This window comes from Fuerstiella sp., from assembly GCA_022447225.1.
Classification (GTDB): Bacteria; Planctomycetota; Planctomycetia; order Planctomycetales; family Planctomycetaceae; genus S139-18.
This window is the reverse complement of the sequence record JAKVAZ010000007.1, coordinates 50475-108145: the sequence shown is the minus strand read 5'-3', so window position 1 is coordinate 108145 and position 57671 is coordinate 50475. Positions and strand designations below refer to the sequence as shown.

General features: G+C 53.2%; 38 protein-coding genes (1 of these 38 only partly in view). 14 read left to right on the top strand and 24 right to left on the bottom strand.

Annotated features, from left to right (window positions below):
• Window positions 1-308, top strand: the 3' portion of a protein-coding gene (locus MK110_07970) for a thermonuclease family protein (protein ID MCH2211225.1). The gene continues 202 nt to the left of window position 1, outside the view; the window shows 308 of its 510 coding nt (coding positions 203-510); its start codon lies beyond the left edge, outside the window; the stop codon is at window positions 306-308.
• Between the two features lie 494 nt (window positions 309-802).
• Here MK110_07970 and MK110_07965 read toward each other — a convergent pair whose 3' ends face one another.
• From MK110_07965 to MK110_07935, 7 genes are all read right to left on the bottom strand, one after another.
• Window positions 803-2074 carry a PQQ-binding-like beta-propeller repeat protein gene (locus MK110_07965; GenBank protein ID MCH2211224.1) on the bottom strand — a complete coding sequence of 424 codons (1272 nt, stop codon included), beginning with the start codon at window positions 2072-2074 and terminating at the stop codon, window positions 803-805.
• 256 nt (window positions 2075-2330) lie between these two features.
• Window positions 2331-3530, bottom strand: coding sequence for a PQQ-binding-like beta-propeller repeat protein (locus tag MK110_07960; GenBank protein ID MCH2211223.1), 1200 nt, complete (start codon window positions 3528-3530; stop codon window positions 2331-2333).
• Window positions 3531-3796: 266 nt separating this feature from the next.
• The gene (locus MK110_07955) at window positions 3797-5389 is read right to left on the bottom strand and encodes an arylsulfatase (GenBank protein MCH2211222.1); all 1593 of its coding nucleotides are present in this window, start codon (window positions 5387-5389) and stop codon (window positions 3797-3799) included.
• A 93-nt stretch (window positions 5390-5482) separates the two neighbouring features.
• On the bottom strand, window positions 5483-7006 hold the full coding sequence (locus tag MK110_07950; GenBank protein ID MCH2211221.1) for a hypothetical protein: 1524 nt from the start codon (window positions 7004-7006) through the stop codon (window positions 5483-5485).
• A gap of 205 nt (window positions 7007-7211) precedes the next feature.
• Window positions 7212-8225, bottom strand: coding sequence for a 1-aminocyclopropane-1-carboxylate deaminase (locus tag MK110_07945; protein MCH2211220.1), 1014 nt, complete (start codon window positions 8223-8225; stop codon window positions 7212-7214).
• Between the two features lie 287 nt (window positions 8226-8512).
• Window positions 8513-8932 carry an Hsp20/alpha crystallin family protein gene (locus MK110_07940; protein MCH2211219.1) on the bottom strand — a complete coding sequence of 140 codons (420 nt, stop codon included), beginning with the start codon at window positions 8930-8932 and terminating at the stop codon, window positions 8513-8515.
• A gap of 66 nt (window positions 8933-8998) precedes the next feature.
• Complete coding sequence (locus MK110_07935; protein ID MCH2211218.1) at window positions 8999-9409, bottom strand: Hsp20/alpha crystallin family protein; 411 nt, start codon at window positions 9407-9409, stop codon at window positions 8999-9001.
• Between the two features lie 630 nt (window positions 9410-10039).
• Here MK110_07935 and MK110_07930 point away from each other — a divergent pair.
• Window positions 10040-13093: a zinc-dependent metalloprotease gene (locus MK110_07930; GenBank protein ID MCH2211217.1), complete on the top strand. Its 3054-nt coding sequence runs from the start codon at window positions 10040-10042 to the stop codon at window positions 13091-13093.
• A 25-nt stretch (window positions 13094-13118) separates the two neighbouring features.
• Here MK110_07930 and MK110_07925 read toward each other — a convergent pair whose 3' ends face one another.
• Entirely contained in the window at window positions 13119-14684 is a 1566-nt protein-coding gene (locus MK110_07925; protein ID MCH2211216.1) for a hypothetical protein, read from the bottom strand.
• Window positions 14685-14963: 279 nt separating this feature from the next.
• Between MK110_07925 and MK110_07920 the strand changes: the two genes are divergently transcribed.
• From MK110_07920 to MK110_07910, 3 genes are all read left to right on the top strand, one after another.
• The gene (locus tag MK110_07920; GenBank protein MCH2211215.1) at window positions 14964-15689 is read left to right on the top strand and encodes a class I SAM-dependent methyltransferase; all 726 of its coding nucleotides are present in this window, start codon (window positions 14964-14966) and stop codon (window positions 15687-15689) included.
• The gene (locus MK110_07915; GenBank protein ID MCH2211214.1) at window positions 15686-16798 is read left to right on the top strand and encodes a glycosyltransferase family 2 protein; all 1113 of its coding nucleotides are present in this window, start codon (window positions 15686-15688) and stop codon (window positions 16796-16798) included. The genes MK110_07920 and MK110_07915 overlap by 4 nt, the downstream gene beginning before the upstream one ends.
• 97 nt (window positions 16799-16895) lie before the next feature.
• Window positions 16896-18215, top strand: a complete 1320-nt coding sequence (locus MK110_07910) for a UDP-glucose/GDP-mannose dehydrogenase family protein (GenBank protein MCH2211213.1) — start codon at window positions 16896-16898, stop codon at window positions 18213-18215.
• Here MK110_07910 and rlmN read toward each other — a convergent pair.
• Together rlmN and der are read right to left on the bottom strand one after the other, a co-directional pair.
• On the bottom strand, window positions 18205-19305 hold the full coding sequence (rlmN, locus tag MK110_07905) for a 23S rRNA (adenine(2503)-C(2))-methyltransferase RlmN (GenBank protein ID MCH2211212.1): 1101 nt from the start codon (window positions 19303-19305) through the stop codon (window positions 18205-18207). The genes MK110_07910 and rlmN overlap by 11 nt on opposite strands.
• A gap of 8 nt (window positions 19306-19313) precedes the next feature.
• On the bottom strand, window positions 19314-20741 hold the full coding sequence (gene der, locus MK110_07900) for a ribosome biogenesis GTPase Der (protein MCH2211211.1): 1428 nt from the start codon (window positions 20739-20741) through the stop codon (window positions 19314-19316).
• 287 nt (window positions 20742-21028) lie between these two features.
• On the opposite strand from der, the gene MK110_07895 reads away from it, so the two are divergent.
• The gene (locus tag MK110_07895; protein MCH2211210.1) at window positions 21029-22441 is read left to right on the top strand and encodes a DUF420 domain-containing protein; all 1413 of its coding nucleotides are present in this window, start codon (window positions 21029-21031) and stop codon (window positions 22439-22441) included.
• A gap of 215 nt (window positions 22442-22656) precedes the next feature.
• On the opposite strand, the gene MK110_07890 is transcribed toward MK110_07895, so the two are convergent.
• From MK110_07890 to MK110_07860, 7 genes are all read right to left on the bottom strand, one after another.
• Window positions 22657-23151 carry a 6-pyruvoyl tetrahydropterin synthase family protein gene (locus tag MK110_07890; GenBank protein MCH2211209.1) on the bottom strand — a complete coding sequence of 165 codons (495 nt, stop codon included), beginning with the start codon at window positions 23149-23151 and terminating at the stop codon, window positions 22657-22659.
• On the bottom strand, window positions 23148-24038 hold the full coding sequence (locus MK110_07885) for a triphosphoribosyl-dephospho-CoA synthase (protein MCH2211208.1): 891 nt from the start codon (window positions 24036-24038) through the stop codon (window positions 23148-23150). Before MK110_07885 ends, MK110_07890 begins: the two co-directional genes overlap by 4 nt.
• A 311-nt stretch (window positions 24039-24349) precedes the next feature.
• Window positions 24350-25783, bottom strand: a complete 1434-nt coding sequence (locus MK110_07880) for an alkaline phosphatase family protein (protein ID MCH2211207.1) — start codon at window positions 25781-25783, stop codon at window positions 24350-24352.
• A 95-nt stretch (window positions 25784-25878) separates the two neighbouring features.
• Complete coding sequence (gene ilvD / locus MK110_07875) at window positions 25879-27558, bottom strand: dihydroxy-acid dehydratase (GenBank protein ID MCH2211206.1); 1680 nt, start codon at window positions 27556-27558, stop codon at window positions 25879-25881.
• Between the two features lie 147 nt (window positions 27559-27705).
• Window positions 27706-28917, bottom strand: a complete 1212-nt coding sequence (locus MK110_07870; GenBank protein MCH2211205.1) for a hypothetical protein — start codon at window positions 28915-28917, stop codon at window positions 27706-27708.
• Window positions 28914-31166 carry a hypothetical protein gene (locus MK110_07865; protein MCH2211204.1) on the bottom strand — a complete coding sequence of 751 codons (2253 nt, stop codon included), beginning with the start codon at window positions 31164-31166 and terminating at the stop codon, window positions 28914-28916. Before MK110_07865 ends, MK110_07870 begins: the two co-directional genes overlap by 4 nt.
• Window positions 31167-31304: 138 nt before the next feature.
• Entirely contained in the window at window positions 31305-32546 is a 1242-nt protein-coding gene (locus tag MK110_07860; protein MCH2211203.1) for a MotA/TolQ/ExbB proton channel family protein, read from the bottom strand.
• A 593-nt stretch (window positions 32547-33139) separates the two neighbouring features.
• Between MK110_07860 and MK110_07855 the strand changes: the two genes are divergently transcribed.
• Both MK110_07855 and MK110_07850 read left to right on the top strand, forming a co-directional pair.
• Complete coding sequence (locus MK110_07855; GenBank protein MCH2211202.1) at window positions 33140-34261, top strand: tetratricopeptide repeat protein; 1122 nt, start codon at window positions 33140-33142, stop codon at window positions 34259-34261.
• Between the two features lie 426 nt (window positions 34262-34687).
• Window positions 34688-36202, top strand: coding sequence for a hypothetical protein (locus MK110_07850; GenBank protein ID MCH2211201.1), 1515 nt, complete (start codon window positions 34688-34690; stop codon window positions 36200-36202).
• A gap of 328 nt (window positions 36203-36530) precedes the next feature.
• Here MK110_07850 and def read toward each other — a convergent pair whose 3' ends face one another.
• Window positions 36531-37124 carry a peptide deformylase gene (gene def, locus MK110_07845; GenBank protein MCH2211200.1) on the bottom strand — a complete coding sequence of 198 codons (594 nt, stop codon included), beginning with the start codon at window positions 37122-37124 and terminating at the stop codon, window positions 36531-36533.
• Between the two features lie 314 nt (window positions 37125-37438).
• Here def and MK110_07840 point away from each other — a divergent pair, with 314 nt between their 5' ends.
• The 5 genes from MK110_07840 (at window position 37439) to MK110_07820 (ending at window position 50675) form a co-directional block, all read left to right on the top strand.
• Window positions 37439-43462, top strand: coding sequence for a tetratricopeptide repeat protein (locus MK110_07840; protein MCH2211199.1), 6024 nt, complete (start codon window positions 37439-37441; stop codon window positions 43460-43462).
• A gap of 279 nt (window positions 43463-43741) precedes the next feature.
• A complete protein-coding gene (locus MK110_07835) occupies window positions 43742-45241 on the top strand; it encodes an aldehyde dehydrogenase family protein (GenBank protein MCH2211198.1) in 1500 nt (499 codons plus the stop codon).
• Between the two features lie 1077 nt (window positions 45242-46318).
• Entirely contained in the window at window positions 46319-47440 is a 1122-nt protein-coding gene (locus MK110_07830; protein MCH2211197.1) for a Gfo/Idh/MocA family oxidoreductase, read from the top strand.
• Between the two features lie 108 nt (window positions 47441-47548).
• Complete coding sequence (locus MK110_07825; GenBank protein MCH2211196.1) at window positions 47549-48823, top strand: glucuronate isomerase; 1275 nt, start codon at window positions 47549-47551, stop codon at window positions 48821-48823.
• A 193-nt stretch (window positions 48824-49016) separates the two neighbouring features.
• Window positions 49017-50675, top strand: a complete 1659-nt coding sequence (locus tag MK110_07820) for a SpoIIE family protein phosphatase (GenBank protein MCH2211195.1) — start codon at window positions 49017-49019, stop codon at window positions 50673-50675.
• A 62-nt stretch (window positions 50676-50737) separates the two neighbouring features.
• Here MK110_07820 and MK110_07815 read toward each other — a convergent pair whose 3' ends face one another.
• Window positions 50738-51085, bottom strand: coding sequence for a hypothetical protein (locus MK110_07815; protein MCH2211194.1), 348 nt, complete (start codon window positions 51083-51085; stop codon window positions 50738-50740).
• A 342-nt stretch (window positions 51086-51427) separates the two neighbouring features.
• The gene (locus tag MK110_07810) at window positions 51428-51667 is read right to left on the bottom strand and encodes a hypothetical protein (protein MCH2211193.1); all 240 of its coding nucleotides are present in this window, start codon (window positions 51665-51667) and stop codon (window positions 51428-51430) included.
• Between the two features lie 114 nt (window positions 51668-51781).
• Here MK110_07810 and MK110_07805 point away from each other — a divergent pair, with 114 nt between their 5' ends.
• Entirely contained in the window at window positions 51782-52921 is a 1140-nt protein-coding gene (locus MK110_07805; GenBank protein ID MCH2211192.1) for an NAD(P)-dependent glycerol-3-phosphate dehydrogenase, read from the top strand.
• A 69-nt stretch (window positions 52922-52990) separates the two neighbouring features.
• Here MK110_07805 and MK110_07800 read toward each other — a convergent pair whose 3' ends face one another.
• The 4 genes from MK110_07800 to MK110_07785 all read right to left on the bottom strand — a co-directional run.
• Window positions 52991-54364, bottom strand: coding sequence for a tetratricopeptide repeat protein (locus MK110_07800; GenBank protein MCH2211191.1), 1374 nt, complete (start codon window positions 54362-54364; stop codon window positions 52991-52993).
• A 455-nt stretch (window positions 54365-54819) separates the two neighbouring features.
• On the bottom strand, window positions 54820-55839 hold the full coding sequence (locus MK110_07795; protein MCH2211190.1) for a VanZ family protein: 1020 nt from the start codon (window positions 55837-55839) through the stop codon (window positions 54820-54822).
• A gap of 60 nt (window positions 55840-55899) precedes the next feature.
• Window positions 55900-57255 carry a hypothetical protein gene (locus tag MK110_07790; protein MCH2211189.1) on the bottom strand — a complete coding sequence of 452 codons (1356 nt, stop codon included), beginning with the start codon at window positions 57253-57255 and terminating at the stop codon, window positions 55900-55902.
• A 143-nt stretch (window positions 57256-57398) separates the two neighbouring features.
• On the bottom strand, window positions 57399-57671 hold a 273-nt coding region (locus MK110_07785; GenBank protein ID MCH2211188.1), incomplete at its 5' end, for a hypothetical protein.

The following is a 57671-nucleotide window of genomic DNA, read 5'->3' as shown; positions in this document are numbered from 1 at the left end:
CCCCCGAACTGGGCTACAATGGCAATCCCTCAGAAGACGGAGCAATGGAATCATTGGAATGGCTTCGCCGCCGAATCGAAGACACAGACGTCCGGCTGCGTTACGGACCGGAACGGGTTGACCGCTACGGACGCACTTTGGCATGGATCTACCTGCCTGATGGAGAATTGATCAACAAAGAATTACTAGAAAGGGGTCATGCCCGGCTGGTTACGAAATTCGGACTGCCGGCTGACTTGTCCGCCGAACTCCATCAGGCGACTGCACGAGCACGAGTAAGAAATCGAGGGATCTGGAAAGACCATTGACTGGAAGACCCATATTTTTTAGATCCGCTGCATCTGATACCCCGTAATTATTCTGCGAGAACCCCGTTGTTGATTTTCTGCAGTAACTCCATTCTCCGACTGGTTCACCCGGATAATGATGATCTAAAGAATACCGATCGTTGCAGCGAACCCTCTGTCGGTAATCGGCCCGACGAACGCCGGAACGAAAGGATAGGGACGTGCGTTGACTTTTCCTGGATAAGCTGGAATGTCGATGCCCGTCACAGTGTCGGCCACAAGTCACAGTGTCGGCCACAAGTCACAGTGTCGGCCACAAGTCACAGTGTCGGCCACACCCCGTTTTGTCCGGAATCTGCCCAGGTGATTCGCAGCAATCAATTATTGCCTGTTTGAAAGACAGGCTGCTCCGAGTCGGCCCCGACACCAGGAACTGACCGAAACGACACGTTAGGCCCCCCCTGAACAGGGCGTGCCCGCGTTTAGTTCAACTGGCAACGTCTCCGGAGTTTCACTTAATTCTCACTCCGGGACGCATCGGCAACCTGTCGCTTCCCGATACAGTACAGGTGTTGCTCAGTACGAACAAAAAGTGAATTTCCGGCCGCAGAAGGACTCGCCATGAGTGTTTCGCCGTCGAGCGAGCTCGTTCCAAGAATTTCATATTTTCGGGCCGCCCGAACGATGGTGCAGACAGAGTCTTCATTAAAGAAATAGATGCGTCCACCGGCATAAAGCGGGGACGCTGAATAATCCCCCGGGAGCCTGTTTTTCCAGACGACGGCGCCCGTCCTGGCATCAAGACAGCTGGCGATTCCCTCCTGGTTCACTACGAAAATGAGGTCATCAACCAAAAGAGGAGAAGATCTCGCTGACATTCCCCTCTTCTGCTTCCAGATGATGTGACTTTCGGTGACATCACCTTTTCCATCCGGGCGGATTGCCCAGAGTTCAGGGTGGTCGTGGTCCATCATCACAAAGGCCATCCCGTGTCCGAAAACCGGTCGAGGAGCGATCGACCAGCCCCTGTGCCTGACCTTCCAAAGTTCTTTTCCGGTGTTCAGATCGTAGGAGATCACTGCTTTGGCACCGGGACTGACAAGCTGGTGACTGTCTTTCCAGGGAATCAGCGTAGGAGTGCAATAGGATTTCCGCTGGTTCGGCCGCACAGCGCTGTAGTCGGCAGAACGGGGCGTTTTCCAGACGTCTTTTCCGGTGGCCTTATCCAGAGCGATCACGTACTGAACATCCCTGCCGTCCATATTGATGACAACCAGATCGCCTGACAGCGCGATGGAACCACCCGGTCCGGCACCTTCCTCGTGGTCACATTTCAGGTCTCGCCGGGTCCAGACAGTCCGGCCTGTTGCAGTATCAAGACAGGCTGTTCCGTAGGTGCCGTAATGAAGGTAAATCCTGTTGTTCTCAATAGCCGGCGTGGGTGAAGCGTAGGAGTTGATCGCGGCAACACGCTGAGGCTCCTTGACATCAAAAACATGAAGGTCGTGAAGGATCTTTCCCGACTCTCTGTCAAGGCAAACAGCAAACAGTCGGTGTCCGCTTTTAAACGCAGTGGTCAGCCACACCTGGTTCTCCCAGATGACCGGAGACGACCATCCCAGATCGTGGACCTTCGTTTTCCAGGCGATGTTGGTTTCCTCATTCCAGCTCAGGGGCAGATTGCCACGGGCATGACCATCCGTGGTTGGTCCGCGAAACTGCGACCAGTTGTCCTGAGCCATCAGGGAACCGTTCAGAACCATCAGCAGGGTCAGAATCACTCGCATTTTTTCTTTCCTCGTACAGGCTTTCTGTGAATCCTTATACGGCAGAAGATTATAATACTACATCAGATATTCTGTTGTCCTGCCATTGATTTCCCTGTACCAGCCCGCCCCACCTTCCACAAAAAAACATTTGGTATAGCGCCTGACCAACCCGGATTTCTGTACAGCAGACACGGCCTGGTTCCAATGTATGTGAAACCGGAATGCAGCAACGGAACGGATTCAGTCCGCCAAAAACACGGGCGCCTCAGTAAATTCATTGCGGCTGGCCGATACAGTACAGGTGTTCCCAGGTTCGAATGAACAACTGCCCGTCTGATGGAGCCAGAGAGGCCTTCATCTCTTCGTCAATGCGATTGTGTGCAATGCGTCTTAGGTCGGTATCCGCACTGAGGACGAAGACGTTACCGTCCGTGTTGCTGAAATAGAGTCGATCGGTACTCAACACGACAGACCCCCACAGTCGCCCTGCCAGACGTCGCCTGGCGACAACTTCTCCTGTCCTGGCGTTAAGACAACGGGCAATCCCCGAGGCATCGGCCACGTACAGGAATCCACCGTGGCAGACTGCAGAACCGATGCGTCGTTGATTGCCGTGATCTTCCCACAACCGATGTGTTCCGGTGACATCACCAAGTCCGCCGGTCCGCACGGCCAGTATTCCACCAGGCACACCGCCTAACCCAAAGACAATCCCGTCGCCGGCTGCCGGCATTGCATGAATCGCAGGGCCGAGCCCGGCACACCGCCAAAGCGGTTTCCCGTTAAGAGGATTGAAAGCTTTCAATTCGTCAGGGAGCGTCAGAACCATCTCGTCATGGTCACCAACCGGAACAATAAGCGGGACACTGTAAGAACCAAACATTCCGTGATTCTTTGCTCGCTCCGGTCGATCCCACACTGTCCGGCCCGTGCGTTTGTCGACAGCAATAATGTGAGTCGGCTCACCAGGACCTCGGTAGACGATCAGAAGATCCCGATAGAGCACACACGTTGTGGCCAGACCAAACTCGTGTGCGAGCCTTCCCGGCGAACGATGCCAAACCAGTTCTCCGTCAAAACTGCAGGCGATAATCCCTGCCGAACCAAAACTTGCATAAACCCTTTCTCCATCGGTGGTAGGTGATGCAGTACAGAAAGGATTGTCCGGATGCCATGTTTCTTCCTCAGCATAAGGAACATCATATCTCCAAAGTTCTGCACCCGTCGCACGATCAAAGCACAACAGCCTGCGGAGTTTTCCATCCTTGATCGGACAGGTCACAAACACCCGACCATCCCACACAATCGGAGTCGAATTACCGGCAGCGGGGAGGGGGGTTCTCCACAAGATGTTCTGAGTCGAACTCCAGCGGACCGGAAGCGACTGCTCAGAGGTGATCCCGTCGCCCCGGGGCCCTCTCCACGCCGGCCAGTTCGCAGCGGACACATTCGTTGTGAAGGCTAACGCTAACACCCAGCAGAGTCCCGGACAGCGACGGCCTGTCCGACCATTCAACGATGAAGTTTGGCAGGTCACGGGAGTCACAGTATTCCTCCGGGGAAGGTGTCACACAAACAACACGAAAACCCGTCTGTCGTCTCAATCAACAGAGACTGACACCGGGTGTCGGCAAACCTTACCCGAAACGAAAGCGTATTATTCATCTCGAATCGGGTGCGAAATATTTCGAATCAGGAGTCGCAGCGTCCGCAGAAAATAACTCAAAATTCTCGTACGGGTCAAAGATCAGTGCTATCGGGGGACACACAGGTTCGCCGGGCCCATTCGTGCCATGTGGCCTGCATTTGGTCCACTCGGCCGGGAAACTGCGGGGCCAAGTCATTCGTCTCCGTACGATCCAGCTTCATATCGTAGAGTTCCCAGGTCCCGGCATGAGCTCCCCACACAAGCTTCCAGCGTCCCTGACGGATGGCACGATTCCCAAACAGATACCAGCACAGTGAATCATGTCCTTCTCTCACCTGACCATGAAGTACGGGTACCAGGCTTTGACCCTCCGTTGAAGGCATGGAAACCTCTTCCTGTTCTCTCGGAGAACTCAGCTCGACCAGCGTAGGCATGAAGTCGACCACGTGACCAACCTGATGAGTGATTGTGCCTGCCTTGATCACGTTTGGCCACCGAGCGATCAGGGGAGTGGAAATGCCGCCTTCATAAGTCCAGGCTTTGAAGCGACGGAACGGGGCACACTGTGCCCATCCCCATCCTGGTGCAACGAAGTCATAGGTGTTCGAACCTCCTGGCAGACTGGTGTTGTAAGCCTCGCGTGCCAATCGCTCGTCGTTGTTCCAGTAACCCGGATACGAAGCGCATCCGCCGTTGTCTGACAGAAACATGACCAGTGTATTGTCCTCTGCATCCAACTCAGTAAGTGTGCCCAGAATCCGGCCGACCCCCTGATCAAGCCGGTCGACCATCGCCGCATAGACCTCCATGCGTCGGCATTCACGCGGGAGGTCCCGAACTTTCTCCCACGGGGTGATCCGGTAGTCATAACGATATAAACTTTGCGAAATCTCAGAGGGAGAGAGCTTCCATTGCGGATCGATCAGGCCCTGAGTGATCAGTCGCCGGTAACGCTCATTTCGCATCCGAAAATAACCGCCATCATACCGTCCGTGGTATTTGGCAATGTCTTCCGGTCGGGCATGCAGCGGAAAGTGGGGAGCCGTGTAACAAACGTGAACGAAGAACGGTGCATCACCGGCGGCAAATTTTCGGATGCAAGAGACAGCATGATCGGTAAAAGCATCAGTGGTGTAGTAATCCGACGGAAACTGTGTCACCCGCTGTTCATTGTGAAGAAACGTCCTCTGACGCCCTCCATTGTAAAACACCGGATCAGGCTGAGCCGGATTGAAGAAATTGCAGGATCCATCCGCCACTCCGTAGTATTCTTCGAACCCTCGGTCGGTCGGCCGGTCCGGTGCAGATGAACCCGAATGCCACTTGCCGGTGAGTGATGTTCGGTACCCCGCAGACAGGGCGGCATCCGCCAATGTCGTCATCTCGTCAGCCAACCACCGATTTTCGGGCTGCCTTCTGGGGTGCAGACCCGTCAACAGTGCAGCTCGCGTCGTTACACAAACTGCACAATTGTAGAACTGAGTGAAACGCAACCCGTCACTGGCTAACTGATCCAGATGGGGGGTGCTGATCTCACCGCCGTAGCACCCCAGGTCCGAAAAGCCCAGATCATCCGCCATAATCAAAACCACATTTGGCCGTGTAGCGACAGACACATCGGCGCACTGAACAGTCGCATCAAACCAAAGTGTGAGCAGCGTTGCTTGTATCAGAATCCGGAACATTGTCGTCTGTCGCTTCTGTCCGAAACCGGCTGTGGGCAATCAGCACGGGTGCGCACATGCTTACAAAATGAGAATCGCTGCCATTGAAGTGATCTACTCGTTGCCTGCCTCTGTACCGCCAAATCGGAACGAATACAAATCAGCATCCCTGAGGACAACCCTCAGTCGCACGGCTTTACCGCTCAAACAACTGACGTCCTGACCACGTTTCCAGGTGACGGTCCGCTCGATTTCATCGCCGAAAATCTCATAGCACTCGTCCTGACCAAATCCCTCAAAAGGACGTCCATCAACATCCAGAATCTCAAACCAAATTCCTCCGGCCGCAGACGTCGAATAATTGATCGTGAGTCTGCTGCCTTTGAAGAGAATCGGCCGGGTCAGCAGTGCACCGCCTGAAAGCGGTGCGTTGACTGAAACGAACCCGTCGACACGTATCGAATAACGCCGAACGTTCAAACTTGATCCGGTCCAGTAGCCTTCCGTGACATACATGGACAGTTCGTCAGGTGCCTTGTCGACCGCCGATTTAGTCGTGACGATTCCCCAGGCAGCACTGTTGTCACCGTAAACCCACGCATTCGTCCGGGCGGCTCCGGGACGAATCAGTGCTTCACCCCAGCGGTGAAAGTGACGACCGTCGCGGCTGGTCATAAACAATCCGTCAGTGACCGCACTGCCGTAACGCGGATGATTACTGGCACGGAGTTGCCGAAGCTCCGGATGGGGAAGCTTATCCGTCGAATCCACGTGACCGCGATCCGTGTAGCGCATCGGAAATCCGGTGAAGATGTGTGGAGCCCGTTCATAAGGGATCACCTGATTGGTGTAGATGTGCTCCTGCGGGGCTCCGGGAAATTCAACCCTCTGTGGCCGGGTCCAGTGGAGAAAATCGGCTGATGTTGCAGTAAAAATGCTGCGGATCCCCTCGCGCAAGCCGCGAAAATAGGCCCGGTATTCCCCGCGTACCCCATCCCAAAATGCCAGGTTCTGTGAATCAAACGCCCCTTTGGTAATAACAGGCTCCCGCTGCATGAGCTCGAAGACAAACCCGTCCGCAGACCTGAAAGCCAATAACCCGGGGACGGAATCGGAGCGTACAACTGCCTTGTATCGGGCATCCGGCGGACAGTGAGGATTGGTGTCCTTAAAAACGGCAACATGCCCCGGATCAGCCGCAACCTCCTTCAGCGTCGCAGCCGAAAAGACAATGTTGTTCTTAACGGAGCCGTCAAACTCCACGAGCCCCAGTTCAGGTTTGACCCAGCGAACACCGTCATGACTCTCTGCATAACATAAACAGGCACGATGCGGGTATGTTAACCGCCCCGGTCCCACATCGTACTGGTAGCCCCCATAGTACATCCGATAGCGATCTCCGTCCTGAAAAACGCTGCGGTAGTGGCAGGCATTCCCTTCCCACGGCGCATCCGTAACCAGTGCGATTTCCTGCCGAACAGGCTTGTTGAGCTGCAGTCGAGCCCCGCCACTGAACTCATCAATCAAATGATGGTCAATCATCAATTCACGACGGTTACCGATGTCAATCGGCTGGTCCGCAAAGAGACTCACGCACGGCACCAACACTGCAGCGGCAAACATGAATTCCTTTTTCATGCCGGTTCCTCTCATTCGTTTTCCGGCTGACAGAACAACCGATCTGACCGCCTTTATCTTCACGATATCATTCCGATTCACAGCTGCGCCGGAGCTTCACCGTTCCGGTCTAAAGACATGATTTCAAACTCAAATAAGCTGACTCGCAGATCGTTTGCCGTTTGGACCGGTTCCCCTGAGGATTCAGTCACATCGGTCAGGCACATCAGCCGTTCTGAAACATATCACTGTACCCGTTGATCGCCGGAACACCTCCCAGGTGGGCATAGAGGATTCTCGAACCGTCAGGAAAAAATCCCTGCTGAATCAGATCCATAAGGCCCTGCATGGATTTTCCTTCATAGACGGGGTCGGTAATCATGCCTTCCATGCGTGCGCACAGTCGGATCGCTTCGTTCGTTTCCGATGAAGGAATGCCATAGGCCGGATAAGCGTAGTCTTCCCTGAGAACCACGTGGTCGGCTGTAATTTGCCGATCCAGTCCGATCAGTTCGGCCGTATTTTGAGCGATTTCAAGAACCTGGCTTCGGGTTCTGTCGGGTGTCGCTGAAGCATCAATACCGATGACACGGCGGGCACGACCATCTTTGGCAAATCCGACCAGCATTCCCGCGTGTGTCGAACCGGTCACGGTACAGACAATAATAAAATCAAAAGTGATTCCCATCTGTGCCTCCTGCTCTCGGACTTCTTCGGCAAAGCCCACGTAGCCAAGACCTCCATACTGATGCATGGAGGCACCGGCAGGAATAGCATATGGCTTTCCCCCCTCCGCCCTCACGTCTTCCAGCGCACGTTTCCAGCTGTCCCGGATCCCAATATCGAACCCCTGGTCAACCAATTCAATCTCGGCGCCCATCACACGACTCAGAAGTATGTTGCCCACCCGGTCGTAGAAGGCGTCATCAACCGGCACCCAGCTTTCCTGTACAAGTCGGCATTTCAAGCCGATTTTGGCAGCGACCGCCGCGACCTGCCGCGTATGGTTAGACTGGACACCGCCAATGGTGACCAGTGTGTCCGCATTGGAAGCGATTGCATCGGGGACAATGTATTCCAGCTTTCGAATTTTGTTGCCACCAAATGCCAACCCGGAATTACAGTCTTCTCTTTTGGCGTAAAGATCGACACGACCACCAAGGCACTCTGAAAGACGACTCAGTGGCTCAATCGGTGTGGGGCCAAACATCAGAGGAAAGCGTTTAAATTTCTCAAGCATTTTTTGTCCTGTCCGGAAAACATATTGCTGTAAAACGGGGGCAGGTCAGCTGAATCGTTTTACCATGTCACGTTTGGCTCACAATAATACCAGGAGTGTCCTGTTCGTGAATCGGGCACGATAACGAATCAACGAAAAACGCAACGGTGCAGACGGTTATGTATGGATCTCGAACATTGTTGTCGAATCAGATGAAAGCAGGGCCCGTCGAATTACTGACGGACCCTGCATGAAGTGCTCCTGATTTTACGTACCCGTTCGGTGAAACAGGTATTCATCTCACCCATCTATGAGTCACCGGATGAAGTCCGGATCATCACCTTGCGAGGCAGGGTTTCCTCAAGCCGAGGAGCGGTGACCACCAGCACACCGTTGTTATAGTCCGCGGTAATCAATGTAGAGTCCACGGACTTGTCCAGCCTGATTCTTCTTCGGAAGTGATTCCAGAGACGTTCGTCGTATCTCACCGACGATCCTTCCGGTAATTCGGACTTCCGGCGTTCGCCGGAGATCTCCAGCACACCGTCGTGAACTTCAAGGCTGACATCAGCAAGTGACACACCCGGGAGGTCGCATTCGATGACGTAACGGTCTTCATGATCAAAGATAGTGAGTTCCGGTCGTGCATGATCATCCGCTCCGGGAACCAAGTCACTAACCAGGTCGCTAAAAAGCTGAAATGAGTTTTCAAGTGAGTTCAGATTCACAGTACTGTCTCCTGAATGGGAAGGTATTGAATTAGACGAGTGGTTGAATTCAAATTGACTTCAGATTCAGACGTCATTTTCTGAATTCTGAATCTCAATACGACGGCGTTCAGCTTCCCGATTTCGAGCAAACGTCAGTATTAAGACGCCGTCCGTAAGTTCTGCCTCAGCTGTTACGGCATCGAACCTACTGTCCAAACGCAGAACCCGACGAAACGTCAACGACTGCCGTTCACTGTAGATCGTTGCATCACAGTCGCCGGCCTGATGACGCTTACCGGACACGACCAAATGGCCATCCTGAAGATCGATTGAAAGCTCTTCAGCTGAAAACCCGGCGACATCCAGTTCAACGCGGGAATATGAGTCCGCTTCGATGATGGTGAGTGCCCCCAGGCCACCGCAACGCGTTGCAGTGTTACAGCGTGCCACTCGAAACGGACGACTGAGTGAGGATTGGTGAGTTGAACAGTGCATGATAGTCCTCTCAAAAGGTGAAGACGTGTGGAAGAGCCCAGTCGGCGCTGAGACACCAACAAAGACACTCCTCACAACTGCACAACCCATGCCACTTTAACACACAACTACATAAACCCTTTAATAACAGTCACTTAACACAAACACAATAAAAACAAACAAAAACACAAAGAGCCATTATGGCACCATGCAACAACAAGCACAAAATGCCATTATGGCACCACGTGGCCTATAAGTCGAAAGCCGTTGGGCCGACAGATTTGAAACGTTTTGGAAGCTTGGCTTACGGTATCGATATCTGTAACGAAAGTATGATGCTCATTAAATCCGGGTGAACCACTACCACACAAACAAAAAATACGGCCAGCTGCATTCCGGATTTGATCAATAGATAGTTTGCCTCAGAACAAACCAGTTAATCACATCAGAGCAATCAACCATTCAACCAGGCTGGGTAAGACAGACGTCTTGCTCCCGACCAACCGATTCGTATTGAAAACAACGCTCGTAGCCAACAATTCGTCTCTGACAGCCAATTGCTCTTCTCACCCCTGAATTCCTCGTCTTCCCAGCTTCTCCTTTCCTGTCTAGCGGGTAGAATTAAGTTCACGGAGCACAGGGGTCGGTTTGATGACCGCCGGGGTCCACGACCTGTCGCTTCTCGCACTCTCCAAGCTTGGGACTCTGCTTCCTCTGCGGTCCCTTGAGAGGTCCGACATGCGTTTTAGTCGTATTCTTTGCACAGTTGCTGGTGCCGTCGTCGGGATCATTGGAAGCGCTACTGCTCAATCAGCAAACACCGCTCCGTTTCCTCCTCACGCCAAGATTCTGGAAGGCTTCCAGAAGATTGTAACTAAGGCCAAAATCAATCCGATGTACACGCTGTACGGCAGGAAGAAGGATGGCCAGATGTACGCGGAGTTGCCTCGTTCCTTTTCCGGAAAGAAATACTTCATCGCAGTCACGCTGGCCAGTGGTGATCGCTATGCCGGATTGCAGGGAAATGATTTCTATGTCTACTGGAAGCGGTACGACAAACGAATCGCATTGATTCAGCCAAATATCAGTGTCCGCGCACCCGGCGACAAAGAAGCGGAATCCTCAGTGAAGCGACTGTTCACCGACCGGGTGCTGCTGGACATCCCCATTGTCACCATGGGTCCGGGCGGAGGACCACTCATAGACCTCGACGCATTATTGGTTGGACAGGCTCGTAAATTCTTCGGCGGATACGGCCAGGTTTCCCCGACTGCAGCTCGGTCCGGGCTGTTCACGGTTACGACAGCCAAAGCGTTTGAGAACAACATTGAGGTGGCTTTTGAGGTTCCGACCAGCGATAGTTTTCTCCCCATGCCCAACTCAGGCACCAGCTCAGGCCGCTTGAAGGAGCTGCATTATTCCATCAGTGAAATTCCCAAAACATCGGGGTACAAGCCCCGAATGGCCGACCAGCGTGTCGGTTTTTTCACAACCAGCTACACAGATCTCGCACAATACAATGATCGTGAGACTCGAGTCCGCTATATCAATCGCTGGAACGTACAAAAAGCCGACCCCAAGCTGAATCTCAGCCCGCCAAAGCAGCCAATTGTCTTCTATATTGAACACACTACGCCGGTCCGTTACCGGCGCTGGGTACGAGAGGGTGTTTTGGCGTGGAACCGTGCTTTTGAAAAGGTGGGAATCGCCGACGCTATTGAAGTTTACTACCAGGACCGGACTTCCAAAGCCCACATGGACAAGGATCCTGAGGACGTTAACTATAACTTCATCCGCTGGCTCAACAACAACATTGGAACAGCCATTGGTCCCAGCCGCGTCAATCCGCTCACTGGTCAGATTCTGGACGCGGACATCATTTTGACGGATGGCTGGATCCGACACTACCAGAAGCAGTTCAGTGAACTGTTGCCCCAGGTTGCCATGGAAGGCTTTGGACCGGAAACACTCTCATGGCTCGCCCGGAATCCTGACTGGGATCCGCGGATTCGACTGGCACCGCCGGCCCAGCGTGAGGATATTGCTGAACGTATTCGACAACAAAGCCTTCTGCCGTACTCCGGTCACGCAGCGGGGTCAGCAGACCCTCAGCTGATCGGTGATGACGAGTATGACGGCCTTATCGGACGCACCAGCCAAATCAACGGCATGTGTATGGCTGCCGAGGGGATGTCATTCGATCTGGCACTGATGCGAATGTCGCTTGCTCTTCTGAAAAATGAAGCAAACACCGAAACAGAGAAGGAGCAGGGTGTCAGGAATGACGGAACATTGAACGAAAATGATGGCAATGATGATGACAAAGACGATGTCAGGAAAGAAGACAAAAAGAAAGAACAGATGCTGGATGGAATGCCTGAATCATTCGTTGGCCCCCTGATCGCTCATCTGGTGGCTCACGAAGTCGGACACACACTGGGACTGCGTCACAACTTCAAAGCTTCCAGCGTTTATTCACTGGCAGATATCAACAGTCACGAAATGAAAGGAAAAAAGCAGCTGGCAGGCTCGGTGATGGACTATATCGGCGTCAACATCAACCAGGAATCCGGAGAGATTCAGGGGGATTACAGCATGTCAGGGATCGGCCCCTATGACGAATGGGCCATAGAATACGGTTACACATTTGGTGATATCAGTAAAGTGCTGACAAGAGTGGCCGAACCTGAACTCGTATACGGGACCGACGAAGACCTGTACGGTCCGGATCCACTGGCCCGACGTTACGACTTCAGCCATGAGCCCCTGGATTTCGCACATAACCAGATTCGTCTGGCGAAACATCATCGGGAAAAGCTGCTGTCTGACTTTATCAGGGACGGAGACAGCTGGGACCGGGTTCGATACGGCTATGAACTTACTCTTTCACTGCAAACCCGCGCCATCTCCATGATGGCCAACTGGGTCGGCGGAGCGTTTGTCAACCGGGACAAAAAGGGTGATCCCGGTGACCGAATGCCGGTTGAAGTCGTACCTGCCGAACAGCAGCGACAGGCTCTCAGGTTTGTCGTTGACAACGCATTCAACGATGAAGCATTCGGTCTGACCCCCGAACTGGTCACGGCAATGGGTCGCGACAAGTGGCTGGATGACATACGCAATTTTTTCCAGGAATCAACATGGCCGATTCATGACCGGATCATTGGAATCCAGTCCAGCATTTTGACAATGCTGATGAATCCAACGACACTCAAATGGGTGTACGACAATGAACTTCGAATTCCCGAAGGCGAAGATGCACTGACGCTGCCGGAATTGCTAAGCACTGTCTCTGACGAAGTCTGGTCTGAACTGGATCAGAACACCCAAGGCGAATATTCTGCACGTAAGCCACTGATTTCAAGTTTGCGACGTAATCTTCAGCGGGAACATTTACAGAGACTGATCGACCTGACTCTGCCAGGGAACGGAAATAGTGCAGCCTCTCGGGCAATCTCGATGCTCAGCGCGGTACAGCTGCAAAATGTTCTGGAAAAGATCGATGCGGCACAGAGCACGACCGCAGATCAGTATGATGACTACACCATGGCCCATCTTGCACAAACACACAAAAGGATTGAGAAAGCGCTGGATGCAGATTATATCCTGAATCCGAGCAGGGGTGGTGGTTTTGGGATGCGGTTCGGATTGTTTGGCAGCGAGCAGGACGAACAAAAGCGTCGCCGAACGAACGAAGACAACTGAGTCATCGCAGACAATCCGGTCAACATTAATTGTGCCTGTCCTGCACTTTGGCAGCAATCTGTGCCTCATCCCTGTCAACGGCAAGAATGCGGTAACTCCCCGATTCAAATACAGATTCCAGTCCGTCAGTAATCGATTGTCCGGAAATCTGATGAATCAGTCTGGTTTCACGGGATTCTGTGATGATGTACCGGTGCGGACTCGCAGCCACGGCCTCAGCAATCTCAGCAGATCGCCGAGGGAACAGGTCCTGCAGAATTGAGACGCTCCAGTAGCGTGTGGAAGGAAGTGTTTGTGTTTCTCTGTAGACATGAACACTGTGAACATTTAAGCACGTCACGTCTCGATCCGACACTTCCTGCTGCCTGAGAAACTCAATGACCCGCCCCAGATGGTGCCAGTCAGGCAGGTTCCCGTGAGCCAGTATCGCCCGAACGGATACGGTGCTTCCCTTGTCCAGTACCATCGGCCACTGTTGCAGACGCTGGCCGTGAAAAAAGGGCGTCCACAGAACACTGCAAAGGAGAAAACCAGTGACGATGCTTCGCCGTGCAACGATCGGCATTTGCCAAGAATGACTGCAGATCAGAGCCAGCCCCAGAATAACTGCAGGAACGTGTACATAGTCCAGTGCATGCTGCAGAACGACCGACTGAACCAGCCATCCGACATAACAACCGCCAAGCAGTGCCTGTCGTCGGGTGGAATCGGTACGACCGCTTCTTATGTGACTCCGAACAGAGGCAAAAGCAATCGGCAACGCAACCACATGAATCCACAGCCACGGAGCAAATCGTCGAGCCATCATGACCCAGCGATCAAATGACATCCGCTCCCTCGCTGCAGTCAGGTACTCAGGATTCCACTCAAGCATCATTTGCTGAAAGTGCTCCCACGCCCCGGTGGTCATCAGCCATGCAACTCCCGGAACTGCGGCAATAACGCCGCCGGCGACAACTGCAGTGAAATGCACAATCATCTCATAAAATGACCGTCCTCGCATATCAATCAGCATCACCGCTGCACCTGGAATTACTACGTGCGGTTTGATCCAGAAAGCACATCCCCAGCAGAAACCTTCGAAAACTGCCGCGAGCAGTCGTGGTCCAACTGGTCTGCCAAGACGCAGGATCACAGCCACACCAACAGGCAGCAAAGTCCAGGTATCGCGCTGAACGTGACACCATTCATTGCGAGTAAGATAAAACAATGCGGCCGCAAGCAGAAACACGGGCCGCGATCGTCTGCCGGGAACAGAGATCCGCATCCACAGGCACAGAATTGCAGCAAACAGGATGAGGTCCGCACTCCTGATCGCTTCTGAAGACCAGCCCGCCAGCGATCGAACAGCCATATGAATCCACAGGACCCCGGGAAGATTTGGCTCAATGATGTCTCGATAAGCCACACCACCGTTCATCAATGAACGCGTCTGCACGTCATACAGCGCCGTGTCAGAATTCAGCGGCATCCCCAGAAACAACGGAACGGCCAGTCCCAGCCACAGAAGGAGCGCAATCCAGACACAGCGACTTTGGACCAGAGGGACTGGCGCAGCTATCTCGGTAGACTGGATCGAACAATGATTCATAAGCATTCTGCTGCAACCTGCAGCAGAGATCGCAGTCGGGCCGCAGCAACCTGCAGACTCACCGCGGATTCCGACGCATCCCCCGTCAGCAATTCAAATATTCGGGAAGTAACGACTTTTCGGCCTGTCGGAAAACATCAACACAACACACACGACCGGCACAGCCCGTGAAAAATCACGATCGCACATCGCCATTCTTACCGGGAATTCAGCCGGTTTCGCTCAGGTAAGGCACGATTGCACAGCTTCAACTCCTACATCGTCAGGGAAAACTTCCCTATGGATCCAGGTCATCTGAGACAGCTCGTCGAACTCGAAGACAACTACTGGTGGCACGTGGCCAAGCGGAAACTGGTTGTTCGGCTGCTCAGTCGATTTGCACCTGCTCCTGGACGCCTTGTCGAAGGGGGAATCGGATCCGGTCGCAATCTCGTGGAATTCAGCCGGCTGGGATACGACGTCACGGGATTCGATTTGATGCCCGAATCAGTCAACCACGTTCGCCAAAGAGGGATTGAAGACGTCAGAATCCATGATCTGGAAAGTCCGTGGCCTGTTGACTCCGACAGTCTCAAAGCTGTGGTGCTGCTGGACGTCCTCGAACATGTCCGCAACCCGGTCAGAGTTCTCAATCACATACATGATTCCCTGGCGGAAGACGGATCCGTCTTCATCACTGTTCCTGCCTGCCCGTGGCTGTATGGTCCGTGGGATGAACAACTTGGACACTTTCGCCGATATACGATTCGTGAGTTTCGTAAACAGGCAAAGGAGAGCGGTTTTCGGGTGCAGTGGCTGAACCACTGGAACAGTTTTACTTTGCCGGCAGCACTGGCCGTACGCGGCTGGGAGAAGATATTCCCTCTGCGGACTCAACCGGACTTCCCAAAGGTCTCGGGTTTCACCAACCGCATGCTGCTGACGGCGGCAGCCGCAGAACGCTGTTGTATGGACATCCCGGGAATTCCCGCCGGACTTTCCCTTGTGGGAGTCCTGCGAAAATGACACAAAAACAAAACCGCAGGAACGCAGCTGATGTTGAAGTCTCAATTGTCCTGCCGGTCTTCAACGAAGCCGAAATTCTGGATCAACTTACGAACCGCATTCGCTCTGAGATGACAGCGATCGGTCAGGCGTTTGAACTGATCTACGTCAATGATGGTTCCGATGATGACAGTGAACTGGTTCTCGACGCACTTGCTGCAGGGGACAGTCGTATTGTTGTCGTACACCTGTCACGTAACTTCGGCCACCAGGCCGCCGTTCATGCCGGACTCAATCAGGCTTCGGGCGGTGTGGTCATCGTGATGGATTCTGACCTGCAGGATAATCCCAGTGCCCTTCCGCGTTTTCTGGAACAGTGGGAAGCCGGATTCGATGTTGTGTACGCAGAACGATTCAATCGTAAGGAAGCGGTCTGGAAACGAATTCTGTTCCACGGTTTCTACCGCATTTTGAATATGCTTGCGGATACGCGTATTCCGCAGAACGCCGGAAATTTCGGACTGCTCGATCGGCGTGTCGTTGATACGTTGCTGAGTTTGCCGGAATCAGATCGTTATTTTCCCGGGCTGCGGAGCTGGGTCGGATTTCGGCAGACCGGTATCCTCGTTGAACGTAATGCTCGCTACGACGATCAGGCTCGGGTCTCTCTGGGTGGTTTGTTTCGTCTAGCCAAAACCGCCATTTTCTCGTTTTCCACATTTCCACTGACTGTGTTCTCGATCATTGCCGTACTCTCGGCGGGAGTGTGCATGACTTCAACCGTATTTGTGGTTTGGCACAAAATGATCACCGGACTTGCAATTCCAGGATGGGCTTCGGTCATCATTACGGCCTCGTTTTTTGGAACGCTGAATGCTATGGGTATCAGTGTACTTGGCGAATACGTGATTCGTATCTATAACCAAGTGCGGAATCGTCCTATCCATCTTGTAGCACGGGTTACCAGCGGCCGCACCAGTCTAAGGTCGGATCTGTTGCCCACCACGGAAAACGCGAGCGAAGAAAAACTGGTAAACATGGTTCGTCAAATCAACGAGACACTGGAATCAGATGCAGGAATTTCGGCAGGATTGAGCGGAACGGTCACTGCATCAAATACCAGTCTTTAACAGCACTGCAGATTCGACACTGCCGGATCTCTGCAGATTGCCACAATTCGAACCGGACTGATATTCAGACGCTTGAAGACAACAGACAGATACGGTCATGAACTTAACGATGATTGGCACCGGCTACGTAGGGCTGGTCACGGGAACCTGTTTTGCTGAAAGTGGAAACGACGTCATCTGCCTCGACGTCGATGAATCGAAAATCCGAAAACTGCGCAGCGGCGAACTCCCCATCTACGAGCCTGGTCTGGAGGAACTTGTCCGGCGCAATTCAGCATCAGGAAGGCTGAAATTCACAGGGGACTATGCCGAAGCCATCTCGAGCGCCAAATGTGTGTTTATCTGTGTGGGAACTCCACAGGACACCGACGGAGCGGCTGACCTTAAATATGTACAGAGTGCCGCAGAACAAATGGCACCTCATCTTAAATCCGGGACTGTTGTCGTCTGTAAAAGTACTGTTCCGGTCGGCACCAATCGACGTGTTCGGGAATGGATCGAAGCAAAAACAGAAACGCAGTTTTACTCAGCATCCAACCCGGAGTTCCTGAAGGAGGGCGCTGCGATTAACGATTTTACCAGGCCGGATCGGGTGGTCGTGGGAGTAGACACCCCGGAAGCGTCCGAGACACTTCACGAAATCTACAAGTCATTCCTGAGAACTGAAAAGCCGTACATCAGCGTTGGCATCGAGAGTGCCGAGATGATCAAGTACGCCGCCAACTGCATGCTGGCCACAAAAATCAGCTTTATCAATGAGATGGCCAATATTTGTGAGCGTGTGGGAGCGGATATTAACGAAGTCCGCAAAGGAATCGGGCACGACGCCAGGATCGGTTTTTCATTTTTGTTTCCAGGGGCCGGATATGGCGGCTCGTGCTTTCCCAAGGACGTTCGGGCGTTGCGCTCTGTTGCGGCCAAACACGGTCTGGACGCCCAAATTCTCAACACGGTTGACGAAATCAACGACCGTCAAAAGAAGGTGATCTTCCACAAACTCCTGCGACACTTCGATCAAAACCTGAATGACCTTACCATTGCGGTCTGGGGGCTGGCGTTCAAGCCCCAAACCGATGATATTCGTGAAGCCCCCTCTCTGGTTCTGATTCGTGAACTGCTGAACGCCGGAGCAAATGTTCGAGTGAGCGATCCGGTCGCCATGGAAAATGTCCGACAGATCATGGGGGACTCAATTACGTACTGTGATCACCACTACGACGCCTGTGACGGTGCCGACGCTCTGGCGATCATGACGGAGTGGAATGAATTTCGAAATCCGGATTTCGATTACGTCAGACTGAAGCTGAGGTCGCCTGTGATCTTCGATGGTCGCAACCTTTACGATCGCAGAAAAATGGCCCAGCGAGGATTCTACTACTCAGGAATTGGCCTAGCGGCTTTGCCGGTCAGCGAGTAAGCCCTTTTGAATCGCTGTGACGCAGACGCAGCTGACCACAGGCAGCATCGATATCAGTGCCCTTGCGTTTTCGTACTGTGACCTGGATTGCGCCGGATTCCAGCACCGAGACAAATCGATGGGTCATCGGTGGTCGGGGTGCGGACACAGCCAGCTCACTTACACCGTTCACAGGAATCAGATTGACGTGTGCATTACGACCCCGCAACAGCATCGAAAGTTCCCGAGCGTGTTCCGGCTGATCGTTGATTCCCGACAACAGAACATATTCATAGGAAATGCGCCGTCCTGTAACGGCAAAGAATTCGTCCGCCGCCGACAGGATCTCTTTCAGTCCGGTCCCCTGATTTACAGGCACAATCTCACTACGCAGCTCATCATTGGGCGCATGAAGCGAAACCGCAAGATTGAACTGCCGTCCACATCGCGCGAACTCCCGGATCTGTTTCGGAAGTCCGACCGTCGAAACCGTGATTCGTCGGGCTCCCAGTCCAAATTCGTCCGTCAGGAAATCCAGGGCCGACATCAAATTACGATAATTCGCCAGGGGTTCTCCGATGCCCATAACAACAACGTTTGTAATCCTCTCGTCATCTTCCATCAGGCGATGCAGTACCAACACCTGTTCAAAAATCTCTGTCGCTGTCAGATCTCGCTTAACTCCCAGCAGACCACTGGCACAAAACACGCATCCCATCGCGCATCCGACCTGTGTACTGATACAGACCGTTCGTCGTCCCGGGTCCCGCATCAGTACACATTCCATCAACTCTCCATCTGAAAGCTTCAACAGCAGTTTTTCGGTACGGTCGGAGGCAACCTGGTGACCAACCTGTTCAAACGATGAAAAAAGAAATTCCCTGGAAAGCTGATCACGAAAGCCGGCCGGAAGGTCGGTCATTTGATCAAACGATGTCACACGACGATCAACCATCCACTGAAAGATCTGTCTGTGTCGATACCGTGGCTGACCGACATTCGCCAGCCAGACCAGAAATTCACTTTTTGAAACAGACAGTAACGGCCGACGTCCGGGAGTCTCAACCGCTGCTGACAGCGGAACGAGCTCAGGTGAAGTTTCCTGTGACATTGGTACGTCTATTCGTTCCGGCTGGTGACAGACACGTCCCCGACAGTCGACGCTGCGGGGTCTCGTAATTCCGAATTTTCAATTCGCACGCCGGCAGCATCATCGTCATGCGAACGCAGAATCAGCCGAATCGGCACCTCCTGAAACGGCGTGGCTTCTCTAAGATACCCCAGCAGGTATCTCTTCCACGAGTCTTCCAGAAGGGAGGGATCATTGCACTTGATCACAATCGTTGGCGGACCAGTCGCGACCTGTGTCCCGTAGTAGATCTTTGGCCTTCGATTCCTGCGAAGAGGTGGTGGGTTATGTTCGACCGCGGCCTGAAGAACACGATTGAGTTTTCCCGTACTCATTCGTCGGTGCGCCTGTTTGGAAATGACCTGAGTCAGATTCACAAGCTGTCGTATGTTGCGTCCGTCCCGGGCAGTCAGAACAGCAATCGGAACATGCCGCATCGACGCGAAAGTCCCTGTGAGGTACTCGCTCCATGCTTCAATCGTCATGCTTTCCCGCTGGCCGAGATCCCATTTATTGACCACAAAGATGCAGGGTCTGTGATGTTTCGATATCTCTTCAACCAGCTGTTTGTCGACTTTCGAGATAGTCCGGGTGGCGTCGAAAAACATCAATACAATATCTGAGCGACGGATGCTTCTGCGAGCCCGCACCAGCCCGTAAAATTCAATGCTGTTGGCGATACTCTTACGCTTTCGAACGCCAGGCGTGTCGATCGCGACAAAGGTCCGACCATCAACATCGAAACGAATGTCGATGCTGTCGCGGGTGGTACCGGCAATTTCGCTGACAATGACCCTCTCGGTTTCAGCCAGCTGATTGATGAACGTACTTTTACCAACGTTGCGTCGGCCCACGATCGCCAGCTTCAATTCCGGCTGCACCAGCAGTTCGGCACCGTCGCCTGATTCATTTTCCTGAGCCGCGGGAAGCATTGAGACCACTTTGCTGATCAGTTCCGTACGATTTCGATTTCCTTTTACACTTGTAATAACCTGAGGAAGATTCGCCAGCTGAAGAAAATTCTGTGCTTCCGGATCCATACGGGTTGAATCACACTTGTTCGCAACCATCAGCACTGGCTTTTGAATATGGCGCAGACGTTCTGCCACCACTCTGTCCAGTGGCATAATTCCGGCCCTGGCGTCGACCACGAACAGCAGAAGGTCACTGTCATCGAGCCCCGTCTGAATCTGTCGCTCAATGTCATCCGACAGATCATCACTGTCCACAATGCCGATTCCACCTGTATCGACAAGTTCGAAATACCGATCGTGCTCGTGCATAACCCAGGTTACACGATCTCGGGTCACACCTGCCGCAGGGTCGACAACGGAAATCAGTTTTCCGGACATCCAGTTCAGCAGCGAACTTTTGCCGACGTTGGGACGTCCGACAATTGCTACCTGAGGAATACCCATCTGCCTGCTTTCAGCACCTGTGTCACATTGAATTCACACCAGTTGCTCAGACTACAGCTGCAACTCTGAATCGGTTAGAGCGATCTGGTTGTTTCCTGTGAGAAATTTGCGAATGCAGGGTCCTCCGGGTACGAACAGCAGCCCGACAGCACTCGCTGGGTTCGAGAATCCCCGTCCCGAAACGAAGACTCGACAGGCCGTTGTCCTGAATGCCGCTGGACATTCCGGCACCGGCTCTAGAATTCTCAACCGGTCATCGACAGTAATCTGTATCCGGAGACACACGCGTGAGACACCGGTCGACTCCTCAGCGAAGGTTTCGCAGCGGCATCTCAGCCGTCAAGGCTGTTGTCGGAGCCATTCTGTGGTGCGCTGTCATCGTGAACGCCGTGATGATCTGGAAGAATCCAGACAGTGAAGACAGGCCAACATCAGGAAACACTGATGACAGGACATCGGTGATTTCGACAGCCCCTGACACAGAAATTTCGGAACCCGATAGTCGTCGGCCCCCTGTTCCGCCCCGACAAATTCCCGACTTTACTCTCAGGGAATGCATGGGTGGCGAATTCGGACTGACAAACCTTCCGGGAAAACCGTGGGTTGTCAGTTTTATTTTCACCCGATGTATTACGACCTGTCCGCAAATCACACTATCGATGAAGACGCTTCATGATCGCGTTATCGAGAAAAATCCGGACGTAATGTTCGTCACCGTCACAGTTGATCCGGACTATGACAACGAGACGATTCTTCGGCGGTATTCTGAAACCTTCAGCCCCAATCGTGAACGCTGGAAATTTCTGACCGGTGAAACGGAAAAGGTGCAGGACATTATCGTGAACGGCTTTGGGATTTTTATAAAAGAAAATATCGGCGACGCCCGGCGTCCGGGAATGGAAGTGGCGCATTCCAATCGAGTGCTTCTGGTGAATCGTGAAGGATTTCCGACGGGAAAATTTCTGGGAACAAATCAGGACGACATTTCTGAACTCGCAGGAATTCTGCTGGGACGTAAACCGTTTCCATCGCCGTCTCCCCCCCTGCAGTTTTCGTCTTCCAGTGGTCCCGTTGACGTACAGTTTTTGCCTGCTGACTCTTCAACGCAGCAGGCCGGCAACAATCCGACGTCTCGAAAATCGAAAGACACCACGGCAGCTACCTCCGGTACGAATGTTTCGTCCCCGGAAGATCGGTCACACAGTGACAATCTGATCACGTCACTTAGGCTGGCGAACATCGATCGACGATTACCCCGGTGGGCCAAAAAACTGCCTGTGGCCAACGCACTTTTGAATTCAACAGCAGCCGTCCTTCTGACACTGGGCTGGCTTGCAATCCGCAACGGACATCGGGAGATGCACCGTAACCTAATGATCTCTGCTTTTGTCGTGTCTGTCGTGTTTCTGGGATGTTATCTGACTTCGCACTGGGCACTCAAACACTACACAGGAGAGCGTGGCCGGCCTTTTCTGGGGAGTTCGACAGCCAGGACCGTTTACTACTTCATTCTGTGGCCCCACGTCGTTCTGGCATCAACAGTACCCGTTTTTGCCATTCGCATCTTTCAGCATGCCGCAGCAGAACGCTGGGACAGGCACCGGGCACTTGCCCGTGTCGCTTTGCCGATCTGGATGTACGTATCCGTTACGGGCGTGATCATCTATGGCATGCTGTACCACTGGCCAAACCCGATATAATTCACAGTTCATTCAGCCGGACCCGCTACGGATAATCCTGTGCTGCGAAATTTCAGTGCGGTCGGCTGACAGGTGTCTTTGCCCAAATGACCAGCCCCGCCAACGGAAAACGCCGCCGGCGATTCCCCGACACTTTTTACACCACCGATGGCTTCGGTCGGGAAGCTGAATCCAATCTTCACCGGCAGGCGAGTCGGCTGGTCCACAGGCCCGAATCAAACTGATTTGCAGCACCACGCCCACTGGCCAAAATTCTCTTCGATGCCTACTCTCAGCTGCGACAACAGGCTCATCTGCTCAAAATCAAGATGCTCAAAAAGATTTTCGGCAAACCAGGCCGCAATCAGTTCAGCCGTGGTGTTGGCCATCGGAAGGATGCAGCAGTCGTCCACAGGAAAGACCCAGCGACGCGTATCAAACCGCGCCGTCACTTCGGCACTGCCGGTATGACTTTCAACCACGATCTGCGGATGGCGATCCGGCAGAAGGACCCGATGATCCAGCCGGCTGACCAGTTTTCGGGTCGCATCCCGCAGCGCTATGAAGTCATAGACGTAATGGTTTTCGTCCAATTGCCCGGCCACCACCACATCCACCCGCCAGTTGTGTCCGTGAAGACGTTCACAAATGTTTCCATTATACGTAATGAAGTGTGCCGCACTAAAGACCAGTGAATCCTTGGTAACACGACATTCGAAGGTGGACGTCACATTTGTTCCTCAAAATTAATTTGATGAAGCAGTTCAGCAGGAATGCTGTAGCACCGCGATTGCAGCCCTGCATAAATGATGGCTGCAATCATATCGGCGGTTGTCCCCGGATTCAGCTGATTGCCGTTTGAACGCAGATAAGTATCAAGCTCATTATACATTTGGCACGAACCGGCAGTATCGGGCCAACCTGCACCGATCACCGCCGAAGCACGTTGCTGCACATCGGCAGCGACTGATTGGCCAACCTTGCGAGCAATCAGTGAATCACCATATTCCGCAATCAGCTTCAGGGCCAGCCAGCCAATTCGATATTGGTCATCAACACAGCTGAATGAGTCAATCAGCAATTCCAGTCCGACACCCAATACCTCGTGAAAACCATTACTGTACTGCAGAGCAATTAAGTCCCGATCGGCAGCCCGTTCCATGCACTGCAGCAAAGTCTCTGACGGCGGTTCATGCACATCCTGAGCTGCCGACTGCCCCAGGCCACCCGGTTGAGCAAGACGGATCGCACGATAAGCCCAGTCGGCGTCCTCAACGGTAAGACCGGCCAGAATGCCGTCAATTCCTTCACTAACAGAAACGGCAGCCGGAACGGCTGCCATTGGAGCCAACAACAGTAATATTCCGAGATTTGTGTTGTGTCCTGCCGAATGGCGTGTCGCTACTGCGGCGTCGTAAATCGTTCGGCCAACATTACACGAAGTACTACGTGCCAGAATTGGTGCAGAGACCTGGGCGGAACGGATGAAATCATTAACCGTCGAGTCTCGAAACCGATGGCGAGGTGACACATTGCCCGGCTTCTCTGACAAAACTTCCACCAGACACGCCTGGTAGATCCAGCAGCTGAGCTGACTTGACGAACCGTCGTTTGACATAAGACTTTGAGCAGACTGTCCGGTATGGATTTAACAATATGTATTCCGGCTTAACCGTTGACTGCGCAACGCAGTGTTCAGATCCCAAGTTTAAAAAAAACAACCTCGAATCACAGCAACTGAACTGCTGTCAGTTGCGTCTCAGCTGATTACCGGGGTTCCCGCCACTCAAAACCTGATTTCAGAAGAACGAGCAGATTGCCTGCCGGCTTTCCTCTGCACGGGACTTAACATTAGTCAGAACAGCGCCGGATGCAGCTCGCCGATACGGGGTTATTGATCAAACCTGGATCTGCAAAACATCGATCGCCTCATTCAGGCAATCGATCTGCGGACCGAGATTCAACCCGGTACTGCAAATCCAGGATCAGATTCCGAAGGTCCGTTGCCTTCATACGATCCTGCTCCACAGATCGGTTCGAACACAAAAACACAGCCGAATCTGAATCCAGTTGAGATTCATCCGGAAGTCGACCATGGCTGCCTTTGACAATTGACGCATCCAGTCCGATCAAATCCATGTAATATCGAAACCCCAAATGCTTTCTCACCAGTCGACGGGCAACACGCAGCATTGGCATTCGAATCGACGGGTCCACAAATAACTCAACAGGGTCATAGCCTGGCTTACGATGAATATCGACCGTGCGGGCGTAATCCGGAGCAAGTGCGTCTTCGAGCCAGAAGTAATAAGTAAACCAGGAATCTCGACTGCTGACAGCCACCAGATCACCACTCCGGGCATGATCCAGCCCAAACTGCCTCTGAGCATGGCGATCCAGAACATGTTCAATCCCCTGTGTTTTCTGCAGCAGGGCCCGCACACCGGCAAGATCGCTTTCACACCTGACGTAAATGTGCGCGATCTGATGATCGGAAACAGCAAACGCCCTGCAGGCCCCCACGTCCAGCGTTTCCCAGCCCGGACTTTCTCGCCGCACCGTCACGTATCCCGATTCGCGCAGAATTCGATTGATATGAATCGGGTGACTCACCTCACTGATTCCGTATTCAGACAATACGATCACATCAGCGTTCAGATCCCGCGCCGCGTGAATCAGTTTTCCGGCTTCGTGGTCGACCTGACAGACGTCTTCGGCAACAGCCGGATCCTTCGGCCCCAGCCGCTGCAGATTGTAGTCCAAATGCGGCAGATAACACAGCAGTAACGACGGGCGTTTCTCCCGCAGAATCTCCAGACTCGCATCAGCAATCCACGCACTGCTTTTAATGTTGGCAGTCGGCCCCCAAAAGCTGAACAGCGGGAAAGGTCCCAGACGATCCTGCAGTCGATCACGCAGATCAGCAGGGTGACTGTAAATATCCGGAATTTTTCGACCGTCTGCAGGATAGCACGGTCGCGGGGTGACAGACCAGGCGACATCCGCATACATGTTATACCACCAGAACATTTTGGCGGTGGTATGCAGAGGATCCCGATGTCTGGCCGATTCAAAAACCTTTTCAGCCTGAACAAGTGCATTGGACTGTTTCCAGAACTGCACGTCAGCAAGCTCCCGGTCGTACCAGCCGTTACCGACGATTCCGTGCTCCGCGGGCATGACACCAGTCAGCATCGATGCCTGAACACTGCATGTCACTGCCGGCAGAACAGTCTGCAGAGGTCGTCCGAAACCGGTATCCAGCAACGAACCGATATTTGGCGTGTTCGCACCAATCATGTCCCACGTCAGCCCCACAACATTGATGACGACCAGCGGACGGGGAGTGGCGGGAACGGACATGGCAAACAGTCAGTGCTCTGAACCGTGTAATAAATAATCGAGCCCGCAGAAGACAGCAGCTTCTACGACGGACGACGGAAACGATTAACACAGAGTCATTCGTCAGTCACGCAGCCTTCTGAAGCTGACTTCACAGTTTTGATATATTTGTACAGTGTCCCTCGAGTCGCCTTGAACGGCGGAGCCGTCCACTCCTCCCGACGTTTTGTGAGTTCGTCGTCGGAAACATCGACCGTAATCCGATTCGATTCCGCGTCGATCGTAATCGAATCCCCGTTGTTAATCAGTGCTAAAGGGCCGCCCACCTGGGCTTCCGGCGTAATGTGTCCCACGATGAACCCATGTGAACCGCCACTGAATCGACCATCGGTCATCAGTGCCACGTCCGATCCAAGACCGGCTCCCATAATGGCCGACGTGGGTGTGAGCATCTCGGGCATGCCGGGACCACCCTGAGGCCCCTCATAACGAATAATGACCACGTCTCCCTTGTCGATTTGATTCTGTTCCAGTCCGGCCAGCATGTCTTCTTCGGAATCAAAACAGCGTGCTGTTCCGGTAAACCTCAGGCCTTCCTTGCCGGTGATCTTGGCAACAGCTCCCTCGGGTGCCAGATTTCCGCGCAGGATGCGCAGATGTCCCGACTCCTTGATCGGCCGGTCGATCGGCTGAATGATTTCCTGGCCTTCGCTGAGTCCGGGAAGGTCCTGCAGATTGTCGGCCAGTGTTTCTCCGGTAACCGTCAGACAGGTTCCGTCCAGCAGGTCGTGTTCGAGCAGGTATTTCAACACAGCCGGGGTACCGCCAATCGTATGCAGATCCTCCATAACGAAGCGGCCGCTCGGTTTAAGGTCCGCCACAAGCGGGATCCGGTCACTGACTGCCTGGAAGTCCTCAAGAGAAAGATCAACATCAACCGTTCTAGCCATGGCAATCAAATGTAGAACAGCATTCGTTGACCCTCCAAGTGCCATCACGGTCACCATCGCGTTTTCGAACGCGATACGTGTCATAATGTCACGGGGCTTAATGTCTTTCTCCAGCAGCACCCGAATTGCAGCACCTGCGGCACGGCATTCTTCCAGTTTCTGCGGGTCTTCTGCAGGGATCGATGAACTGTACGGAAGACTCATTCCGAGCGCTTCAATCGCAGATGCCATCGTGTTGGCTGTATACATTCCACCGCAGGCACCTGCCCCCGGACAACTGTTGCGCACGATATCCTGACGTTCCTCATCGGAAATCGATTTCGCCAGATACTCACCGTAGGACTGAAATGCAGACACGATATCCAGTTTGTCACTGCTTGCATTACAGCCTGCACGAATTGTCCCGCCATAGATCATGATCGACGGTCGATTAATCCGGCCCATGGCCATCACGCAGCCGGGCATGTTTTTGTCGCAGCCGGGCAGTGAGATATTCGCATCGTACCACTGGCCTCCCATAACGGTCTCGATGGAATCCGCAATCAGGTCCCGTGACTGCAGCGAATATGACATTCCCTCGGTACCCATCGACATCCCGTCACTGACCCCGATGGTATTGAACCTCATGCCGACCAGACCAGCCTGCTGAACACCTTCGCGAACTTTGTCAGCAAGGTCCAGCAGGTGCATATTACAGCTGTTACCGTCATACCAGACGCTGGCAATGCCGACCTGCGCCTTGTTCATATCTTCATCGCTCATACCTGTCGCGTAGAGCATGGCCTGGGAGGCACCCTGTGAACGCGGTTGAGTGATGCGACTGCTGTACCTGTTAAGTTCTGCCATGAAACTGATATCCAGGAAATACTTCGTAACTGACTTAACACATCAATGCTGAGCCGCACAAATATAGCACGTGACGCGGGTCCACTCGATATGGATTCATGCGAAGCGGACCTGAATCAACCCGTAAACACGGATTTGGGCTGATTCCTACTGTCCGCCGGATCGACTCCCCCCCGGCGATCCACTGATTTCTGCATTACGGGGAAGCGGACGGGCCGCCACCCGCAGACCCAATCTGTGTCCGAATTCTCTGAGCTGCCCGAAACAGACGAAATCGTCCGGATAGAGCCATATTGTCATCAGCGAATCCACATCAGCAGCCTCCAGAATCCGGCGAAACGCAGAACCGAATGCCATCGCTTCTTCCACGGGTTCCGCCTGGAGCGACTCCATCGGACTCACCGTCCAGCGTGAAACAGAGACACGAAACATCGAAGAAGCAGCGTTCAGACGTTCCAGCGGTGACGGCAGGTGACGCTCGACCGCATAGTTCATAATGTAGCCTCCCACCGGCCCACATACCCCTTCATAACGACCGAAGCGACGAATCACATCAACTCGATTTGGCACCTGTCGTTTGAGACGTTCCAACAGTGCCTCAAGCGGAACCCAAGATATACGGCCTCCGCTCAAACGAAAATGAAGTTCCTGATCACTGTCGGTGCGTACAACAGGCGTCAGACGGTGTTCCAGTCGATTGTCTTCCGGAGCGGGTTCTGCCTTTTGCTGTTCGAGAAGTTCCTTCAGCTTCTGAGTCTGCGCGCTGATCTGCCGAAGCTGCTGTTCAGCAGCTTCCTGGTTGGCAAAAGCGGTTTTCGTTGACTTTAGAATCAAATCATGTCGCGTTTTCTCCCCAGCTGACTGATCGCGCAATCGGGTGATGATACCCCGCAGTTCCTCAGCCTCCTCTCCCAGTGAAGTCAGAACTGTTTCTGACCGCAGTGTCTGCTGTTGAATCGCAGAAATTCTGTCAGTGAAACTTTCAGACTCTTTCAGAAGTCGACTTTCTTCGACCGTTAATTCTTCCGTTTGAATCTTCAAATCGTTTATTTGATCCTGTAACGCACCTGCCTGTGCAGCGTGTCGATTCGTTTCATTCCGCAGGTGCTCGACATGTTCGTGACTGAGTGCAACGGACTTTATGTATCTTTCAGTCGTCAGGAAACGCGATTGAATTTTCTCGGAGTTCGATGTGGCGTGAGTGACGGGTTTGAGACTCGGTGCAATCACTGGCTGCCGTGCAACTTTTACTCCTGCAATCACAATCAGAATGATCAGAATCCCCACGATGTTGGCAATAATGTCCAGAAACGAGTCGGAACCGAATTCCGGGTCTCCACCGGCGTTTCGACGATTCATGGCAGGTCCCCCACATCGGAGAACTGAGACGTCGGTTGCTGCACAGCAGGTTTTGTGACTGGTTCAAAAACTCGGTCATCACTCCTCACAAATGCCTCCATACTCACCATGGAAGCCACGGGGATCCTCAATCTGTGCAAACCGGTCGCCAGCTGCAGATACAAGGTGTGAGCCCCGGGGCTGACCACAAATTTTGCAGAAGGTGCTGTCATTTCCACCAGCGGATGCGGGTTCTGCAAGCTGATTTCAAACAGTCGGTCCGCCAGCTCCTGAGTGATGTGACTGACCGTCCGTCCGTGAAGTGCCACCGATGGTTGACCGGCGATGGTGAAATGCTGTGGATCAAGATAAATGGTAACTTGTTTATACGTGATCAAACCACCAGTGATTGTGCGGCTCGGACTGCCTCCGGCTGATCCCCCTTTCGGAGACAATGCACTTGTCCGGGCCATCGTGCTGTCCGGCGGATTTAAGGCATCAACTGAAGTTTCATTCGGACGGTGGTTGTGCCCCTCCTGCGAAGGACGTCCCGGTTGAGTCCCTCCGGGTACCGAATTCCCGCCGGCATGACGAGGGGATGAATTTTGCGGAACCGGTCGCGGAGTCAGTGGCTGCTGCTCAGCCCGAAATTCTTCAACATCGGACTCAGCGAATGTTGATGTATTCACAAACTCATCTGATAAGTCACCGTCACCACTGCCCCGAACGTCCGGAGACCCCTTCTCCCGCGTCCGTTGCGGTTTCAGTAAATCGCTGGAGGAAAACTTTGTACCGGCACTGCTTCCTCGATTCCGATCCTGTCGCCGCCTGCGTTCAGCAAGAGCCTGGGCGAGTGCTCCTTCAACATGATTCTGCGCCTCGGCCACGGACGGAATCGACCTCCAGACTTCTTTCCGCACTTCTTCCGGATTTGAAAATCGGGCTGCCGGATCCCCTGATTCGTCCGCACCCCCGTGCGGAAACTTTGAAGAACCAAAGCTCCTGTGCCTGTCGGAACTGTCCTGTTCAGGTTGGGTCCGTTCTGCATACCGTTTCAATGGATTCTGTGAGGACTCGTCCAGTTCCGTATCATCAAACGGTTCACTAAAATAGCGGCGACGACCACTGGCGGTCGTTTCATTTGAACCAAAATACGAACGGTCGCGATTGTCGCGCCGGGCACCCCGCGCAGCCGCAATCCTCTGACGAAGTGAGAAGGCAATCCGAGCCTGTTGGTCACGCCGCTGAAGTGAGTGCCGGACAGCAGTCTCCAGAACATCGGCTTCACCTTCGACTGGCTGTGCTGCTGCAATGGCTGCGTTCTCTTCCAGTAGCTCGTAACCAAAATGAATGCCGGATTCCGTGAATATTCGCTGAGCAAGATAAAAATCAAGCGTGCCTGCCGGTCTCACCAGCAACAGGACGTAAGGTCGCGACCCTGATGAGACAGAGCAGCGTTTGCGGTGCACTGCCAGTACACCGGACAACAGAGGATTGTCTGTCGGTAACACACCCTCCATATCACTTCGTCGAATTTTGATCTGCGTTGCCGGAAATACGAATTCGCTGCCAGTCACGTCCACAACGATGGGAGTTCTGGCTGTGCCGGCGGAGTTACTGAATTCAATGATCGTTACTGTCGTCCCGGGATCAGCCAGCTGATCCTGGCGAATCTCACTTAGATCCTGAAGCGCCGAATGCCGCTCTTCAATCAGTTGATTTGCTGTCACCACCATCGATTCTGCCGCCGACCGTTTGACCTCCGATTGCCTGACCGACTCTCGAAACGTTTTCAGCTCATCCTCCAGCTTGACTCTCTCATTTTGAAGATCCGTTAACTCTCGGGTTAATGTGTTATTGTCTGAGGACGCTGTATTGCTGTTTTCGCATTCCGCTTCCAGCACACACTTTAGTTCCGCCACTTCCCGGGTATGCCGACTGACCTGCTGAAACAATGCTGAATGGTCTCGCTTGTAAACCTTGAGACTTAGCTCGTTTTCCAGGCTCTGCTGCCGAGCGACTGCCAGTTCAACACTCGCCAACACTGATTCCGCAACTGTCGCTCCGGAATCGACGCCACCTGCCGGCTGAGATACGGGCTCAACGACAGCGGAATCTGAAAGAACAGTTTCAACAGGCGTGGCCTGCTGCTTCTGACGTATGCGTCGCGTTGTGACAAGCAGAAGCAGAATCAGTGCCCCCATCGTGCAGACAAGGACTGCCAAAAAGGGGAACAGCGAAATCGTTTTTTCGTTTCGACGTGTTACCATCTCGTGCTGTTACACCTTCAACGTCCTTCAGTCAGCCGGGAAGACTCTGCCCATCGGTCTGAGATCGGTCTCCTGAAATCCATGCGACGAAATCGGTTGTGCTAACAGATAACACAGAAGGTCATGACGTCACTGCGGTCAGGCAGCCGTGCGGTGCGACGTTTTTGTCGTCAACAGATTGACAGCCGCCGACAAACTGGACACCGCCTGTTCAAGTGCGTCAGCAGTCCGAACCGCCTGAAGATTGTCATTCAACTGCTTCTGCAGACCTGCCAGTCGTTCTTCTGACTCATTCATTTTCATCAGTGTGCGGCCTAGTTGATGAATTGCCTCAGTCTGTTCCGCCGCGGAGGTGGAACTGACCAGCATCGCCCGCTGCCAGTGATCAACACGATCTGAAAAACTGCAAAGACTCTCTGTCATTGTCTTTGCGTACTCTGCTGCGCTGTCTTTCATCGTCTGATCCAGGCTGAACCGTGCTGCAGTTGCCGCTTCACGGTGACTATCCAGCGTGAGTTCAACATCAGACTGCAGTCTTTCTGAAAGCAACTCAAAATGCTGGCTGAGAGTATCAGTCCAGACGGACTGCAGAGCTTCACACTGGCGATTCCAGTCATCGGCATCAGGAAGAACAGACGAATGCCCAAACGGTTGCGACGCAAAACGCGGCAGAATGTGGTTAATACCCAGTCGTTCTACAATGTTGAGAACATTCTGTTCGCTTCGTTCCGTTACAAATGCAGCAAACACGAGAAGGATGGACATTCCCAGTGCCAGTGCGGTCGTATCAAATGCGGCTTCCAGTCCGCCAACCACCTCAGGAAGCGACGAGTCCAGTTGCTCCGGTGTGAGATTTGCAATGGCTATCGTGATTCCCATTACGGTTCCCAGAAATCCCAAGATCGGAATTGCCCAGGTGATGGTGCGAATCAACGCATAACTCTGATGCAGGCGATCAGCTGCCAGTTCCGCCAGATACCGCAAGTGCTGTTCCAGGCCCGAGTCACCGGATCCGTTAACATACTGCACAGCGTCACGCAGTCGTTCCGCGATCGCAGTCTTCTGAAAACCGGCTGGTTGAGCTTCATAGCAGTTCCTCAACGCTGCGCTGCTTCCTGCACCCCAGTGAGACGCAGATTCCTCGACAATTCGAATTGCAGATCTTTCGGCCCGCAGTCGCAAAAGTCGATGGAACAGGACCGCAATCCCGCAGAAGAACAAAGCCGTACTTAGAACCTCAATCGGATGGCTGCAAAAGTAACGACGAACGAACGGCTGAATTCCTGGAATAAACGGAGCCGTTGCATAGAACGCCCCGGTCAAAAGCAGACCAAGAAGGTATACTCTGCCTGGCGTTCGTTGAGATGCTGTTACCGGCATTTCCTGCACGTCGAATCCCCTCAGTTCGGAGACAATGAGTCTGATACAGAGGCAGAATCACTCCGAATCGGTTGATTCCGCCGGACGACAGAAGTCGATACAAAGCAACCGTTGCGACAATTCGCACAGCTCAGCGGGAATCCGTTCCCTCGAGACCGGCTTCCCGCTGCAAAAAGAACTGGTTCAACCTTCGAATTATCGGCACGACCTGAAAATCCGGTTGAATCAATTCATGCTGAAACCGGTGACTCCTGAAGTCACCGACACAACCCCCGCCACCGACGACAACTGAAAAACCGCAGGCAAACTCACCCACAGGTCACTCGGTACGGGTATGACAGCGATTCACCACCACAAACCACAGGAGGTGAAGCGGGATTCCTTACAACGACATACCCAAGTATGATAGTGATGTGCCGCTTTCAAATTTCTGTCCTCAAGTGCACACTGTCAGGACGCTTAGGTTTTTCGGCAAATTCCGCTTGTATGTACTGACTTCCAAATCGCTGGTTCATGTTTTCCTGGACGGACTGTGTCTGTCTGTCAGCGGGGAACTTCGACGGCGACCAAACCGATAATGAAGTTCACGACAAATGTTGCTCGGTAATCCTCGCCTCCGCAAACCAAGTTCCTGTGCGATTTTACTGCTGCTGTCCTGCATTTCCGCCGTCCGCGGACAGACTACACAGTCAGATTCGCGTGTCGGTCAAAAATTTATTGTCACCAACGCCGGTGCGGAACTCAGAACACCACAAGCCACAGTGTGGCGCGCGTATCCGGGAGAAGTGTTCGATGTCTCACTTGTGAACGGCGAGTGGCTCTGGATTCAGAGCAAAGGTGGCTGGCTGTGGGAGAACGACGGCATCTTCTTTCAGAAAGCGATCTCAGTCGCTTCCGATCGTGTCGCAAAAACTCCCACCGCTGAGGCATATCACATTCGAGGTGTCGTTTTTATCGCTCACAAACGATACGAACGTGCGTTGATGGATTTCACCAGTAGCCTTCAGAAATCACCCCAAAACGCGGGTGTGCTGAACAACCGAGGTCAGTGTCATTACCTGCTCGGTAACTATCCGGCAGCCATTGTGGACTTCAGTTCAGCAATCAAAAACGATTCCACGCATTTTGTAGCGTTCAACAATCGGGCGCTGGTTCATATCGCGATGGAACAATATTCCGATGCGCGCATTGATATTCGTCAGGCGCTGCTCCTGAATCCCCGATACCCGGAAGCCCTGCTGAATCGGGGAGTTGTCAACCAAAAGAGTGGTCACCCGCAGCAGGCTATCGCCGACTACACGGCCGCAATCAGCATCGACAGTACATATGCCGCTGCATACAACAACCGTGCATTTTCTTACCGACGGCTCGGCCAGTACCAAAAGGCAATCAACGACCTGCACAAATCAATGGAGTTCGATCCGGAAAGTTTTGAACCGATCAACGATCTGGCGTTCACACTGGCCACAGCCAAAGACAATAACATCCGAGATGCTCTCAGGGCTCTCTCACTTGCTGAAAAAGCTAACTCGATGAGCGAACAAGAACACTGGAACATGCTGGACACACTGGCGGTGGCCCGGGCAGCTGTCAACGACTTTGACGGTGCCGCCAGGGCCATGGCTCGAGCCATCGAACTGGCACCCGAAAATGAACAGACTCAGCTAAAATCTCATCAGGCACTGATTGCTGCCGGAAAACCCGTACGACAGTAGCGGATCAACTGAATTTGTGCTGCGTGTCGGTAGCGGTGCAGTCACGGGATTTGGTTCGCTTAAAATTTTTTCAGGTTCAAATCCCCGGCACACTGCCTGGATCATTTGAGTCTTCACAGTCCTGGCTACACAATCTTAGGACTTATGGCTGCGGTCACGACCCAATGCACAGTTTGTTCGAGTGCGCTGCGTCTTCCTGACAAACGACTGATTGGACGCAGTATTCGCTGTCCACGCTGCAAGTCAAAGTTTGTCGCAGCGATCCCCCCGGATCAGCACCATCAGAAAACATTCGCTCGTCAGGGGCCGCACAATCAGTCTCCTGCATCAGAGTCGTTGACGTCCGGGTTATCCACAGTACACAACAGTCCGTACAGTCACGTCAGCATTTTGAAAAGGCGTGGCCGACAACAACAAGTGTCGATCGTGTGGATTCTTCTGTTCCTGGTCACTCTTGCCGGCACCACAATGACCTGGCTGTTTTCAGGCGGTGAAAAAACTTCAACGACTGGAACTCCGACACTCAACGTCACTGTCACACCAAGGGACAACGTGCAGACAGTGGACTCGACGCCTGTCGGACCGGGCCACACAACAGTCGGTCCGACGAACGGTACGACAATCAGTATGGAGTACATACCGATCGTTCCGCATCTCATGTTGCACCTGCGCCCGGCTCAGATCCAAACCCAGGAAACCAACCGACGTGAAATTACGGCAACACTCGGGAATCTCGGAACCTGGCTGCACGATTTTATTGAGCACACCACAAGGTTTGCTCCTTCTGAGATCCAGGAACTTACGATTGCTGTTAATTTTGGTGCGCGTACCAGTACACCGACCGTTGCAGCGGTTACACGACTGCTGAACGAACATCCGGAACCTGAGGTACTGCTAAAACGGATTCGAGGCACACAGCTTCCAGACCTGGCGACAAAACTTTATCAATCAGAAGATTTAGCATTTATGGTGATTGATACGAAAACAATTGCCGTCTGTTCACTGGATGTTGCAGAAGATTTGGCAGACACCAAACAATATCCCGCCGTACCGCACCCGGACATGGAAGCGTTATTACAGGTATCCGACCGAACCCGACACTTGACGCTGCTTGCAGATTTACCCGTGCTGGAAGTCCACAAAAACCTGGTACTGATTCCACAACTCCACGAACTGGCCGATCACACGTCATTGTGGTTTGGCAGTGTCTCTCGAATGATGAGCGGGAGTATTCATCTGGACCCGCACCTCCAGATGGAACTTAAACTCACCTGTGCGGCTGAAATCGGTCCGGAGGCTCTGCAGAGAAGAATGCGTCAGCAGGTGGATGGTTTATCGGGGCGGCTTTATGAAACGGTTCGCGCGATGCGGCCCGCAACTGTCGGCCACAGAAAGATGATTGGACGATTTCCTGCTATGATTCAGGCGGTTTCTGCTGCTACTCAGATCCGGACAAGCGGGACCGGTGTGGTACTGACGACGATCCTGCCACAAAAGGCTGCCGGTAATCTTTGCGCAGGGGCGACACTCACATGGAACCAGTCCGTCCTGGCCGGAGGTCACCAGTCCGGCACCACTATAAAAATAAAAACAGCCAAGACCGGTTCTCAAAGCGTTGCTGAACCGCTTCATCAGCAGGTCCTGGTCGACTTTCGCCGCGAACCGTTACACGAAGCACTGGCTTATCTCAGTAGAGAAACCGGCGTGATCATGACCATCGACGGCGATGCACTCAGGGCCGCAGGATTTACTCAAAATATGCCGCAGACTCATGCCCTGGGAACGGTATCAGCCGTAAAAGCACTCCATATGATTCTGATGAAGTACGATGGGAAACTGGTCATTGTGCTGAACGAAAATCGTCATTCCGCCCTGCTCACAACACAGGACGCGGCAAACGCACAGGGACTGACTCCCTATGACACAGCTTCCGCAGATTAGACCGGCGCGGCACATCGATGCGACATAAGAAATACCGTTTGACATTCCGAAGACCACACCAGCAATCAGATTAACGGCGGTGATACTCAGACCGGCAATTACGGCACCCCCAACGAACTTGCTTGCTCGGTAAAAATCCGCTTCATGTGAGAGTGCGTCACGTCGCTTTCAAGCAGCAGTACCGTCAATCTGTCCGGCAGCCAGTTCTGCGTCAATTGCCATCTGCTCGCCGGGACAACGCATCCAGGGTCAACCTGGCATCCGCTGCGGAAACTCAGCCGGCTCCTGTCCTGTTCCACACTCCGGGATTCCGGAACACACAGACGAACTACCCGCTGCGTTCTGTTTCCAGCTGCCTCAGCCTCCGGGTGAGCAACTCATCAGAGTCAATCAGTCCCTTTTCCTGGGAATTTTGAAATTCTGCGACCAGATCATTCAGCTGGGGCTGAAGTTCGCTGAGCGTATCAGAGGCGACTCTTTCGGTGAACATCACTCCGTCCAGATGATCCGTCTCATGCTGAACGACTCGCGCTTCGATCCCCCCCAGTTCAAGTCGCAGTTGCTGACCGTCGATGTCAAACGCTTCGACCACGATCCTTTCAGCCCGATTCACTGGTCCAAAAATTTCGGGCATACTCAGACAGCCTTCTTCCGCCTCCTCACTGCCATTTCGTCTAAGAATCTCCGGATTAATAAAAACCTGTTCGTGTTCCGACTGTTCCGGATCACCTGTAGGATTGATCACAAACATACGATACGGCAGCGCTACCTGATTCGCAGCCAGACCGATTCCACGGGCCTCGTACATCAGTTCAAACATCTGATTGGCCCATTCCTTCAGTTGAGGATCGATGCGGGTGATATCTTTGGATTTCCACCGCAAAGCCGGATGTGGGTAAAAGACGATCTGCAGAGCACACATGAACGAAATTTCCAAACAGGCTTATTCATCACAGTTTTCCGGCAGTATCGCGTTCCTGCTGATACGTTCAAGGCGAAGCCGCCAGGAGTCTGTTTTCAGCGGAAAATAGCCAAACGGTACTGTCGTATGGGTATCCTCACGTTTCCTTATGCTTACCGGCATGTTGTGATTCAATTGAGTTCCCGGGCGGTACAATGAATGGCAGAGGGGACGAATCCGGCCGGCAGAATAAATCCGGACTGACCAGAACCGTCTGCTGCCGAAATCACCGTCTTGATGTGACACAGAATTCACTCCATTCAAAAAAAGTTCGCATGGTTAATCGGATTATCATCATTGGATGTTTTTCTTTGTTCAGTGCAGTCACCGCGACTGAACAGTCTGGCCGAACTGCTGCGAATTCCCTGAGCGGAGACCGCCTTATTGATGTGCTGAAGCGGCGTCCTTCCTTCGGAGCGGTACTGGACCGTGTTAGTCGCTATCACACTAAGCGTGGAACGCTTGAAGATCTGATTATCGAGCTCAGCAGTTTGCCGATGTCTCATCCTGATGCCGTCGTCAGCCATCTTATTGCCGGCATGCTGCAGATCCGACAGGGATACGGCGCTGAAGCTGTGGTGCTGCTGGAATCGGTCGAACAGCAGCGTCCCGAGGACCCCATAACCTCGCAGGCCCTCGGACGCGCACTCAGAGATGCAGGAGACATATCTGCGGCAATCGCAGCATTTGAACGGAGCCTGAAAAAGAACCCATCGAAATCCGATCGGCGAACAGTCTATCGGGATTTATTTAAGCTTCACCAGCGCACGGGAAATACGAGCCGTTCTCTGAAGGTTCTGCTGCAGATGGAGTCGGATTTTCCTGATGACCGGGCGATTCAGGAAGACATCGCTGCCCGGCTTCAGGAATACGGCCAGCTACAGCCTGCTCTGTCCCGATGGAATCGCCTGGTTTCCGGTACCACCAACCCTGAACGTCGAACTCAGTACCGTTTATCCGTCGCTGATGTGCAACTGCGTCTCGGCCAAAACGAACAGGCACTTAAAACGCTTGAGGCTGAACTTGATCAGATTCATCCGGACAGCTGGTTGGGGGAGTTAATCCGTGCGAGAATCGAGTCCGTTCTGCTGAGTGCGCATGGACGTCCAGGCGTCATCAAATACCTTCGTAATCGTCTTTCAGAACAGCCGCAAGAGATTCCATCGGTCACCCGACTGGCAGCTCTCCTGACAGCACAGGGGGAATTCGACGAGGCTGTTGGATTGTATTTCGAGGCAATCCAACGCCGACCATCGTCGGTGGAGCTGCGTATCGCACTGATCGAACTGCTAACGAAACAGGGCAGGATTCGGGAAGCCATTCTTCTGGGCAGGGAACTCGTGAAGCTCCAGGAGGCCGGAGCTGACGAGTACACAGTTGTTGGTCGTCTGCTCCTGCAGGACCCGGACCTGACTCAACATCAGCGTGAGCAGCAGGCATCGGCCGTCTGGATGCGGATCTGCGGTCATCAACAGGATGCGGTGACCCTGGCCTCGGTCGCACGGCTTCATTGGCGGTCGGGCATGCCCGACCGGGCAACAAAACTGTACGGTAAAGCAGTTAAGCTGTCGCCCGATACTTTAACCTGGCGCGAAGAACTCGGAGAAACACTCTATGAACTGGGACGAACTGAAGAAGCACGGCGTAACTGGAATGAAATCGCAGCCGGTTCCCGACGTACCACAGAAAACCTGGCACGGCTGTCAGAAATTCTGGAGAAGGCCGGAGAATTCGCAGCGGCACTTCAAACAATGCAGCAGGCCTGTCTGCTGACACCCCATATCGATGACCGTCTCAGACTGGCACGACTGTTGCGGCAGGCAGACCGACTCAACGAGGCCTACGCACAGTTGAGTCTCGCTCAAAAATCGCCCGTGTCTCCGGATGATCGACGAATCATTAACAACGCCAACATTGAATTATGGGAGCAGGATCCCGGACTTCATACTCGGATAGCCCGGAAACACGATGACCTGCGGCGAACCCCCGGGGATTCGCACGGATGGCTTCAGCTGGGACTTATGGCCCGGACAATTGGCCGAATTTCAGATGCGGTACATTATCTGAATCAAGCAACTGCTGCCGAACCGGACTCGGTCCTGGCATGGCAGGCGTCTGCTGAGATCTGCACAGAGGCAGGACTTCTGGAACAGGCAGCGTCCGCCAACCGTTACATTGCAGACCTGAGTCCCCAATACCGCACGCAGGCACTTCAACGGGTTGTCGAACTGGAACAGCAACTCGGCCGCACCGACCAGGCAGTTCTGGCAGCTGAATTACTGATCAGAGAATCACCCGAACATGCAGACAGTTGTCGACAGTTCGCGGAACTGTGTTTCACAACCGGTCGGGAAAAGGATGGCCTGAATTGTCTCCGAACGTGCGTCCGGCTCAATCCGGATGATCATCAGCTGACGATGGATCTTGCAGAGATCATGGCGGAACGATTTCAGCTGGGGGATTCAATGCTCCTGCTTTGGCAGGCATTTCACCGAACCCAAATCCCGGATCGTCACTTCGCGCTTGTCGAAGCTCTGATGGAGACCGCCAAACAAACAGGTACAACCGACCGGGTCCTTGATCAACTCGCAACAGCACCGGGTCCGGATCCGGTCGGTCGCAGTCTGTGTCTGGCTGCAGCATGGAAGTGTATTGATAATACCGCACGTGCAACGGAGTTGCTCGAACAGGCTGCTCTGCGCTTCGGACGTGACATACGAATCCTGAAAATGCAGGTTGAACTGGCCGAAACACAGGAACAACTGGACCTCGCAGCACACTACCAGCAACAGTTAACCGCACTCAGTACGTCTGCAGAGGATCGAATCCGACTTGCAGATTTGCAGTACAGAACGGGACAGCTCAGTGAATCAGAGCTCAACTGGATTCGGGATGCCCGTTCCGGAAATGACACAACAGTGGCGCTCCGTAGCATCGATCGATTCCTAAACGCAGGACGCGTGGAGGCTGCCGAGTTGATGTGCCAGCGTCTCTCCGCTGATCGTCCGAAGGACTGGCGAATGCTTTATCGTCTGGCAATCATTCAATGGCGTCTGGATCACCGCGAAGAGGCAGTGGCCACACTGCACAAAATTGTGAATCTGAATTTGTCTCCCGAACATATTTTTTTGGAACCAGAATCCCGGTCTGATGTGAACACCGGCATTCCACTCCCGGCAGCCGGTCGTCAACAGTCCGTAATAACGGAACTTCCATCGGCAGTGAATCCTCTTTCCCGACGTGTCAACCGGATTCTCAGCGCGTTGAACTGGCTGGAGTTGTACACCGGCGACGAAATGTATTCTCAGCCCCTGACTCCCCCGGTCGACTATGGAGGAGCCCGCTGTACAGCAGTTGGCCTGCTGTGGCTGGATCAGGATTTTGATGGACGACTGAAAACAGAATCAAAGCTTGCCGAAACAGATCAGATCAGCCACCGCCAGCTTGCTGACTGGTGCTCAATTGTCGTCACATCACGCAGCGCGAGTTCGGCAGCACAACGGGCCTCAATCTCACAAATGGTACGTTTCGACGATCTCATCGAAAAACTTTCCAGCTCAGATGCTCCGGGACATCAGCTGTTGATGCTGGGACTGCAGTGCAGAGGTGGTGTTTTCCGAAGTCTGACGACACAAACATTCAAAGTGTCTGATGATCCGGAAGCTGCAGCACAGGTGCTCGCCGCGGCTGAGAAAACGGCAACGGAACATCCGGAGTGGCTTGGAGACATCGGTGGATGGCCCGCTGTGTTTCGTTATTTGAATGGCAGCGGACAATCTCCACCCTGGACCGACGTGATCCACCGTCTGAGTCAGTCATCAAATCCCCTGACCCTGCTGTCTGCCACGGACCTGGCATTTGCTGCCGGAGACCTGAATGCAGTAACGACGTGCATCCAGAAATCAATGACGCAACTGACGGACCATGCGGTTATGGCAGGCCTGCAGCAGTATCCGTCACGTTTGCGATCATTTGCCAACCCATTTATTGAACAAAGAAATCACGCAGCTGTCATACAGATTGCAGACCTGATTCTGGGTCTGCGGGCACTTTCTTATGTACCCGCGACCGGGCACGACAACTCTGATATCACAATGTATGAGCGAACCGCCGATGAATACGATTCAGCGACCGAACGATTTCCATTGCTGACCCTGGCTGCAGATCCGCAATTTCACCGCAGGACTACAAAACAACGTACGGAACTTCTGCGTCGGATGGTCACTCAGGATGCAGACCGTCGGATACCGGTACCGTCGACTCCGATTCAAAAACACCTGAATCTCGAAATAGCATCATTATTCCAGGATCTTAAATCCGCAGACGACTCCGGTGACGCTGCCGAAATGGTGCAGATACATCTGAACGAGCTTGCGCGTGATCAAACCAGCCGGGTCTGCATTCCGGCGGCAATTGCCCTGGCACGCCTGTGTACAGTTCAGGATGAACACCACCAGGCAATGCTTGCGATTCTTCCCGTCATTAAACGGGTTCCGGACGCTGTGGAACTCCGTCTGGCTCTTGCCGCATATTTGTCACGAGTGGGCGCTGAACGCGAGGCGCTGTCTCTAATGAATCAGTTTACTGCTCAGTATGATCGGGATCTGATTTTGGTAACAGAACGATTTGCCCTTGAAGTCTGTGTGCTCCTTAGGGACCAGGAACGTGCCAAACTGGCTGCACAACGGCTGTTTAATCTCAACCTGACAGGAATCGAAGCTGATTCGATTGCCGGACTCCTCCAAAACATCGGACTTACGGAAGTGTCTCGTCGATTCACTGCTCGCATGCCACAGGCGTCAAAAGGACGTGCAGCGGGACTTCACAGACTCATGACACAGTATTTCGAGGCAGGAAACCCGGCTGCTGCCGTCCGCATTGCGAGAAACCTATTGCTGCAGCCGTCCGTAACTCTGGAAGACACTCCGGTGACCACATCAATCCGGATCCGACATGACGCTATGAACATGCTTTCAGAGTGCGATGCTCTCGGTCCCGTCATTCGACAGTTGCAGTCACGAATGAGTCGTCACGATGCATCAATTCATCATCGACACCTGCTGGTCGAGTTATTGCGGGCAAACGGGAGGGATGCAGATGCGGACCGAACCGCTGCACCACTTCGCCGGTCGCTGACGGAAGAACCGGACAGGGCACTTCGACTGGCGCGCCAGCTGGAACGCCAGGGACGAATCGAATCGGCACGCGATATCTGTCGCTACCTGTTGCAGGCTGATATCACACTGTTTCACAGGGATTACTATCGCTTTATCCGACTGTTTGAACGCACCGGACGCCTGGAAGAACTTGCTGAGATGCTTCTCGCGGCAGACCTGAAACAGGAAGGCATGTCACATTGGGGTGTACAGCAACTGACAGAGCGACTGCTGCCGGTTGATGAAAATCGTGGTCTGCAACTCTTCGATGCCGCGTGGCACGCGTGGCCAGCCGGGCGCCCGGCTCTGCTTGCCAATATTTCCCACGACGCGATCTGGAATCGGCCCGAGGTTTTTGAGTATGAGTGCAAAAAACTCATCCCAACCAACGAGTATCGTCCGGCTCCTTGGTCCGGGATCGGTGAACGCCTCAACGTCACCGGAAGAGGGCGTGCAACAGGAATGTTGACACGGTTGATTCGTGTTCCGGTTCGAAACCGTCAGTGCACGGAGTTATTGCAGGAAGTCCGCGACGCGGTGAGTCTCCAGCCGGACTGGATGAGTGGACATATTTATGAAGCCGTTTTGGAAGCCCATCTCGGCCGCCAGGAATCTGTCTCCGAAAGAATGCACAGATTTCTGGACAGACATCTGCCCCAGATGCCACCCGGTGCCGTCTGGGTAACCGCCTGCGAATTCGAGAAGATCGGTGACGGTGACCTCAGAGAAATCGTAATTCGGTTACTGCGTCACCTCAGCGATTTCCAGCAGTCGGGCGGTGTGCTGTTGAAATCCGGTACATCCTGGCATGCCTCGCCTGATTATCTTCTGGCGCAGGAATATGCGGCAGCTCAGGACACGGCCTCAGTGGCTGTCATTGTTGACCGATTGCACAAACGGGTAGATGAACAGCCGAATCAGACTGAAGGCAGTGACGGGCCTGATCACCGGAGCCCCTTTCAGGATCTTGCATCAAATCTGAAATCATGTGCTCCGGCGCAGGCCCGGAAGATTCTGGATCTGGCCCGCACCACGGAATTCAGTGCAAACACAATTCCGAAGGATCATTCAGTGGTACGGACCGCGAAAGCAGATCAAGTAATCCAGAAAGTCCGCGGTCACCTGCTGAAACAAACGCCATAGCAGATTTCAGCAAAGGAGGAAATTGCCGGTCCTGTTAAATCTCATTATTCATATCCGCAGCAAACACAGTTTGCGAGGCAACACAGTGATATCGCCTTATACAGAAGTCTGACGCACATGTTCCGCCAGTCATTTGCGGGTTACACATTCTGACTGAGCGAAAATCAACTCGCCGTAGCGTTTGCAATTTGCGTTGCATCGTCAACATAATCGCGTCACTGGTGAGTTTCTGTATTCTTCTGCACTGAGTTGTATTCTTCTGCACTGAGGAAATGAATCATGTCAACAACTGCGGCCGGGCCCGAACTGCACTCCGACGTTTCTACGTTTCTTTCAAAGTCCCTCCACAAGGCGTATGTGAACGGCCAGTGGGTGGAGGCATCCTCAGACGCCACTTTCAACGTGGTCGATCCGGGTTCAGGCAGCAGAATTGCCACGGTGACCAGCCTGCAGAAGGCCGACGTCGACGCAGCGGTCGACGCGGCTGACGCTGCTTTCAACAAAGGCACCTGGTCAAAGATGCCCGTCAATGAACGTGGTGCCGTACTGCACCGTATCGCGGAGGCGGTGGAGCAGCGGCTTCATGAGTTTGCTCAGGTTGAGTCTCTCGACTGTGGTAAGGTGTACGATCAGGCGGTTGGCGACATTCAGGGCCTGATTGAAACATTCCGCTACTTCGCAGATCTCGCACAAGCGGTGAACTACCGCAACGTTCTGGCTGTGAAAGGACACGAAGCCTGGGTCGCCCGACATGCATGGGGGCCGTGCGGATTCATTATTCCCTGGAACTTCCCGTTTCTGCTTGCCGGATGGGGACTCGGACCGGCACTGGCAGCCGGCAATACGTGTGTTCTGAAACCGGCTGAAGACACACCGCTGTCTGCACTCTATTTATGTCAAGTGATACAGGAACTCGATTTGTTACCGCCAGGAGTCCTGAACGTTTTGCCAGGCGAAGGAGAAACCGCGGGAGCTGCTGTTGCCGCCAATCCAAAATTCCGCCGTATGAGTTTCACAGGTTCCCCCGAAGTCGGACGTCTGGTTGCAGAGGTTTGTGGTCGTAATCTTGTGCCTGTCAAGCTGGAACTCGGCGGCAAGGGTGCTGCTGTCGTCTTTGACGACGTCGATATTCCGGAGACAGCTCAAAAACTCGTCGAAGCAATCACCTTCCACACAGGACAGGTGTGCTGTGATGCAACTCGATGGCTGATTCAGAAAGATATTTACGACAATTTCGTAGATGAATGCATTACCAGGATGAAGTCTGTCAATGTCGGTTACCAGATGGACGATGGGACGCAGATGGGACCGGTCGTGAATCAGAAGCAGCGTGAACGCGTCCTGGGTTATCTGGAGAAGGGCGTTGCCGAAGGAGCAGAGCTTGTGCTCGAGGGCGGGGCCGCTGATGTCGCCGGCCGTGACGGTTATTTCGTCAAGCCGGCACTGATCGCCGGTTCGCTCAACAATGTTGCCGCCCGTGAGGAGATTTTCGGCCCCGTTGCTTTTCTCTCTCCGTTCGAAAACGAAGCGGAAGGACTGCGTCTGGCCAACAATACGGACTATGGACTGGGCAACAGCGTATGGTCTTCCGATCTGTCACGCTGTGCTCGTGTGGCTGAATCGTTTGAATCCGGAAATGGCTGGATCAACGCGCACAATGTCATCGTCCATGGTGTGCCGTACGGCGGTGTGGGAAAGAGCGGCATGGGTGGCGGAGTCATTTCTCCGGAAACACTCAATGATTACCTGAGACCAATTTCCGTCGTCAGACCGTTGTGATCAACGGTCCGAGTTAACCAGGGTAGAGACAGCCGCACAAGCCCGGTATCCGTAACATGCCGGGCTTGTGCTTTGACCAGCGACGGATCGACAAATACAGATCCCGATGTCCGTGCACTCCGACAACAGCACGCAGTATCGTGGCTGATTGTTTCGTATGTGTATGTGGCAAGATGCCGTGATCCGGTCCCACGGTTTGGACACTTGAAATGTCCAAACCTGGAGCAGCCAGCAGTAGTATCCGCTGTGAACTGTCCTGATGAGTCTGCATTGCCTGACGAACACAGAAACCGCCGAGAATTCCGGCATGAACACGAGAGAGTCTTCGCAGTCTGATGACTCATGAAGAATTAACGTCGAATCGCTGGATTTGAAATACCAACGCGACTCTATCCGACCGCACGTACCTTTCGGCCATTCCGCGGCCAGGAAAATCCAGTGTCAAATTCCCGAGTATTCACTCGTCTCCGGCCATTGATACAACTTGGTGTCGCTTTCACACGTGGAACCACTGTTCCCACGTGAACAACTTTTGAAATCGTAATTGTCGGGTACGTGATATTACCGGAAGGTTCCTGCAGAACAGACGCTGAAGTCAGCCACGAACAAACGCTAACCATACCCCGCAATCGACACCACAAATGTGCGCCCGCGGAAAACCGCCCCTGTTTCCACGGTGACCGGAGTCCGGACTCCGGAAGCCTGATGGTCATCTTCGTCGACGTACACAGCTACAAAAAAATATCAGCCGTCAGACCGGCGGAATCCAGCTGTCAATCATGATGAATGATCGGAACACACGGGAATACGTGGGATTAGACACCTCCACGACAGCACGAGACCGTGTTTCCGCGACTCACCTGTCTGCGAATTTGGTAACCGCAGGGAGTAATCGTCCGCAAGGACAGCCAGTTGACCGGACGTTGAATTTGTGAGTTCACGCAGGCGCTATCGACTTCCTGTCTGTCGTGTTTGCCGGTTACTTGAGAAGTCCGTTCATTTTCGACAGGATGCCCCCCGCTGTGATGGTTCCTGGACATACTCATTTCACACTCTCTGTATCGGCCGGTCTTTCAAATGTCTGAATCAATCTGTAACTGGGGCATCCTGAGTACTGCAAATATAGCCATGAAAAACTGGCACTCGATTGCATTGTCCGGCAACGGTCGAGTGGTTGCCGTTGGCAGTCGCAACTCTGCGAAAGCTCAGTCATTTATTAATGCCTGCCAGGCGTCCGTTCCGGTTGCGCATCACGTAGATGCAGTTGAAGGTTATGAAAATCTTCTGGCCCGGGATGATATCGATGCGGTCTATTTGCCGCTTCCTACTGCACTGCGAACCGAATGGGTAATCAAAGCTGCCAATGCCGGTAAACATGTGATGGTGGAAAAACCCTGCGGAGTCACCTCTACCGACGTGCAGCAGATACTTGAGGCCTGCCGTACCAACAACGTGCAGTTCATGGACGGTGTGATGTTTATGCATAGTGACAGGCTGCCGGCCATGCGAGCGGTGCTGGACGACGGCGTCAGTATTGGCCCGCTGAGACGTATTACCAGTCACTTCAGTTTTTGTGCAGAAGACGATTTTTTTTCCTCCAACATTCGTGGCAGCGGCGGGCTGGAACCGGCAGGCTGTCTTGGTGATCTGGGCTGGTACACCATTCGTTTTTCACAATGGGTGATGAACTTCGAAATGCCGGTCGAAGTTCGAGGTCGGATTCTTCAGGGCGTACAGCGCCAGGACAGCACAGAAGTCGTTCCGGTCGAGTTTCAGGGGGAACTGCACTATGCCGGCGGTGTGTCAGCAACGTTCTTCAATTCTTTTCGGTCACACAATCAACAGCTGGCTATTGTGTGTGGTGCTCTCGGAGATCTGCAGTTGAATGATTATGTACTGCCGTTTTACGATCGCGAACTGTCTTTTGAAGTTTCCAACCACTCATTTGAGATGGATGCCTGCCGGTTCAATATGGCCCGCCACACGCAACAGATCAGCGTCAAAGAGTACGCCAACAATGCAGCTGATGCACAGGAAACCAAACTGTTCCGCAATTTCGCGGACCTGGTGAATTCCGGCCGGCTGGATGATCACTGGCCGAAGATCACACTACAGACTCAACAGATTCTTGATGCCGCCCTCAGGTCGGCGCAGAACGGCAGCGAACCTGTTCCGCTGCAGGAGACTGCAGCAGTCTGAAACACAAAAACACACTCAAACGGTGTCTTTGGTATACAGCCTGCGTTTCTGGTGAACCATCACCGAATCGGCAGACTGCTGAATCAATTTTTATCCGAAAGTCAGTCGATGTCCGCTACAGCCGAGATTCTGTCAGAACTTGAAACACTGCGTTTGATTGATCCCCATACTCACATTAATCCCCGTGCGGCCTCGTCAGATTCGCTTGCTGATATTCTTGGATACCACTACTACACGGAACTGGCGCACTCCGCCGGTCTTCCTCGTGATCAAATTGAAGAGCCCGGCATCGATCCAAAAGAAAAAGTGGCTCGTCTGGTGCCCTGGCTGGCAACGATTGAAAACACGGCGCAATACAGCTGGCTACTGGAAATGTGCCAGGTCTTCTTTGGTTTCGAAGGGAGCCTTATTGACGAATCCAACTGGGAAGCCCTCTATGATTCCTCACAGAAACTGATGCAGACAAAGGAATGGGAATCCACCGTTCTGGAAACAAGCAAACTCGATCAGGTCTATCTGACCAACGATTTTGACGATGATCTTACCGGCTTTGATACTCGGTTATATGTTCCCTGCCTGAGAACAGACGATCTGGTCTTTGGTCTTCAGAATTCTGAAGTGCGTGATCGACTGACGGTGGCCACCGGGGTTACGGCGAAAGATTCCGTGACATTACGGCAGGCGGCGGGATCACTGTTCGATTATTTCGCGGCCAATAATGCACGAGCGTGTGCGATTTCCCTGCCCCCGGACTTTTCTCCGGAATCTGTCAGTGATGCTCGTGCGGACATTCTCCTGGAAAAAACAGCAGCGAATCAGACACTGGACACATCGGAGGGCAGGGAACTCAGCTGTTTCGTATTCCGATGCCTGGCAGAACAGTGTGCAGACCGGAAGTTTCCTTTCGATCTCATGATTGGCGTCAATCGGAAAGTCTATGAAAATGGTGTCTATCAGGGACAGGATCTGTATGACAAACGCGTGTCACTGATTCAGTATCGTCAACTGTTCAACACGTTTCCGCAGGTAACATTTCCGGTATCGGTCCTGTCTGAAACAAGCGGACAGGAACTGGTGAGCTACGCCTGGATTTTTCCGAACGTCGTGCCGCATGGTCACTGGTGGTATTCGAATATTCCGGTATTCATCGAAAAGGACTGCCGCAGTCGGCTGCAGGCGGTCCCCCGCACCAAACAGATCGGCTACTACAGCGATATGTATAAGCTGGAGTTTGCTCTGCCGAAATTCGCAATGTATCGTCGAATCCTGGCCCGGGTGCTTGCAACTGACTTCGTACGTGATCGCAATTGGACTGTGCTGCAGGCCGTTGAGCTGGGACGTCAGATTCTGCGGGGAAATGTCGAACGGGTCTTTGGAGCGTAACAGTAAAGCGTTCACCGGAAATTCGCAGAAGGTCGTATCGCAGGCACATGCTGAATCGGTGCCGATAAATCCCCGAATCCAGGTCAAAGTTACTTCGAAGGTCTGATGAAATACAGAAGAATACCCACCACACTGGTTACCTTCATCAGTAACTGCAGTCTGAACGCAGACGATTAGCCGGAGACAGCCCGACATGGCTCGCCTTGTTTTGTTGCTTGATGGTAAAGCGACACCTTACGAATTGACCCGGCTCCCGGTTCAGCTCGGCCGGCATCCGGACTGCGACGTTCATCTGGATTCGGGAATGGTATCGCGATTTCACGCCCGGCTGGTACGCGATCAAAATCGATATTTGCTGGAGGATCTGGGCAGCGGCAATGGTTCTTTTCTTAATGGCAGACAACTGGATCCCAACACGCCTCAGGAACTGCGAAACGGTGATCGAATCAAACTGGGTCCTATGAAGCTGCGGTTCGAAAAGGATGTCTCGAACCAGGTGGGTACGGACACGTTTGAGCTGACGACGGGCCTCGAGCTGAGTGACTATGACACAAGCACAATCATGGGCTCCGCCGATGCCAGCGGGTATGGTTTTCTGGAGGTGCGCCCGGAAGACAAGCTTCGAGGCATTCTGAAGATCAACGAAGCACTGTCTCGTACGGTTGAATTAACCAATATTGCGCCAAAAATCCTCGATACACTGTTCGACATCTTCCCTCAGGCAGATCGTGGAATGATCCTGATCAAGGATGATTCCGCCGCACCACTGATTCCGGTAGCACAGAAGCATCGAAACGATTCCATTGATGAATCCGTTCGAATGAGTCGAACGATTCTCGATCGCGTACTCAATGATTGCAGCGGAATTCTGTCAGCCGATGCGGCGAGCGATTCGCGATTTAGCGCCAGTGAATCGATTTCCAGTCTAACCATCCATTCAATGATGTGTGTCCCGCTGCTGAATCTGGAGGACGATCCGTTCGGTGTAATCAGCCTGGACACTCAGAATCCGCTGAAGCGATTTACAGAGGATGATCTGCAGCTACTGCTGGCCGTGGCCACACAGGCAGCCCATTCCTACGAAAACACGCGACTGCTGGTTTCTCACGTGGAGAAACAAAAGCAGGACAAGGAAATGGTCATTGCCCGAAATGTGCAACGCGCTTTGTTACCGGACCGATTACCTGAAGTGGATGGATATTGCTTTTATGCCTCCTACGACTCGGCTCAGGCGGTTGGCGGTGACTACTTTGACTGTTTTCAGATCAGTGACACCAAAGTTTGTGTAGCATTCGGAGACGTAGCCGGGAAGGGGGTTCCAGGCGCTTTAATCATGTCAAGAATCTCCAGTGTTGTACAAAATACTCTGAGTTTCACCGACGATGTCAGTCTGGCGGTCCGCAGAATCAATGATCATATGTGTCATAAAATGGTCGAAGGACGCTTCGTCACCTTCATCATTGGTGTACTTGACCTGAAGAAAAATACGTTCACATTCGCGAATGCGGGACACATGTCACCTTTGATTCGACACAACTCCGGTGTGGTCAGCGAAGTCGATGATGCTTCAATCGGAATTCCTGTGGGAATTATGCAGGACTATCCGTACGAGGTTGAGAAACATCAAATCGAACCTGGTGACACATGGGTTCTCATCACTGACGGTGTCGATGAAGCTATGGATCCGGATTCAAATTTGTATAGCAAAGACCGTGTCAGGCGTTTCGTTGGCAGCAACCAACACACACCCGAAGAATTGTGCAGGGCTTTGCTGACAGACGTGCGCACGCACGCTGCCGGTCGTGCACAGAACGATGACATCACCATCATGGTATTTGGTCGAAACGGCTAACACCGGACTCCGCCGGTGGAGGTCTGCCGATTTCGCTGTATCGTTCTGCCTGACGGCATCGATTAATCCGCAGACGAGCGCCAGTGCATTTCCGTGGGTTCTGCAACTTTGCGATAGCCAAGACTCATCAGAACTTCCAGCACTTCGCTCCAGGTTGGAAATGGACGACCACTCTTGCGTTTGTACTCGTCCATTGCACGCATGAATTCCACTTCGTTCAAGGAGTAGTCACGTTCGCAGGTCGTCGGATCAATCTGTCGGCGCCGTTCCTGCTTCCGACGGTCAATGATTTGCTCCTGACCGCTGTTTTCTGACGCAATATCTTCCGGACGATGAATTTTTCGAATGCGTCGATCGTTATTACTTCCGCGTCGATCTGTAACCACAAGATTAGAACTGGTCGCCAGCATGATTCACCTCTGCACGCCCTGAGGGAAAGAAGGACACCATTCCAGCCGCCGAAGACAGATGGAATCAAAGGCAGTCCTTTGGAAAATGCCCTGAAGATCCGCTACCGTTGCATAACGGGAACTTCACATGACAATGTCATTCTTCCACACAATCACACTGACAGTCGGATTTTTCCGTCTGGCGAAAGCAGGCAATGAAGAGTAACCTGAGAGAATGCAGATAAAATCCGGTTGTACCGAATATACGGACCGTTTGGCAGAGGTGGGACGTATTCTGCCGAAGGAAACAACCAACGAAAATCCAATTCACGCAGGGCACCGGTGTCGAACCTGCAACAGGAACTACCTGTGATATCCCAGTGACTGCATCACGTCGAACAGTTCTTCGAAAGTAATAAATCGACGGCAGTTTTGAGCTTTATAGTTGTCAACTGCGTCAGCCAGTTCCACAACTTCCGGACGCGAAGAACGTTTACCGTCACAGAATTGACGTCTTTCCCGGCCACTGCCGTCGGACTGATTTGTCCGGCGACGATTCTGAAACTGCGACTCGGCGCCCGGTTGTTCTGTTTGTTGCAACATGGCAGTCTCTCCCGCTGGATTTAACACCTGGCAAACGAAAAGTCTTCCGTGTGACTCGACTCTGGGCTGCAATCCTTTGGCAGGCAAACGCAATCCACGAATCAGCTGCTGATTGTGACTCTGTTCACCTCGCTTCGTCACGAATACATTGCCTGCAACGCCGACAATGATTATTTCGTCTCGTTTGATACGATGCCGTTCGGCGACAATCACCAGTGCTGCGAGATGCCAATGCCTGATGACTTTCACAATCCACGCACATCTGAAGTGATCGCGGTCTTGGGCGGCGGGTCTATGGGCACGGCCTGTGCGTCTGTTCTGGCCCGGAATCATCGACATTCGGTACGTCTGTGGGTGCGTAATCCCACATTTGCCGCACATATTGATGAGACTCGTGAAAATAGTCGACTACTGCCAGGCGTTCGCCTGCCGGAGACAGTTCAGGTCTCAGACGACTTCACGGTGGTTTTGCAGGGTGCCACAATCGGACTGATCTGCATCCCGACAAAGGGCATTCGGTCAGCATGCAAACTCACTGGTCCTGCAATCGCACCCTCCACGCTGCTGGTGAGCGCGGTGAAAGGAATCGAGGTCGACACACTGCTTCGGCCCAGTCAGATTTTGCAGGAATTACTCGGAGCACGACCGGTCGTCGCTCTGGGTGGTCCCTGTCACGCTGAAGAACTGGCCCGAGGGCAGCCGACATCAGTTGTTGCAGCCTGCGATGAACGGCCACATGCAGAACGTGTTCGGGATACGTTGTCCGGTGAAACACTCCGGGTCTATTCGAATGGAGATCTTCAGGGGGTCGAACTGGGTGGAGCCCTGAAAAACGTCATCGCGATTGCAGCCGGCATCTGTGACGGACTCCAGCTGGGAGACAATGCGAAATCAGGACTGATTACTCGCGGTCTCGCCGAAATGACACGGTTTTGTCGAATCATGTCGGTCGCACCTGAAACGTTGTACGGACTGGCCGGAATCGGAGATCTCATTGCTACCTGCGGCAGTCAGCACAGCCGTAACCGACACGTTGGAGATTTGCTGGGACAGGGCTGGACACTCACCGCAATTGAAAATTCAATGAATGCTGTTGCCGAAGGTGTACTGACTGCACGCAGTGTCCGAAACCTGAGTCGGGAATATCAGATCGAAATGCCAATCGTGGAAGTTGTCTGCCAGGTGTTGTTTGAAGGGCGGTCCCCCCAGGCGGCTACGCACGATCTCATGCAACGTCCTCTTCGATCCGAATAATCAGGACGCACATTTCTTACTTCGACATCACCAGCGGAGGCCGGATGAATCTGCTGACTGCATCCGGTCCTATTCACTCTCCGGAAACGGAATCGGCTCTGTATTTGTCGATGGCAGTCGTCCGGCCAGTGCGTCCTCGATCCGTTGCGCGGCCTGGAAATCTTTCTCGGCACCGGTTTGGTCCCCATTGCTGTGGCGCCGTGCCCCACGATCACGATAGGCCTGTGCGAACGTTTCGTCGAGACGCCGGGCGGATTCGAAGTCTTCGATTGCCTGGTCGAGGTTATTCATCACCAGCCAGGTTTCACCACGAATCGAGAATGCTTCCAGTGAGGCCTCAATCACAAGCGATTTTTCACAATCATCGAGTGCCTTTTGCAGGTGACCAGTCTGTGCGTGAATCCGCGCACGGGCATTCAGCGCATCCGTATTCGACGGTTCCAGAGTCAATGCATTCGTATAGTTATTAATCGCTGCCTCGTACCGCTCCCCTACTGCCAGACAGTCTCCTCTGTCAACCCAGCGTGCGGCGTCCTTCTGATTCCGATTCAGATGTCGGGTTAACTGCGTCAGACGCTGAATCCACGCTATTGTCCGCTGATCGGCGGCGACCTCATCAAATCGTTTCAATTCCCGCAAAGCAACCTGGCGGTGTCCGTACCAGCGTGCATCAAGATCGTCATGTTCTATCGCTTTGGTAAATGCGGTACAGGCGGCTTCATAGTCTTTAAGTCTCAGGTTGATCAGACCTCGATTATTCCACGCCGCCACATAGCTCGGATTCAGCTGAATCGCACGCTCAATATTTAGCAACGCCTGTTTCAGATTTCCCTGTTTCATTTGTGCAAACCCGATATTGTTCCAGCCATCTACGCATTCGGGGTCGCACTCAACAGCCATCGTGAACTGCTCAACGGCCTCACTGAATTTTCCCTGCCGCAGGTAAACCAAACCACGATTGTTCCAGGCCACCGCGAACCTGGGATCCAGTCTGATTGCCTCGGCGAAGTCACTTAAAGCGTCCTCATAAACCCCGTTCGTCATCAAAAAATAACCCCGAACGTTGCGCAGTGCTGCGTTTACGGGATCTGAGAGGATTGCTGAACTGAAATCAGCACGGGCGCTGGCCAGTTCACCTGCGGAAGCATAGATATCAGCGCGCATCCGAAGCAGCCGCGTGTCCGACGGGTCAATTCCAATAGCCTGGCTGAGTGCTTCAATGGCCTGCGGACTCTTTTGAAGATCAGCCGCCTGTCGAGCACTGGCAATCAACTGCTCAATCGTCTTTCGCTCCTCCTGACTCAATCGTGGAACGACGGTCTGTTCCCGGTCCGGATTCTGTAAATTCAACGTGACACCGGAAGCAACCTCTTCCGATTGCGGCGTCTCCGAACCGCAACCGGTGATCGCCAGAATACAAACGCTGAGAAAAATATTACGCATTGGAAGAGTTCCTTCCCTGGAACACCAAGAATCGCTTGAAATTCACACGAAACAACACACTACGGAAGCTTCGGTTCGGCGTGAGACTCATCCGATCAGCGATTGTTTTCCTGAGGGACTGCATGCAGCCGTGCGTGTATAATACGGCTATAACTGTCGTTGCTTTACCGTGTCAATTGCGATTCGTTATGCAGAACGACGTATGACCTGAAGTTACTGCCGACAACCGTAAAGAACCGGCAATGCCAGCCGATCATCCTGACGCGTTGACTTCCGGATTCACACCTGGATTCTGTGGTCAGTTGACAATCAGTCGTATGCCCTCGAGATTCAGATCAATGTGAATTTATATCCGGTCCAGGAAAGTGCAACACTGGACAGTTTTGAATGCTGCGACCGGAAACAGTTTGCCGTGGCTGGTTTCCGGTATCACCTGGATGGTTTTCAGACTGTCACTAATGTTGACTCACGTCAGACATCGGTTCCCCGTCCACCGGAAACGATTCGTCGATTAGTAATCTCATGTTGTCCACCAGTACACCATGGCCGGCCGTCAGACCGGCTGTGAACAGTTCAACAGACGCGATCTGATCCAGATTCATTGACCGAGATTCCGGGGCATCCGCTACGTCGACCAGTTTTACGCACAACGAACGCACGGTCGTCGGCGGAACCGTGAATTGAATTTCATAACAGTCCGCCGATTCGCCTGCCTGATCCACATGTGCCCGGTCATGGATTTTCAATGTCAGATTAATCGACACGGATGCGGTATTGTGGATGTCACAGGCAAACCGGTCGTAACCACGCCAGTCCATTACCGGCCACATCAACCTAATCCCCGAAAAACGACCAGGACAAAAGTCCAGACGCAGTGAGTGTTTCCCGTGACTGGCCCATTCAGAGGTGCGCCTGATCACTGCCTGCTGTTCGGTCCATGCACCAAGATCAACGCGTCGTTCAAACGAAGCCAGCAATGGAAAATCGCGTTGTTGAATGACGGCTCCCCAAATTCCCAGTGCCGGCTTCAATGTCGCCAGCACAAGTACCATAAATGAAGCAGTCACGAACAATTTTTCCCGACCTCCGGTAGTCTTCCGACTGCACATCCAGAGAACTCCGGCAAGAACGCCGGCAGCATTGGAGACCAGATCTCTGACTGACGGACTTCTTCCGACAAAACTCTGCAGGTACTCTCCCGCGCAGCCAAGCAGCACACATCCTCCGGAAATCACCATCATCTGACCGCCAGCGAATCGAGATGATTGATCGTAAGCTGGAGACAGTCCGGTACGGTATGGATCAAAAAACTTGACAAATATCAGCAGCAGCCCGCAAAACACCGGGGCGTGGGCCAGGTCAAACAGCTCAGACCACAACCGGCCCGCCAACGGAAACGGAAAGACCAAACAAATCAGAACCAATACTCCCGGCAGGAGTATCAGCGGGATACGACCACGGATCGGCCGAGTCAACTGATCAGCAGCGTTACTCAGGGCAGGGCTCTCAACGATCTGTCTTTCCGAGCGCAACTTCTAACGACGAATTCGAACAGGGTCCAGTCCCGAGACTTCGATGAAGTCTCCGCCGATGTCATCACGATACCATCGTTTTCCATGCAGTCCCACGGACTTACCAACAAACTCCTCCAGTGCAACACTGTCTGTTGGTTCCAGTTTGGCAAGTTTGCGTCCGGATGACGAAGTCAGAATATAGCCTCCATCAGGCAGCCTCTGAACAATGCCGGCTCCGACATAACGACCGCCTGGCTGGACCATTCCCGGAAGAGTAAGCAAACCAGGTACTACGACGGCTCCAGTGTCCTGATCAGCGGATCCCTGCACAGGTTGTTTACTGTCGGAGGGAAGTTCCGCATGCTCAACCAAGGGTGTGGGCATATCGAGTATCGAGCGTTGCGAATCGGCGACAGCGACATTCAGTGGCGCCGGCTGATCATCCAACTCCTGTTCCCGTCCCGTACTATTTCCAAACTGAGATGCAATAAGTTCAGCATCACGGCGTTCCGTCGCAGACGTCAGACGTTTGAAATCTTCATACTCCGCCTTTCTTCGACGATAACGATCAATCGCAGGGAACCTCAGATCGATCTGACCTGCAACGGGCCGCCAGGTTGCTTTATCACGCAGTTGATCGTATTCCGACTCAATACTCTCCAGGTCCCAGGTTGTTGGATTTCCCCGCAACATAGCTCGAAACCGCTGATCAATTTCTGCCAGACGCCGCTGTTCTGAACGAATCTGCTGAAGCCGTTTCAATCGGGCACTCGGAGTCACCGCATCAATAACTGATCCTGAATCCCGACGTGGACTCCGCAGTGAAACAGAGGGAGCCTGAAACGGGTCGCGATCGTGATTCTGGCGAGTTGTCTCTTCAACAGGAACAACGGCATCTCCCGCAATCCAGCGTCGTTCACGTGCCGGAGGAGTAATTTTGTACATTTTCTGAATCCCGGCGACTGTGTCCAGATCCTGTTCTCCGAGGATAACAACACGAGTTCCGCTGGAAACTCGACGCTGCCATACGCTGGACTCATCTTCAAAGTCACTGCCGACGAAGACAACACACCCGTCTTCGGTAACGGTGCCCGCGTCCTGACCGCTCCGCTGCACGTACTGCGCCCGGATCCAGCTAAAACTGCCATCAGGAGGTTCAATTGAGAGCCATCCACCCTGATCGTGACGATGCACGGTCACCAGAGCATCCCGCTCCAGTCGCTGGGTCGCATAATAATCCTCGCTGCCACCACTGCGGACAAGAGCATCGTCCCTGACAACAATTGCCTTGTAAGGAAATTTCCGGATCTGCCCGTCAACATGTTCTGACGCAAATCCAATTGCCAGAACTGACAGCAACACTGCATAATTTCGCATGAGATGTTCCATCCATCAGACATGACCGGTCCTCAACATCCAGTATGCAGGACCAACAGCATTCCAATATTTATCAACTGAGCCCTGCTGTCGGCACTGCGATTCCGCCTCGAATCAGGGGAATCGATCGGCACTCAATGGCATCACGATGTCTTTCCGGCAGAAACTGCCGAGCCGTGCAAAGGCAACGTCCGGACATGCCGAAGTGTCGGAAAAATATCAGAGACCTGCTTAAGTTCGCCGGAAGCAGCGGGATGACATTCCGGCAACTGAGTACCGCAGATTCCTGAATTCCTGTGCTGTTCATAAAACAGAGAAGGGCGCCGCCCCCCCGCGGCGGGCGGGGGGGTTGTTTTTGCGGGGCGCCGCACGGAAGCATCAACCCCCCCCGAATACCAAAAATTAATTAAATATAA

What these genes read in the sequence shown, in the direction of transcription:
- MK110_07920 (MCH2211215.1), top strand. Translation starts at nt 14,964, where the DNA reads ATGGATCCAGGTCATCTGAGACAGCTCGTCGAACTCGAAGACAACTAC.
- MK110_07945 (MCH2211220.1), bottom strand. Translation starts at nt 8,225, where the DNA reads ATGCTTGAGAAATTTAAACGCTTTCCTCTGATGTTTGGCCCCACACCG.
- MK110_07840 (MCH2211199.1), top strand. Translation starts at nt 37,439, where the DNA reads ATGGTTAATCGGATTATCATCATTGGATGTTTTTCTTTGTTCAGTGCA.
- def (MCH2211200.1), bottom strand. Translation starts at nt 37,124, where the DNA reads ATGTGTGCTCTGCAGATCGTCTTTTACCCACATCCGGCTTTGCGGTGG.
- MK110_07915 (MCH2211214.1), top strand. Translation starts at nt 15,686, where the DNA reads ATGACACAAAAACAAAACCGCAGGAACGCAGCTGATGTTGAAGTCTCA.
- MK110_07885 (MCH2211208.1), bottom strand. Translation starts at nt 24,038, where the DNA reads ATGTCAAACGACGGTTCGTCAAGTCAGCTCAGCTGCTGGATCTACCAG.
- MK110_07835 (MCH2211198.1), top strand. Translation starts at nt 43,742, where the DNA reads ATGTCAACAACTGCGGCCGGGCCCGAACTGCACTCCGACGTTTCTACG.
- MK110_07880 (MCH2211207.1), bottom strand. Translation starts at nt 25,783, where the DNA reads ATGTCCGTTCCCGCCACTCCCCGTCCGCTGGTCGTCATCAATGTTGTG.
- MK110_07800 (MCH2211191.1), bottom strand. Translation starts at nt 54,364, where the DNA reads ATGCGTAATATTTTTCTCAGCGTTTGTATTCTGGCGATCACCGGTTGC.
- MK110_07950 (MCH2211221.1), bottom strand. Translation starts at nt 7,006, where the DNA reads ATGAAAAAGGAATTCATGTTTGCCGCTGCAGTGTTGGTGCCGTGCGTG.
- MK110_07925 (MCH2211216.1), bottom strand. Translation starts at nt 14,684, where the DNA reads ATGAATCATTGTTCGATCCAGTCTACCGAGATAGCTGCGCCAGTCCCT.
- MK110_07910 (MCH2211213.1), top strand. Translation starts at nt 16,896, where the DNA reads ATGAACTTAACGATGATTGGCACCGGCTACGTAGGGCTGGTCACGGGA.
- MK110_07860 (MCH2211203.1), bottom strand. Translation starts at nt 32,546, where the DNA reads ATGCCGGTAACAGCATCTCAACGAACGCCAGGCAGAGTATACCTTCTT.
- MK110_07865 (MCH2211204.1), bottom strand. Translation starts at nt 31,166, where the DNA reads ATGGTAACACGTCGAAACGAAAAAACGATTTCGCTGTTCCCCTTTTTG.
- rlmN (MCH2211212.1), bottom strand. Translation starts at nt 19,305, where the DNA reads ATGTCACAGGAAACTTCACCTGAGCTCGTTCCGCTGTCAGCAGCGGTT.
- MK110_07965 (MCH2211224.1), bottom strand. Translation starts at nt 2,074, where the DNA reads ATGCGAGTGATTCTGACCCTGCTGATGGTTCTGAACGGTTCCCTGATG.
- MK110_07855 (MCH2211202.1), top strand. Translation starts at nt 33,140, where the DNA reads ATGTTGCTCGGTAATCCTCGCCTCCGCAAACCAAGTTCCTGTGCGATT.
- MK110_07955 (MCH2211222.1), bottom strand. Translation starts at nt 5,389, where the DNA reads ATGTTCCGGATTCTGATACAAGCAACGCTGCTCACACTTTGGTTTGAT.
- MK110_07810 (MCH2211193.1), bottom strand. Translation starts at nt 51,667, where the DNA reads ATGTTGCAACAAACAGAACAACCGGGCGCCGAGTCGCAGTTTCAGAAT.
- der (MCH2211211.1), bottom strand. Translation starts at nt 20,741, where the DNA reads ATGGGTATTCCTCAGGTAGCAATTGTCGGACGTCCCAACGTCGGCAAA.
- MK110_07790 (MCH2211189.1), bottom strand. Translation starts at nt 57,255, where the DNA reads ATGCGAAATTATGCAGTGTTGCTGTCAGTTCTGGCAATTGGATTTGCG.
- MK110_07870 (MCH2211205.1), bottom strand. Translation starts at nt 28,917, where the DNA reads ATGAATCGTCGAAACGCCGGTGGAGACCCGGAATTCGGTTCCGACTCG.
- MK110_07825 (MCH2211196.1), top strand. Translation starts at nt 47,549, where the DNA reads ATGTCCGCTACAGCCGAGATTCTGTCAGAACTTGAAACACTGCGTTTG.
- MK110_07830 (MCH2211197.1), top strand. Translation starts at nt 46,319, where the DNA reads ATGTCTGAATCAATCTGTAACTGGGGCATCCTGAGTACTGCAAATATA.
- MK110_07815 (MCH2211194.1), bottom strand. Translation starts at nt 51,085, where the DNA reads ATGCTGGCGACCAGTTCTAATCTTGTGGTTACAGATCGACGCGGAAGT.
- ilvD (MCH2211206.1), bottom strand. Translation starts at nt 27,558, where the DNA reads ATGGCAGAACTTAACAGGTACAGCAGTCGCATCACTCAACCGCGTTCA.
- MK110_07930 (MCH2211217.1), top strand. Translation starts at nt 10,040, where the DNA reads ATGACCGCCGGGGTCCACGACCTGTCGCTTCTCGCACTCTCCAAGCTT.
- MK110_07935 (MCH2211218.1), bottom strand. Translation starts at nt 9,409, where the DNA reads ATGCACTGTTCAACTCACCAATCCTCACTCAGTCGTCCGTTTCGAGTG.
- MK110_07820 (MCH2211195.1), top strand. Translation starts at nt 49,017, where the DNA reads ATGGCTCGCCTTGTTTTGTTGCTTGATGGTAAAGCGACACCTTACGAA.